We start from the raw sequence: 57,671 nt of genomic DNA on the forward strand, positions 1-57,671 counted from the left end.
AGCTATAAAAAAGCTCCGGAGGAGCGGGATAATTATTATGCCGCTCCTCCGGAGCTAAAATTCAATATCGTATTATATTCTCTATAAATATTACGCTTCTCCGAAGCTAAAAAATTTACTTCGCGTAGCTGTACATATAGGCTTCAACGGCCTTTAGCTCTTCATCCGTAAAGGTTTTGGTAATATAAAAGTTGGTTTTCATTACTTCAAACTGAGCCGGGTCTACTATAGGTTCGGCATCTCCTTTTAAGAAAGTTGGTATATCGGCTTTTTTCTCCTTATATATTTTAGCAATTTCCATAATGCTTGGGCCTATGGCTTTCTCTTCGACGTATTGTAAAGAAGGCGTTGCGCGACGACACGGAGCTAATTATTGTTGGAGAGGACGATATTCAATTTACCGACGATTATTCAGAAACATTACTTCTGAATGGAATAAATGAAGCAAAGCGGCGAGATGCGGATTTACTCCTGGGGGGGGTCAGTTGGTTCAATTTTTCGGTGAAGGTCTCTTCAGAACTATTTTGGATCGATCTGTTTAACGGCACCCATTTCATGGTGATTTTTAAAAAATTTTTCGGTCAAATTTTAGAAGAAAATGCCATCAATAATAACGCGCTGTTTACGGTTGATGTTAAGTTATCGCATTTAACCCAAAAAAAGATGGTGTTTCACCCCTTTATTTGCACACAAAGAGAATTCGGCTATTCAGATGTAAGCCTAAGCAATAACGAAAAGGGGTACGTCGATAAAATCTTTCAGTTCTCGAAAAATAGGCTTGGTTCTTTAAGCCAAGTAGCCGACTTTTACAAGCAAATAAATTTGCCTATTCATCGCGTCTCCAACGAAGACTTCAAAGTGTCTTCATTTGTTTTTTTAACTGATTCGAATCAAAAAAATGCCACTCGGAGATCTGTCGCCAACGAGTTTCGAAATCGAAACGAGTTTGACCTTTCCTTCATTGAGACAAAGAATAAGCCTGAAGAATTAGATTGGGACCTATTTAAGCAGGTGATTGAAAAGGCTTCGAAAGACGACAACGATGTTATCGTGGTCGTTTTTGAGCATCACGAATTTGCGCCAAACTACAACAAATCAAAATTTTTTTCTGATATCATCGAAGCACATTATCTAGGCGCATCCATAGTATTCGGCGGCGCAAGATCTTTTAATAATGTGGTGTCGGTAATTGACAATCTTTATTGGATTGACTACGTCGATGATGCGCCATTTTTGATAATATTCAAAAATATTTTTGATAAAATTATAGACTTTTCCCCATCAGCGAGCGAAAAATCCTATTTCTTTTATAATATATGTAATTTGACAACACATAAAATGCTTTTAAGCCCCTATATCTCCATACCAGAGAGAGATGATTTTTTGCAAAACCCCTCACAGCACCCCTATGCTTCTCATCATAAGATTCTTAATGTGGTTAAAACGGTAAAACAGAACTTTGCAAGTTGATATGCCGAACTTTGGTTAAAGTTGAGTCCGTTGTTGAAAAACTAAAGCTCTTGAATATTCAGAACATTAACTGACGATGTATGGCAAGATACCGGGTCCCGATTTCAATAGTGATGCCCTGTTTCAATGTTGAAAAGTATGTTGCGGAGGCGATCAAAAGCATATTAAATCAAACATTTAATGATTTTGAACTGATTGTCGTGGACGACGGGTCGACGGACGGTACTACAAATGCAATTCTTGAAATTTGCGACGATCGAATTAAGCTAGTTAGACACGAACAAAATTACGGCAATTATCCTGCTCGAAACACTGGTATTTTGGTGGCTTCCGGAAAATACATCGCCATGATGGACTCAGATGACATAGCTCTGCCCGGACGATTGTTGGCCCAGTATGATTATCTCGAGAAAAAGAAAAGGATAGGGGCCATAGGGAGCCATTATAACGCTATCGACCACGGAGGCGGTTATCTTTATACTTGTAAGGGACCCTCAACTTATATGGATTTTAAAATCTGGTTATTACAGAATAACTGTATGTTACAGTCAAGTATCATGATTAGAAGACACTTGATAGTAAAGCATGGTCTCCTATATAATACGAGATATATATATTCTTCCGATTATGACTTCGTTCGTAGGTGTGCATGTTGGTTTCCAATCTATAATATTCCGCAAACCTTAGTTAATTATCGGGTGCATAAAGAGCAAATATCCAATAATAAAAAGAAAGATCAGTATATTTTTGGACAACAGGTTCGCGAGCAACAGTTTGCAAAAATGGGTGTCAAAAAGGGCTCACAAGGTATGCAGCTGATTAACAAAATGATGAGCCATCAAAATCTAACCAAAATTGAAATAGAGGAATGCTGCGTGGTTCTAAATGAGGTTTTGCAATTTAACAAAAAGTACAAGTTCTATTCTCCTTCGAAGTTGTATGATTTTTTTCAATCAATGGTGGCGTATTACTTGGCAAGATAGTCTTGATTGCCATACACTTGAAGGAAAAGAAGCTGATGATCAGGTTATCAAATACAAGGAAAGACATTATTGATTCTATTATGGACATGAGACCTCACCTATTTAACCAAATTAACACTTGAGACCTTTCTCCCATTATCGCCAACAAGACCAGATGGATTGCGGGGCCACCTGTCTGCGCATGGTGTGTAAACATTATGGCCTTAACACAGACATCTACCGCTTGCGTCAACTCTGTCAGGTAACCAAAGGCGGGGTAAACCTATTGGGTATCAGTGAAGCGGCAGAAAAAATCGGCTTCCGCACGCAGGGAGTGAAATTGACGCTCGAACAACTCTCCAAAACCCCACTTCCTTGTATCCTTCACTGGCGGCAGAATCATTTTGTGGTTCTTTATGAAATCGGGCGGGATGCGTACCGCGTCGCGGATCCGGCTAATGGAAAGCGGAAACTCACTGGTGAGGAATTTTCTGATGAGTGGTTCGCCCACCGAGAGATGCACAGCGGGATTTCACTTTTACTTAGCCCGACCCCACGGTTTTACGAGCACGGTGATGATGAGGAGGGCGAAGGCATGCGGTGGAGTACGGTTCTCCGTTACTTTTATGTATACCAGAAGCTGTTCATCCAACTCCTGCTCGGTCTGCTGGTGGGCACCCTCCTGCAGCTCATCACGCCGTTCCTAACCCAATCGGTGGTGGATATCGGCATCAGTACGCGCAACGTCAATTTTATCCACCTCATCCTCATCGCCCAGATAGCCCTGTTCATCGGGCAGACGGGCGTGGCATTCATCCGCTCGTGGATACTACTGCATATCAGCACACGGGTGAATATCTCCATCCTCACCGATCTACTGATAAAGCTGATGGAGCTTCCGATGAAGTTTTTCGAAACCAAGACCACAGGTGACATCATGCAGCGGATGGCCGACCAGCAGCGAATCGAGGCGTTCCTTACGGGCTCGACGCTGAACACCTTGTTCTCCTTCGTAAACCTCATCGTCTTCGGGCTGGTGCTTGCCTTCTACAACGGCGGTATATTCTTGGTATTCACTGTTGCCACCATCCTCTATACCGGCTGGATACTGCTGTTTTTGAAACGCAGGCGCGAACTGGACCACAAACGTTTTGCCATCGCATCGGATAATCAGACCCATATCGTGGAGCTGGTGGGGGCCATGCAGGAGATCAAGCTGAATAACAGCGAGCGGCAGAAGCGCTGGATTTGGGAGGGGATACAGGCGCGGTTGTTCAAGTTCAAAGTAAAAAGCCTGGCCCTGAGCCAGTACCAGCAGGCCGGCTCTATGGCGATTAACCAATTGAAGGGTATCTTGATTACATTCATGAGTGCAAAAGCGGTGATAGACGGCGACCTGACGCTGGGGGGCATGGTGGCCATCCAGTACATTGTGGGCATGGTGAGCAGCCCGATCGAGCAGCTGCTGGGTTTCATCCAGTCTTACCAAGACGCCAAAATCAGTCTGGAACGGATCAACGAAATATACGGGGAGGAGGACGAGGAGCCGGTGGAACGCGAATGGCTCCGTGATTTACCTAATGACAAGGGTATTACCCTCCATAACGTTACTTTCCGTTATCCGGGTGCGGGCAACGAACCGGTACTTACAGATATCGATCTTACCTTTCCGGAAGGGAAAACAACGGCCATTGTGGGAATGAGTGGAAGTGGCAAGACCACCATCCTGAAACTGATCCTCCGATTCTACGAACCGGAAACGGGCGAAATCCGGGTCGGCCAGCATAAACTGGACCAGATCGGCTTCGCCACGTGGCGGGATGCCTGTGGGGTCGTGATGCAGGACGGGTTCATCTTTGCCGATACGATTGAAAACAACATTGCCGTGGGGGACGGATACCCGGACAGCAAAAAAGTAGAAGCGGCCATCCGTATGGCTAATCTGGGAGAGTTCATCGAGGAGCAGCCCTTCGGCCTGAGGACCAAGATCGGTGTCGCAGGCAAAGGCATCAGTCAGGGGCAACGGCAACGACTGTTGATTGCGCGGGCCGTGTACAAGGACCCACAATACATCCTTTTTGATGAGGCAACAAACGCGCTTGATGCCAACAACGAGCGTGTGATCATCGATAATTTGAGGGGTTTTCTAAAGAACAGGACGGCCATTATCGTAGCCCATCGGTTAAGTACGGTGAGCCACGCGGACAATATCATCGTGCTGGACAAGGGGGGCGTGGTGGAACAGGGTACCCACCACGAACTGGCGGCCAAACGGGGCGAGTACTACAAATTGGTGAAAAACCAGTTGGAATTGGGGAATTAGTTTTTTGGGACGACAGACAGCAGACATGAAACAGCAGACCGATTATCAGTCACCAATCAACCACACTAAATCCGAAATCCACACGGAAGACATCCAGGATATCATTGGTACCCCCCCGCATGGATTGCTGCGCTGGGGCATCACGTGGGTGTTGGTCGTATTGTTGGGCATTGTGGCCTTGGCGGCTTTCATCCGCTATCCCGATATCGTGTGGGCACCGGTACGCATAAATGCGGCTAATGCGCCGAAGGCGGTGATCAGTAGGGTAGCTGGCAACTTGGTGGACGTTTTAGTGGAGGAAGGCGATTCGGTATCGGCAGGCCAGCCTTTGGGATGGATGGAAAGCACGGCTGACCATCAAGAGGCACTGCAGCTGCTGGGAAGGCTCCGCACGATACGCGATGAGCTGCACAGGGCATCCGCCACTGAAGTGCCTGTAACCATAGACGCCCCTACCGGATTGCAACTGGGCGAACTACAGGGAAGTTACGAGGCGTTCTACCAGTCATACCTCGCTTACCGCGCAGCCACGGCCGGCGGCATCTACCTGAAACAGCGGGCATACATCCGGCAGGATACTGAAAATATCGCCCGACAACGAGCGCAGTTGGTACGACAGCAGGAATTGCAACGACGCGAATACGAGCTTGCCGAACAGGATTTCAAACGTTACGAAACACTGGCAGAGAAGAAAATGATCTCACCCGCGGAGTTCCAGGAAGCACAGGCCATATTACTGGCCAAGCAGCATCCCCTACGGCAAACTGAATCGGCTTTGCTGTCCAACGAGGCCAGCAGTACGGCCAAGGTGAAGGAGCTGGCGGACTTGGACAATCAAATTACCGAGGAGAAGGCTAAATTCATGCAGGCGCTGAATAGTCTCATCAGCGATGCGGAGCAATGGACGCGCCAGTACGTGCTCATGGCCTGGCAGACCGGCACGGTGTCCTATGCAGGTATTATCCAGCCGGGGCAGTATATCGAGGCGGGGCGGGAAGTATTCTACGTCAACCCGGGCAGCACGGACTTTTTCGGCGAAGTGAACGTACCACAATACAATATGGGTAAGGTGAAAAAAGGTCTGGAAGTATTGGTGAAGCTGGACGGCTATCCATTCGAACAATATGGGGTATTGAGGGGCACCATTGGAAAGATGAGCAGCGTGCCGTACCGGGATAGCATCTTCCTTTCACGGGTGGATCTGGAGCCGATTACCCCCGATAGATCCATTCGGCTCACCATCGGGATGCTGGGAACTGCAGAAATTATCACCGAGGATGCTTCGTTGTTGCAACGATTATTGAGGAATATTAAGCTCGTGTTGGCGAGGGGGAAATAAACCAATCGAAAAAAGCCAATGCATAGTTATGACATAGGATCAAGACAGCTTGAACAATTGGAGGTCAGTTTCACTGATAAGGAGCGGAATGTCTATATTAACTTTCTAAATGAAGTTTATCTTAACGACGAGGAACTTCAACGGTTAGTTATTGCATTAAATAAGATCCTCGAACAAAACGACCAATTAAAGATATATCCGCAAGAATCGTTATTTGAGTTTTTTGCGTATCATCTTTATAAAGCACAAGTCAAAAACGCTCTGGGAGGATGGTCTATCGAAAAAGAAGCAGTGAGATTTATAAAAGAGCAATCCGAGGTCAAAACAATTCTTGAATTTGGATCGGGCAATGGTACTGATGCACTGTTAAGGGATTTTGACGTAACCAGTATTGAACATCAAACGGCATATACATATCAACGGCATACAAACCACATCTGTTTATATGCTCCTATTAAAGATGGCTGGTATAAACGAGCTATCGTTGCGGAGGCTCTCGAAAAACCCTTTGATTTAATTATTGTTGATGGCCCACCGATGGAATTGAGGGCTGGTTTAATTAAGAACCTAGATCTTTTTAAGAATTTAAGAACCCCAGTACTATTCGATGACGTGAATAGGATATTGGACCATCATGTTATGGAGGAATTCTGCAAAGCGCGGAATTACAAAAGCCAGATTATTCAGGGCAGGGAAAAGCAATTTGCTTTTTGTGTTCCACTTGAAAGTTAAAGTGTATGGCAATAACGACTCGGGGATAACCGAACTTTATAAGGCATTTCCTAGGGCGCCATTTCCTCAATAACTGTACCCAATACTGTACGTGGCGAAAACCCGCTGCGGCGCGCTCGCCTCGTTGGCGTAAACCAATTTGACGCCAATGTCGAAATCGGGTAGATAAAACCGTAGCAGGTTCATATCGGCCCGAAGCCCAATGCCAAACGTGCGGGGTTGGAATGGCATATTGGCGCGTACATTCTGGAAGTCGGCAAACACCCCGCCTTTAAACCGCTTGATGTAGGCCAGCGGGCCGATGGCCCAGTCGGGATAGGCGATGGGAAACCGGTAGCTGAACAACAGGGTATTGTCTACCGGTACCGGTTTTAGCCTGTCATAGCCACTTACCAGCGGGATGTCATCGATGAGCTGGTAGGTGCCACTGCGCCGTTGGTAGTTGAACCGAGCAAGCAGCGAATGGTTGCGCCATAAGCCCGGGAAATAGAATGCTGTACGGAGAGAGAGGTGTTCGCCGCTGAGTTTGCCGTCGAAAGGGAAATGCCGGTAACCGACGCTTATATGCTGCCCCCAACGGGGGGCGACGTCCAACGCGCTCTGTCGGACGTTATGGTTGAAGTAAGCCCGGTAACCCATCGGAAACCGGATGCCACTGATGAACTGCTCTTGGAACCGTGGTTCACTCAATCCATACCTGTTGGTATAAGAAGTTGCCACGCTCACGCCGGTGGTGAATACATGGTTGAGCCGGTAGAAAGCCAGCGGAATGTCCATTTGCAGGGTTGCAACGTTTTCCCGCCAGCGGATGCGCGCGGTGTCTACGGCCTCGCCGTTGGTTACCCGGGCCGCGGCCAACTGGCCGCGGTTGAGGTACGCCAGTGAGAATTTCGGGAAGAAGCGTTGGTACGCCACCGATGCCGAATACGTGCCGGAACGGATGTCGCTGTCGTACTGATAGCCCAGCCGGATCTGCGTCGTGTTCAACAAGTCGTCAGAAAGCCAATAGATACCGGGTTTGATATTCCCTATATTTTCGAAATTACCGTTGTCTACCGACAAACTATGGAAATTCACGAGATTTTTGACGCCGTAATAAGCCGTAGAAGGCCATAACTCAACATCGGACGTATCTTCTGTCGTAAAAATGGGTTTTTGGCTTACAGGCGCTTTAAAATGGCTTATCGGCAAATCGCTCATTTTTAGCCGGCTGATTCGGTAACCGTTCACTTGGTAATTATTGAACCATAAGGAGTTGCCGGCGGTGTCCACCGAAGGGTTGAATGCACCGAAGTGGGCGTTGGTAAGCTGGTATACCACACCCTGTTTATCCAGGGCGTACACGTTATCGATATCGTTGAAATGGGCTTTGAAAATGATGCGGTCGCCTGCATAGATCGGTCGCTCTATTTGCTGTGCTTGCCAGTCGAGAAGGTAGCGGTATGTGCCTGTCGGGATATCCAATTCAATGATGGCTGCGCCTTTTTCAGAAATCCCCGTTGCCACCACCTTCGTGCCGGTAGGGTTGAACGACGGCGTTTGCAGCAGGATGTTCCCGGGGGCAGGGAAGTGTGCAAGGGGTAATCCGGTCTCGGTGTCGAGCAAAACCAGGCCGATGTTATTACTTTCGTCGACGGCTACGGTGGCGATCTGTAAGCCGTCGGGATGCAGCGTGGGGGAGAAATACCTGCTCTTCCGGGTAAGTTGCCGATAGGTCTTGCTGTGGAGGTCATACAGGTTGACCACGCTGTATGTACGCTTGCCGTAGCGGCTATCCCGACGCACCTCATCCCATACAATTTTACCGGCGGCATAATCGAAATGGGACTGGGTTTGGCGGCCGGTTTTTATCACCTCGGTGTGCCGCCCGGACGTATCTACGATTACGATTTTAGGCACCTCTTTCACGCCCCTATATAGGGCGATGATGCGGCCGTCCGGTAGCGCTTGCGGCAGCAGCCAACTCGCCGGTTTTCTATCCCGGGTCAGGGGCAAAATAGGATAGTCCATCGGGGCATTTTCTAGCATTTGGGCATGCCATTTTTCCGAGAGATTTTCGGTTACCTTTTGGTGCCATTTCCGTGTGCCGTAGCCGGTGTATTTGCGGAGCGAATTAGCGAAATTATAAGGGCGTATCGGAAGCTTGGCCATGCGGCTCATCAGGCTGTCGAGAATGCCCGGACCATGCTCGTCTTGCAGGGTGGAGGTCATGAAATAACCGAGTTCATAAAAACCGGGGGTGACGTCTTTGAGCGACCCTAGATAATCTTTCTGGTAACTGTAATTTTTTCCACTAAGCAAGTTCGTTCGGAAAGGCATTTCCCACGAAGGGAGGCGGCCGCGCCCAGCGTTGGACAATTCGGTCTCGACCACGACCGCATCACCTTCGAAGAACCAAGCGGGCAAGGTAACACCATAGATAGCCAAGGCCAGCTGTTCGAAAAAAGGGGCCCGTAAATAACCTGTCAATTTGTCAAACTGAACCACGTGGCGGAGCTCGTGGATGGCAAGGTTGTCTAGCCATTTCTGGAAATCACCCTGTTGGGGTGGGGTGGTGTAAAACTCGGAACGGCGGGGCGCAAGCTGCACGTTGCCATTGGATTCTACCGTTTGGTTTTGCAGAATGATGGAAATTTTCCGGGGTTTCTTGCCGAGGGTTTCGCTTACGCGTTCGCGTAACTTCATGAGTTTTCCAGCCAGCTGCTGCGCCTCATCTTCAAATGATGACGGGTAGATCAATTGGAAATTTTCCGTTTGTATTTGGCGCCATCTTACACTTGGGGGGTACTGGTCGTCGTTGAAAATTTGAGAAAAAGTGCAATGTGAATGAAAACAAAATATAATTGATATTAAATATTTGATTATTAGTGAGTAATTTATATATAATGGAGTGCTCATATTGGATTGCTAATATATTTGGTAAAATGAACGCTTTTCAATTTGTTTTTTGTGAATATAAAGTTTATATGAAATTTATATATAAACTGATTTACAGTTATAAGTGTTTTTTATATAAATCCCTTCGATGCGAATAATAGATGGTAAATAATTGCCAGAAATGATGTCGTTTTCCATTTTTGCTATACATGACGTTGTTGGTGGAAATTGCTAGCTAAAGTACACTATCTTTTCGAGTTTGGATACGGGAAATTTTTCTGTGCGTGGCTGGTCTCCTATTTACGGGCCAAGGGAGGCCCAAGTGAATGTGCCGTAAAAACGTGACGTACCTTTCGGTTTGTGACGGCATGGGCTGTGGACGTGGCGCCGTATCGTGGCGTCGCCGCCTGCTAGCGATTTCTTGATAGCCGTGGTGTGGCGGCCGTACGGACAGCCTGTCGGGGTGGCGCCCCTCGGTGTGGGTGGTCAATGCCTTCGGCAGATGACATTTTGTCTTTTATTCGTTGCGGCTACACTTCCATCCACCGTTCTTCACCGCCTGTTTTTTCATGTCGACTTGTTCGTTCTTTTCCTAAAAAAAGCCGACTTTTGCAACCAAATCTTTCACCAATGTAGGACACTGTTTTTAAGTTAGGAGGGCCCATGGACGAATTGGATACGCTGGTTGGACAAACCGAAATGCTCTTAGCAGAAGGCAGTGAGGAGCAACTCAGGGAGTATCTTGATGACCTGAATATATCGGACGTGGAAGCCCTTATCGACGAGCTGCCGGAGTACGGTGCGAAGTTCATCGAGACGCTTAGTATTAACCGGGCGGTCCACGTTTTTGGCATCCTTGATTTCCCCACACAAGAGCGGATTTTCACGAAGCTCTCCGTCCCTAAAATTACGGAGCTGATCAACGAAATGCCGCCGGATGATCGGACGTCTTTTTTCAGTGATTTGAAGGGCGACGTGGTGAAGCAATTGATCATTCTTTTACCCCCTTCCGAGCGCAAGGAAGCACTGGCTTTATTGGGCTATCCGGAGGACAGTGTGGGCCGGTTGATGACGCCGGATTACATTACGGTAAAACAGCATTGGACCATCACGCGCGTGCTTGAACATATCCGCAAGTACGGACGGGATTCCGAGACGATCGATGTGCTTTATGTCATCGATAAAAATGGCGAGTTGCTCGATGATATCCGGATACGTAATATTCTCGTGGCCGACCCGGAAACGCGGGTGCGGGACATCATGCACAGCCGCCTGATTTCGCTTAACGCAAACGATCCGCAAGAGGATGCCATCAACGTGTTCCGGATGAATAATCGGGTAGCGCTTCCGGTGGTCGATTCGCAGGGGATTATGCTGGGCATCGTCACCATCGATGACATCCTTTGGCTGGCCAACGAGGAGTATACCGAAGACATGCAGCGTATCGGTGGTACGGAGGCCTTGGATGAACCTTACCTCGACGTGTCCATCCCCCATTTGGTAAAGAAACGCGCCGGCTGGCTGATTGTGCTTTTCCTGGGGCAACTGCTCACGGCGACGGTGCTGGAACACTACGAAAGCCAATTGGCGAGCGCGGTGCTCATCCTGTTTATGCCGGTAATCCTTTCGAGTGGCGGGAACAGCGGATCGCAGGCCTCCACCTTAATCATCCAGGCGATGGCACTGGGCGAGGTAACGCTCGCCGATTGGTGGCGGGTGATGCGGCGTGAAATCCTTTCCGGCTTGCTGCTGGGGCTGATACTCGGCGGGCTTGGCTTTCTCCGGGTGTGTACGTGGCAGGCGTTTGCGCATGCCTATGGCGACCATTGGGTGTTGGTAGCTGTGGTAGTAAGCCTATCGCTATTGGGGGTGGTCCTTTGGGGCTCGCTGGTGGGCTCCATGCTGCCGTTCCTTTTGCGTAGGCTTGGCGCCGATCCGGCCTCCTCTTCCGCGCCGTTCGTGTCTACCTTGGTGGATGTGACGGGATTGATCATTTATTTCACGGTGGCCACGGTGGTCCTCGCGGGGGTGCTGTTATGAAATGGACGCAAATCATAGCGGGTTGGATGATGTTGGTGCTTTCGGTATCGAACCTCCCCGCGCAGGAAAGACCGGAAAAGTTTCCGGTTCTCTTGGACGCCGAGGTGGGTGTCGACCGATTTACGGCTTCGACCATGCATTCCATTTTCCCAGTGGGTGCAAACCTGAAGTTGGGCCCCGTTTTTGCCTTTGGTGACCAGTGGCGGTTCCGGATGCGACCCCATGCGGGAGTAACGTTTTTTTCGAATGAAATAGACGATTGGGTAACGGAACAACTGCTCATCGTGGAATTGGGCGGGCAGGTGAGTTATGATGCTTTTTACTTTGGGCAGGCAACTTTCTTCCCTTATGTGGCGGCCGATTTCAATTGGGTGGGTAATTTCGATGCGGAGCAGGAGGGAGACGGTGATGATACCGATGTCACCTATTCGGACAGCTACCTGCGGGGGACCGGGTTTTCGCAGGAAATGGGGTTGCGGATACAGGTGCGTGAATGGTATGTGAAACTGGGTTACGAGTTTTTCCGCCCTCGACTGAAGATCCAGAAGGAAATTATCGAAGATGACCTGGCGTCGGGCTATATCACACCCCGGACCCACCGCTTTAATTTCAATTCGTTTAACATGACCGTGGGGGCGATGTTGAGTTTATGAAGGGCATGGGTAAGAAAATACAGATGTTGGCCGCTGTTGCGCTGCTTTGGTGCTGCAACGGAAAGGATACGTTGCTCGATCGGTATCCCATGGAACCGATCGTGAACCCGGAGGTGGGTGTGCTGCTGGGTGGGAACGGCATGATCTACGTTGACTTCGATGGGCGGCAGCGGATCGGCGGTATTACTGAGACAGGAACATTCGTGACCACGGACAGGTTCCAATCGCTCAACTTTGAACCGCAACCATGGCAGGCGACGGATGGATGGGTCGCTTTCGGTGATGGCATTATCGCGCATTTGCAAAATGCAGGGGGTTCGTTCGCTCTGCGGTATTCAACAGATAATGGCAAAACGTGGACAGGGTATGGCGAAGCCATCGTGGACGAAGGTTCTGTTGCCTTTGGCGAGGTTGCCGCCGTGCAGTTATCCGTCGCGGCAGACGGCTCGGTTTGGGTGCTGGGCCAGCAAGATGGAGGAGGAGACAGGAGGGCATTACTGTACCAAGTGGACTTGGAGCAGCAGCGGAGCACATTGATGATGGAGAAAATAGGGGCAACGGCGCTGGCCTTTGGCCTCGCCGGTTCGGAACACGGCTGGGTGCTTTATAGCGAAGGGGGTGACGGTGCCAATCGTGTGCATGTATTGCGGACGGAAAACGGCGGCCGGTCTTGGGTTGACGGAGCGGCCTTGGATAGGATCGGCCAACCGGCCGTGGCACCCCTTACGGTGGATAACCTGTTGGTCTATGACGGAGAAGAAGATGCCGCTTTCCATTCGACGGACGGCGGTAGGTCATTTGAGCGAGTAGCGGTTGGCGGTGGAATTATCGCATGCCAAGCGGCATCGCCCGATGTGGTCTATGCGTTGCTGGAAAATGGGTTGGCCAAAAGCACCGATGCGGGACGAACATGGACGACGCAGGATGCGTTTGTGCACGGGGTGGGGGTTTCCGGTACCGCCCTGGATTTCCACAGTGCGCGTAGCGGTATCGTTTACGGTGCGGATCGCATATTCATGACCAATAACGGAGGGCAAAGCTGGGACATACTGGTATATCCGTATGATTATGTGTTTGAATAAGGCAGTATGACCCGTGGTGCAACCGGGTAATGATTGAAAGCTAGGTGATTGCATTGTTTTTGAAAAATTTTTTGTATATTCGAGGGAAAGTTCCGAATATTGCAGTCCCGAAAACGGGGTATACCAGCTAAAACACTCCTGAATAGCTCAGCTGGTTAGAGCATCTGACTGTTAATCAGAGGGTCGCTGGTTCGAGCCCAGCTTCAGGAGCAAAAACAAAGCCTTGCAGAAATGCAGGGCTTTGTTGTTTCTAAGCCCATTCTCAGTGTTTTAAGTCTTTATTTCTCGTTACGAGTAGTTAATATTTGCTTCTTATTTTTTAAACCATACATCCATGTATTCCTGGGGATGGCGCTTGAATTGCGCATGCACATATGGGCAAAGGGGAACAATCATCAGTCCTTTTTCCCGGGCATAGGATACAAGCCCATTCAGAAGTAACTTTGCGAAGCCGCGCCCCTCATATATCGTGTCCACTTCCGTATGGTAAACGGTTAACTTATCCCCCGAAACCGATATGTCCATTTTTCCTGCTTTTTTCCCGTCGGAAAAGAGTTCAACTTCTCCTCTGTGTTTGCCGTCTAATACGATCTCTGTTGTTTCCATATTGATTGATAAATAAATGATTCCTTTTTCTATGTCGTTTTTTGATGTACGCTAAGATACGGTCGAAATAAGTTGTATTCGTTAAATCAGTTTAATAAAATGCACCGTAATTGGCGTCTTTAAAAGGGTTCGGAATCTATCCGGGTACTATGGTCGTCTGTTGTCAAATGCCCCGTTTTTTTCTAAGGGCTGTATCAATCAATGGTTAACTTGGCATACTCAATCTTGGAATGATGGCGCGGATCCCTGGGCAGCGCCTGGAATTTCACCTTGGTAATCGTTATCGGTAGCTGCCGGATTGAGGCCAAGATACTTTCCTTGGCTGCCGCGCCGCCTACAGTCGATTCGATAAACGCAGTTATATTTTTGCCGTCGTAAAGAAGTGTTCCCATCTCCACCCCCGGCAGGGACTGCACATAATTCTCAAACACGAAGGTCGACAGCCAACCGTCTCTCTGTGGTATCAGCGTGCGGCATCTTCCGGTTAGGAAGAGATGGCCGTCTTGCAAATAGCCGCTATCACCCGTGCGATGCCAGTATATGCCGTTCACCCGGATTTTGTTGGCGCGAAGGGCCTCTTCATTTTGGTAATATCGGGTGAGCACGTGCGGGCCGGAAACGATGATTTCGCCCCAAGTCCTATCGGGCAGTTGCATATGTTCAAATGCCTCTGGCGACAAGTCAAATAGCGGCCCGTCTGTAATGGGGATAATTTTTACCTGGGCCTTATGGAATACGCGACCCACCGGTAAACCACGTTGCTGATCGAAGCCATAAGGTTCGGCGGCGAAATCATCCACAGCGATGGAGCTAATTGGTTCGGCTTCCGTAGAACCGTACAATATCCGCACTTGCTTGTCGTGAAATATCCGGCGGTACAGTTTGGCTTCTTTCAGGAATACCGGCGCACCACCGGTGAATAGGCTGCGTAGTATGGGCAAGGAACTTTTGCGTTCATCGACATGCGCCGCAAGGCGTTTCACGAAATAGGGCGAGGCTACCAGCCGCGTTACCCGGTGGGTATTAAGCTGGTTCACGATTTTCCACGGCTGCATCCGCGTGGGTTTCGCCGGGTTAAAGTCGGCAATGACCGATGTGGAACCCACGGCAAGGTTGATCAGTAAAATAATGGGCAGGATAGACATGTCTACATCGGAAGGTTTTGCATCGATTTCTGCTTCCAAGGCCTTAAACTGTTCGTAGAGAAAGCCGTGTGTCCGCAATGCCGCTTTCGGAACGCCTGTGCTGCCGGTAGTGAAAGTAACCAATGCGGCATCCATACGGGACGTCTGGCACATGGGGCCGATGTTACCTGCCGTAAGCGATAGCCCTAATTTGATGGGTATACGCCCGATACCCTTCGAAAAAAAGCGCAATAGATGAGCTTTCCAATTCCCAACGAAAGCTTTGCAATCCGCAAGGCGGCAACAGCTATCCAACCGATCCAGCTTGCTCCATTGGTCAACAAACACAAGGGTTGCGCCGACATAGAAAAGTGCCAGCACATTACGGTAAAGGTCTATGCCCATGGATACGAACAGCAATACCCGGTCACCCTTCCGTACCCCTTTCCGGTCGAAATATGCCGCTGTCTGCTGTACGTCCTTCGCCAATTCCGAAAAAGTGATGGTCGCTCCATCCCGGTCCGCGATGGCCGTTTTTTCCGGATACTTTGCGGCAGCATCCAGAAACAGACTCACGATGTTAAATGGATTTTCCATAGAGGGCGTATGTCTTTAGTGTGCGCGCATGGTAGCGATCCGACAGGGGTAGGGCATCCCCACCTTCAATCATGAAGGCACATATGAGTTGCTGGTAGCCCTGGGCCAGTCCCTTGTGGTAAAATGCGTCGAGTAGCACGCGCCCTAAGCCCCGGTACAACCGTTGGGGGTTGCGTGCAAGGGTTTTTATGATCAGGGATCGATGGGTTGGGTCCAACAGGTTAACCACACCCAAGGAAACACCTACCACCTCGCCCTTGTGCTCCGCGATTTGTACAAACTCGGGTTTCAGCGCAACCTTCAACGGTAGGTATTTTGCCACGAACGACGATTCACTGATGGGAGTGTACAGCAAGTTCCGTTTAAAGGACGCTTGCAGGAAAGGGTATAGTTTTCTCAGGTCGGCCTCATAGTGATTCATATCGATGGCGCGGAAGGTTATGCCATCTTGGAGCAGCCGGTTCCTTACCCGTTCGATTTCTCCATCTCCCCGTGGTACAAGGGGAGCCACGGTTGAATAGTAATGGGCGATCGGCTTGAAATCTATCGATCTCCACTGGTCGGGATAATACGATCGATGCATCATTTCCAGGAAGAATAGGGGCTTTGCCGGATCGTCGTGGAAGCGGTACGCTTCCCAGGTAGAGCCATTCATCGGACCGATAAGGAAATCCAACCCAGCTTCGTGTGCCCGCTGCTCAATTGCCCGGAAGAGGTAGACCACCGGTTCACTGTCTCCAACGGCGCCATACGCGCCCACCACGCCGACACGCTTATCCTTGTATTGCATATGGGGGTTGATATACAGCACGGCGGCAGCAAGGCAAACACCTCCCCGCTTTACCACGATGCCGGCATGATAGTGGTCGGCCGGAATACGTTCGTTTCCCGCGAGGACATGTTGTTGCAAAAACGTGCCGTACGCTTCGATAGGGTAAATTTCGGTGGTCATATGGTCATCCATGAAGCGGTTAAAAATAGGCTGATTATCACGGTAAATGGAATGGACACATTGTCGTACCCGTCGCCACTGACCGCTTCTGCCACGGTGGCCCACAAGGCAATAAACGCAAACGCCCATACATTGCCGGCAGCTGGATGGGATACATTGCCGTATCGCCAGCCGACCCATACGATAAAAAAAGCACTGATAAAGAACACCAGTGAACCCATCACCGTCTTGGTCGCCCCGGCTATCCGGTAGGGTTTCCAGGGCCACGTCTTGCCGCTCAATGCCGCCAGTGGATCACTGATGGCCAATACCATGATGGGAAGATAATAATAAATAGCTTGATGGCCTTGGTAACTGTATGACAGGTAGCAGCCGTATACCGCCACCGGATAGGCCAAGCTACCGACAGACTTGCGGTCGATGGCATTGATGGATTTGAGCATGTCGAACCGAAGCGAGCATAGGAGGATTACCGCAAAGGACGCGCATAAGAGCAATACCCACCAATGGTTGTCTAGCAACAGCGGGAAAAGCAGCGCAAGTATCCCCGTGCCGGCATGCACGAATTTTCGGGTGATTTCCGCTTTGACCTTAAAAAAGTGGTAGAGCAGTTCGCCGAGCGAGAAGAGTGCCAAATAACATCCGGCAAGGTAGAGGGTATGGGTCAAGTTCGTTTCCATTACTTTTGTTCGACGATAAATTGGTTATAAAAGAATCCAAGGTCTTCATTGGTCAGCGTGTTGGATAAATTACCCAAGTAGCGCACTTCCTGAAAGACGGTTGAGATGCGGCGAGGCACCATCAGGTTCCAATAGCCCATCTTGCCGCCCTCGGCCAGCAGCTTGATCAGCTTCCGAGCTGTTGCTTCGAAAATATGCGTGTCCATGTATTCAAAGATATTGGAGAGGTTCATCGCATCGAACGGGCCATAAGCGGTGGCTATCCGCTCGGCGAACCCTTGCCGGACTACCAATCGCTCCAGGTTGGCCTTCACCTGCTTGAACGGTGCGGGCTGCAGGTAATGGGGTAGCAAGGGGCCGTAATTTCCCGTGAGGTTGTACCGCAATATGGGGTTTTGTTGCGCTGTTGTTTTCTTGAGGTGTTGTTCAGCTTTTTGGAAGATGTGCGACGATACGTTGACGCCCACCTCTTTCAAAAATTGCGGGTCGCGCCCCAGTCGGCCCATGACCCACCGGCTGAAAAAGATACGGAAGAATAACCGCCAACGCCAGGTGTTCCAATGTTGGCTGTAAAATCGGATTTGTTCCTTTTCCTCCTTCGGCACAAACAGGCGCTCGACCTGTTGCCGCGAATGGATAAGTGGGAGTACCCGATGGGCAAAGTGGCGAAAATATCGTTCGAATTTGCCCTCGTGCACGATTCCCCGGGCAATGGCATCGGTATGCCGCTCCCAATATTGGCGTACGTCCGTTTCGAGCGCGGCTTTGATCTGGTTAAACAATACCCGTCGGTCCGTGCCGCTGCGAAAGCCTAGAAACACCAATGCGTCTTCATAATCCAAGTATTCGATAGCCGTCTTTTTCAGTTCGACGAGGTACAGCTGGGTTTGGTTGATGTCTACCGCAACAACCAACGCTGGGTCGGCCGTCAGGAGCGAAAAGCTATTATCTCCGGCTGATGCAATTGAAAGGATTTTAGCCCCTTCTTTTGGTGCCAGACCACGTAGCAGTACGTTGGGGTCTTCCCAGCAGTTAGCATAGCGGATGATGCTGAAGTCGACTTTTTGTTCCAGGTTAGCCATGGTGCCCTCCCCCATGTATAGCATCCACGAGCTTGATATCGCCTGTGCTGCCGTCCATGTCCAGCCAGTCGCCTGTACAGACACGGGCCAATAATCCGTTGACACCAACAATGCAGGGAATGCCCATTTCGCGGCAAACGATGGCCGAATGGCTAAGCAGGCTACCACGCTCCACCACGATGGCCCCGGCGCTGGGGAACAGCGTTACCCATCCCGGGTCGGTGCTGGTGGTCACGAGGATGTCGCCATCCAGGGAATCCACCTCATCGGGATGGTGCACCACGCGGGCTTTTGCTTTAACCCGCCCCGGGCAGCAGCCGATACCTTTCAGATCACCTTCCGTTAGCGGTACAGTTTGCTTGCTATAGAAATCGTTGCTTTGATATACCACGCCATACGTGCCGATTCGCTCGGCCGGCATCGGCAGCCGTTTGAAATGTTCGTGTTCCTCCTTCCGCACGGCCACGAGTGCTTTCAAGTTGGTCGTTGCGCTACGGCCTTCAATATAGGCGAAGACCTCTTCCTTGGTCAGAAAAAAGATATCGCGGCCCGACGCTAGGACATCTTCCTCATGGAAACGCTTGCCGATGGCGGTGAAGAGTTCGCGCACCATGCCAAAACCCCTCGTGCGCTCATAGCGCAAGTTTTCACGCGCGCTAACCAAGTCGCGCGCGTGTTTGAGCGTTTGATGGAAAAGCCATCTTTTCAACGGTTTTCCGCGCAAGGATCTCTTCATCACCACCTCGGCGTCTGTGCGTAGTTTTTCTTCGATTTGCCCGGTCGTCCGCACACTCGTTATCCCCGATTCCACATACGATTTCAGTACCTGCACAAATCGCGACGGGTCTTGGGAATAGGATATCGTTTCCAGCTTGAGCTCTCCGACACACCGCTCGCCGAAGTCGGCGATGTATTGCATTATCAGCTGCTTGGCGTGCTGGCTCTCGGGCTTTGCGTCGTACTGTAAAAATTGCCAGATATCCTCCGCGCTGTCTTGTTGGAAGGCCACCTTGAGATACGGTATATGGGTGATATAGGTTGCGATCTCCAAACTGCGGTGTATCGGTTGGGTGGAGATGATGTCTGCACTACCGCAGAGGAGGTCGTTGTGGATGTTGGGGTAGTTGCCCCCGGCGTATTGTTCACAGCGCTTTTTGAGTAGCCCGAACCCAATCATGGCAAAGAAATCATTTAATAGCGGGGCTTTCCATTCATGGAGAAGCGTCTGTTCGAAGTGGAGGTACAATGCCTTCAACTCGTTAGCATCCTTGTTTTGGAAATCCATAGCTTTGTATTGGTCGATGGTCCGGTCCAAGAGTTGCTTGAACGTGGAACGTTGCCGTGGGAGGGTACGGAAGTGGCCATACATGCTGATGGCCATTTTCACGATGCGTTTCCAGGCCTTGCCCTTGGAGAGGCGGTAACTTTCGGGTACGTCGAAACGTTCCTTCACACCCATCATCTGTTCCATGAAACGGGCATTGAGGCTATAGCCGGGCAGCATCGCTAGTAAATGGTACCACGAGCGCAAGTTGTAATACACCCGACCGTCGATATATCCCAGCATGTTGGCAAAGATACCTTGGTGGCGGCGGATGGTCGCTTCATCGACGCCCAGTATCGAAACGAATAGTTTATAGGCCGCCTCGTACGACTGGCTGATAAAGGAGAAGGTAAGGGGCGTCGTTACGCCCGGATAAGATTCGACGATGTTGCTGTTATCCCATACCACGTATTCGCTGGTGGGGTCGGGGAGTTTGGTAAGGCCAGTGATGGGGCGGGCCTGTAGGATGTAGAGGATACCGTCTTTGGTGGCAAACTCCACGTCTTGGTATAAACCGGATGCTTTTCGCAGCCTGTCCAGTAGCCTGTCCAATTGGCTGAGGATGTTATCGGGGATCGCGGGCCGGTTTTGCCATCCGCTAGGCACCCCGATGGTCGTTGTTCCACCCTTTCCGTAGGGGTCCAATGTCATTTTTTGTTTTTTCTGTATGGTCTGGTGGTTGATGACCCCTTGGTTGATGGTGTAGTTGTCGGCATCTAGTTCGCCCGACACGAGCCCTTCGCCAACACCGTACACGCCGGATATCAATTTTTCCTTCCGGTTGCCACTCACCGGATTCATGCCGAAGGCCACCCCTGCGGCGTCGGCATCGACCATTTCCTGCACGATAACGCCAATTCCCGGGTGGGGGCCGAGTTGGTTCGCTTGGCGATAGGCGTGTATCCGTGATGAAAACGCGGAGCGCCAAACGTCTTTTATTTTGTTCAACACATCCGCGGGTTTGACGTACAGGTAACTTTCAAACTGTCCGGCAAAGGAGTGTAACCGGCCATCTTCGTCCAGCGCTGACGAACGGACGGCCAAATACGCCGTGCCGGCAAATAGTCGGTCCAGTTCGGCTTGCGTGCCCTCAGGAAAGACGTACTTGTCTATAACGCGTAGCACGTCGGGTGTATGGTTGGGGTAGGGGGCAGCCCGTAATGCATCGGATAGCACGTCGGCGGGCAATACTACCCACCGGGGTACGTTCACTCCTAACTGACCCAACGCAAACAGGCTCGTGGCCTTGCCGCCGATGGCGGGATGGGTACGGTGTTGATATTGGTGGTCTTTAATAAAAAGCATCGTCGTTTCCTTAAAAAATGGTGATTATCGGCTGAACAGCTGTTCCAACATCGGTATGCCGCCCAAGCTGAGGTACATCGCTACCGTCCACCCGGCAGCGGTTAGTTCCATCGCCTTGGCCCGTTTGCTATTCATGCCCGTTAGGAATAGGATGGCCGGGATGCAACTTGTCATAAAAATCACCGTCAGTATGGCAAAAGCGAGCGTGCCATAACCGGCGTAATACGATGCGGCCACACTGAGCACCCAAGTGACAGCCAACACCGCCATCCATAATTTGGTCGCTCTTTTTGGGCCCAACATATGCGAATAGGTATCCACGCCAATCTTTTCATCCGAAGGGTTCCTGATTTTACGGCCGATTTCGAGGACAATGCCGTTCATGAAAGACACCGCAAAAAAGAATAGCATACCGTCCGGTGCATCAACGCCAGCCAATAACCAATCCAACCCACTGGCGTAGATGTCGATGAGCGGTATGATGACCATGTGGGAGGTTACATACCAAAAGGGCCGCTTCTTCAACCAATCTGCCACGAAAAATTCCTTGCCCATCAAGCATAGGTAAATGATAACGACACCGTAAGTGAGGAGCATTTTTGGAAAGAAGAGAAGATTTATCGCTACTTGTGCAACGAACACCACGACGCCTACGGATTTCAATTCATCCAATGAAATCAAGCCCCGTGGGACGGGCAATTCCTTCCGATGCATTGCGTCGTCTTTGGCATCCTTGAATTCGTCGAAAATCCTGACCAGCAGGAACAGGGTGAAGGTGGTGAAGGCTCCCACTAGGAAATCCGGCCAGGCGATAAAACCTGCGACCCCTCTTGAAATCCGTGAATAGGATACCGCCGAAAAGCTGAAAGCGGCAATCATGACGGCGTGGGCCGCTAACGGGAAACGTTCACGTTGGTATATCCAAAAACGCTGGATGAAAGGAGCATTGTTCTCCGCCGCATCGCTATATTCGTTTGGTGGTCTGCGTGTCACTGTTTTACAAGTATGAATACGTTATAAATAAATTAACCAAAAAACTGCTCCGCTAGCGATAAAACTATCATAACGGTCCAGAACGCCCCCATGTTCAGGAATGAGGTTGCCGTAGTCTTTTATGCTACACCTCCGCTTGTACCAGGAAGCCAGGGCATCGCCGGTAAACGCTGCGGTACATAGGAACAAGGGTGTGTATCCAGGTGTTTGCAATGTCGTGTCCATCCATCGGAGCATAAGCAGCCCCGTGGCGATTCCCATGACATACCCGCCGACCAGGCCTCCGATGGTCTTGTTCGGACTGGTTTTTGGCAAGACTTTCTTCTTGCCGAAAAGCTGGCCGGTGATTTGGGCAAACCCGTCAAATGTGACCACAATCGAGTAGACGAATAATAACCGCTCAGGCGCTACATCATGTGAAAATCGATAGAAGCCCCAAGCGATGACCATATAGAGCGATCCGGATAATAGAAGGAATGGTGCGCGTCTATTTGACGTATACCAGCCCATCAGCATTTCATACGCACCGATGGCGATTAGTACAACGGCCATGTATGGCATGAGGCCCAGCTGGATACATCCAATCGTAATGCTGACCACCACAAGATAAAATATGTATTTTATCCAATGCCTTTTTCGCTGCATGGTATCGCTCCGCTTATTAAGGATCGAAAGGGCTATGCCCCCGATAACGAAGAATACCATAAGCAGATAAAACAATGTCCAGAACATCCTTACTTCACTTTTTTAGGCGGAAAACAAAAAATATGCTTTTGAGATTGGAACGGAGCTTCGGGAGTGTCAATACGAGCGCGAGTTCTTCCAGATAGGCTAGGCAGCTGAAAACCAGCATGAAGCAGAAATACGGTTTCCAGAAACCGAAGAGAAAGAAAGTGAAGATAAATATACCCTGGATATATCCCGTAGCCTTATTTGACCAAAGATGGAAGCTTGGAAAGCGGCCAAACCGCAATAACGCCAGGAATTGTGGAAGCATCCATAACGTAATCAGACACACAAACCCGTACCGGTATTCCGCAACGAACTCCTGTTCCAGCGTAATCAGGCCCGCGAATGCCATGATATACGTTCCGATATCTGCCAGCGAATCCAGTTTGGCACCCAATTCCGTCTGCAAGCGGAACAGACGGGCAATTAAACCATCCAGTATATCCGTGATCAGATTGATCGACAGCAGCGTGATAAACAGTTGTTTGTTACCAAGGGCGATGGAATGGATGATGAATGGTAAAGCCAGTATGCGGTAAGCCGACAGCGCATTCGGTACGTTCCAGCTATTTTCCTTTATCGTGGTCATTTTCAGTTTTTTTTCCGTCCAAACTTTTGATGTGCCTGCGTGAAATGCCCGGCCGACAGCGCCGCAGCGATAGACAATTCCCCGGCCAGCACCAGTCCACCGCAGATTTCGGCAAATTTGCGGGCGTTCCCGGTCCCGTAACAACCCATCATCTCCAGGCATTCGCGTTGTGTGGGTAGATGTGTGCCGCCGCCTACGGTACCAACGATCAGGTTGGGCAGCGTAACACTGGCATACAGCGCCCCATGCTGATCCATTTCCATCCGCGTGATGCCGGTGGCGGCTTCCGCTACACAAGCGACATCTTGCCCCGTAGCCAGGAACAGGGCAGCCAGCCCATTGGCGTAATGCCCGTGCGCGCCGATCGCGCCGCTCTGTATAATTCCCACGGTGGAGGACCGCCAATATTCGGCCATCAGTTCGGGGGTTGTTTTGAGGACACTGTTTACGATTTCTTTCGATAACACGATCTCGGCGGTGACTTTCTTGCCCCGCACATTGGTGAACGACAATGCCGTAGCTTTTTTGTCGCCCGAGTAATTCCCCTCAATGAACCAAAGCATGGGCTTGGTGGGGCAATGTGCGACGATGTACTGGCATACCGCTTCCGTGCAAATGGTAACCATGTTCTGCCCCGCAGCGTCGCCGGTATGGTACTCTAAGGTAACGATGAGGTGGTTGCCCTCGATTTGGATTTTGATATCCATCAATTTGGCAAAGCGACTGGTTTGCGCCACGATCTCTTTTAGCTGATTGACCTGTGGCAACAGCCAAGCGACAAAGAGGCCCAAGTCGGCGATGTTTCCAAATTTGAATACCGGACTGCGCTGTACGCCTTCCATCAGGCAGATCGAGGTAGCCCCGCCCGCCATCATGCAGGCCCGGGCGCCACGGTGGTACGAGGCCACTAACGCTCCTTCCGTGGTGGCAAGCGGCACATAAAAGTCGCCTTGCGCCGACGATCCGACAATACGTAGTGGACCGATCACCCCCGTAGGCACCCGGGTCATACCGATGTAGTTCTCGACGTTACCGTTCAGCGCGGCCAAGTCGCCGGATGGTTTTCCGTCGATGAGGTAGGGAAGGCTTTTGGTCGTTTTGCTTTCCAGAAGTGCTTTTCGCTGTTGTATGCCTTCGGCGCTTACTTCCGGTTCAAAAGGAAGTTTGTCGGCTTCATCCAGTACCGGCGCCTTCCGGTCCCTGATGTTTCCGATAATGTGATCCATCTGCTGTATCGTATTGATGAGGTGCAAGGCCGTACTTGCTTTTTCTATCGATGATGCCATAATCGTCCGTGTTTATAATGTCTCATTGTTTCGAGACAAATGTATCGTGATATTCGCGTATACGTTTGTCGAAAACAATTAATTTAATTCTTATATTTGTGATTATCGCAAAATTATGCACCAAGAAACCTTGATCGATACGATACGGAGACGCATTGGCACAAATAAATCGCTAATAGACGAGATTGCCGGGGCATTGGATATCAGCTATGATGCGGCGCACCGGCGTATTTCCATGAAAAGCAAGTTCTCCATTGAAGAAGCCGTGCAATTGGCCAATCATTACGGACTTTCCATGGATAAACTCTTTCAGGGGAGCGACAGCGTCTTGGTCAGGAAAACAAAAGATGTCCAGAACTTTGACGACCTCAAACGATACTTGGAAAGCTCGTATAAATACCTTACCGTGCACGAGCCTAATGGGGACACGGCCTTGTTTTACTCTGCCAAAGACATTCCCTTATTCTATACTATCAATGCCGATTTGTTGTCTAAATTCAAGCTCTATGTGTGGTTGTACCTGCTCAATTTTGAAAACCTAGGCATGTCTTTCGATGCATTCCATGCAAAAGCACCGGTGGTGGACCAAGGCCAGAAACTAAACCAGCTTTATGCATCCATTCAAACCCATGAGATATGGAACGACACCACCATCAATAGTACACTGCAACAAGTTGTCTATTTCTTTCAATCGGGCCTGCTATCGGCCGAGCATGGAAGCGCGCTCTGCGATAGTGTGAAAGAACTGGTGTTCCGGCTTGAACAGCAATGTACGGACAAGAATGACCAATACCGGTTATATTACCACGATATGCTTATCCTGAACAACAACGTACTTATTTCGGATCCGTATAAAAAATCGCTTTTTGTGCCCTACACCATGTTGGGGTATTATATTACCAGCGATGAGGGCACCTGCAGCACGGTGTATGATTTCTTCCAGCACCAACTGAAAAACTCCAAATTGCTCAACACGGCGGGTACCAAGGATAAGAAAATGTTTTTCAACAAGGTTTACCGGAAAATCGATTTTTATAAAAACCAGATGGCTGTCTTTCCGGATATGTTGTAGCACCACTGCAATTTATTTGTTAATTAAGCTGTTTTATTTGCCAATGCAAACCTATACCTTTGCGGCCGAATTGAATAGATTACCATGAGTTTAGTCATTATCGGAACCATCGCTTACGACGCGATAGAAACACCTTTCGGAAAAACGGACAAGATTGTCGGCGGGGCGGCAACGTTTGCTGGGCTGGCGGCCTCTTACCTTTACGACCGGGTGAAGCTGGTCAGTGTGGTAGGTGCCGATTTTGGCGATGATAACTTGGGCATCCTCCGGTCAAAGGGAATCAACCTGGAGGGGGTGCAGGTAAAGGAGGGTGAGAAATCGTTTTTCTGGTCGGGTAAGTACCATAACGACATGAACAGCCGCGACACACTGGTCACCGAACTCAATGTGTTGGCCGATTTTGACCCGATTGTGCCCGATAGTTACCAGGATTGCGAGTATCTATTATTGGGCAACCTGACCCCGCAGGTACAGCTAACCACGCTCGACCGATTGAAGCAAAAGCCGAAACTAGTGGTGCTAGATACCATGAACTTCTGGATGGATATTGCCTTGGACGATTTGCTCCGTGTGCTGAAACGCGTGGATGTGTTGACGATTAACGATGCGGAGGCCCGACAACTTTCGGGTGAATATTCGCTGGTGAAAGCTGCCGAGGGCATCCTGAAAATGGGACCGAAGTACCTGATTATAAAAAAAGGTGAACATGGTGCGCTCCTATTCGGTGAAGGCCGGGTTTTTGCCGCGCCGGCCTTGCCACTCGCCGAGGTTTACGATCCAACAGGAGCGGGCGATGCATTTGCCGGGGGGTTCGTAGGTTATTTGGCCAAGGTAGGTACGGTGAATTTCAATAACATGAAGAACGCCGTTATTTTCGGTTCAGCCCTGGCTTCGTTCTGTGTCGAGAAATTCGGTACGGAGCGCCTCCAAGAACTCGACCACAGCCTCATAAATCAACGGATTGCACGGTTTACCGAACTCAGTAAGTTTGAGCTTTAGGGAAGGGCTGTAGCAGCACGCCGACAACTTCAAATCTCGAAAATACTTCTTCGGTGTGGGGGGCATCCACCAATTCGTCAGTGAGGTCCTGTCCGGCCCAATGCTCGTAATGCATGCCGCGGAACCAAAGTCTACTTTTAGACACATCATAGATATAACCACGATAGGCTATCCAGATTTCCGTTTTATCCTGGCCATTCCGTAAGGCCAATTGGGATGTTGTATACGCAGGGAGTGTTCTTTGCGGACTAGATTCGCTCATATTTATAGGCATTCAATGCTTTCTTCATCGTCCGCCGTGCCACATGGATGCGTGTTTTTACCGTACCGATCGGTATTTGTAAGTGGTCGGATATCTCATGGTATTTGTACCCTTCAAAATACATGCTGAACGGCACATAGTAGTCTTCGGATAGCTCCGCCATTGCTCCCTTGATATCTTCCATGACGAATTTCCTTTCGCCCGCATTGGTGGCCGCGCTGTGCGCCAAATGTGCATTGGAAATTTCATTCGACTGGGAAACCAATGCGTTTGTCTTTACAAAACGCCGGTAATGATTGATGAAGGTGTTTTTCATGATGGTGTATAACCATCCCTTTAGATTTGTTCCTTCTTTGAATTTACCGTGATAGGTTACCGCTTTTAGCATAGTGTCTTGCACCAAATCATTGGCGTCCTCGTTGTCGCGGGTAAAATGCAGTGCATACCCTCTCAATGATTCCGTGTGTTGCACCACTAATGTGTTAAACTCAAATCTCGTCATCTTTTTACGGTTTAAGGGGTTCCAGGCTGATGCCTGAATCTCCGTGTTAAACATTTTATGATACCAAATAAGCGGTCGCAATGCTTATTGGGAAAACCTGACGTTTTACTTCGGTCTACTTAGTGTCGCGTTAGTTACTACAAGTATCGTGCTAGTTGGCAGCGGAGCCGAGCACCATAGTGCCAATTTACAATAAAATTTTAATTATTTCATAAAATATTCACTTCCCGTTCCAATGTGATGCCGAATTGGGCTTTTACATCATTGATAATGCGTTGGGATAAGTCGTAAATGGCTGACCCCGAAGCGTCTTTGTGGTTTACTAATACCAACGCTTGGTTTTTCCAGGTGCCGGCGTCGCCTATACGCTTGCCCTTCCAGCCGCATTGCTCGATCAGCCACCCCGCGGCAAGTTTAACATGGTCGGTCCCCACCGGGTAAAATACGAAGTCCTTGTCTGGAAAAGTGGACTGTAACTGCTCCAGATATGATACGGGCACAATGGGGTTCTTAAAAAAGCTGCCCGAATTGCCAATGGTTGAGGGGTCGGGAAGCTTCTCGGTGCGGATTGCTGAAACCACCGTGGCTATATCTTTTATCGTTGGTTTGGCAATACCCCGTTTTGCCAATTCGGCGCTGATTGTACCGTAGGATGTATTGATGGAAGGGGTGAGGGAAAGCTGGAAAGTGACTTCGGTAATGATATATCTACCCTTCGCTTCCCGTTTGAAATAACTCTCCCGATAGGAGAACCGACAAGCTTCTTTATCGAATGTAGAAAATTCCCCACGATGTGTATCGAAAACGCGGCAATTAACAAACACATCTTTCTGTTCAACACCATAGGCGCCGATATTCTGTATGGGGGCGGCACCCACCGTGCCCGGAATAAGGGCGAGGTTCTCAATGCCCGCAAACTCGCGGTCTACGCAATACCATACCAGCTCGTTCCAAACGACGCCGGCACCGGCGGTGACCGTAACGGTATTTTGTGATAGGCTGTGGCGTATGCCGGGGATGGCGATACGGATGACTAAACCATCGAAGTCAGTGGTGAACAGGATATTGCTACCTCCGCCCAAAACCAGCATCGGTTGTTGGGTCATGGCCCGGTATTCCGTGAATAGCTGAGCTAACGCCTCTTCCGAATGGACTTCTACGTATTCTTTTGCAAATGCTTCCACGCCAAATGTATTGTATGTCTTTAACGGGAAGTGTTCTTTGAACGATAATTTCATCTACTTTGTTTTTTTCAAGGGCCGCCGAGTGTGGTATAAATAATGATTGCCGTGTGTGCCGATGTTATTTATATCTCGACGCCATAAAATTTGACTGATATGCTCAACTATTCAAAATATTCACTACCTTTAACATAGTGTTCCGCTAACTATGGCGAGCGCCCAAAGATAACAGATTGACCTGACAGCACAATTAAATTGAATGCATCATGATGAATGCAGACAAAAAACGCACACAGATATTGGAGGCCGCCAAGCGGCGATTCGCACACTTTGGTTTGGCTAAAACCACGATGGCTGAAATTGCCAAGGACCTGTCGTTCTCCAAAGCCTTGCTGTATTATTATTTTCCTGATAAAAATGCCTTATATGCTGCGGTGTTGGAACACGTCATCAACCAATCATTCGAAGAGATGGACATCGCTGTGGATACTATTGCCGATTGCTATGAGGCGATGATGTTCACGTTGGATAAACGTATTGAATTTGTAACACGGTATTACAACTTGCTTGAGTATTCGATTTCCGCTTTGCAGCAGGTGCCGGATACGATGGCATGTGTGCTCGAAGATTCTAAAGATAAGGAGCGGAGCATCCTCGCGAAGATACTTCAAAAAGGCATCGATACCGGTCAGCTGGAGATCGATGACGTGAACGAAACCGCCGAGATACTGTTGTTTGCCCTGGTAGGTATGCGGTTCAGTATACTGAAAGATATAAAGGGCGTGCTTTTCCCGACAAAGGATGAGTTTGACCGGATACTAGCCCTTCAGAAAAAAATGGCTACCGTATTTCTGAAGGGGCTGAAGACCCAGGCGGTTTAGGCTTCTGCCCGTTCATGACGGCCCTGCAGGATTCGAGTGATAATCTGTTGCGCGTGCACCCGCGAGTTTTCGATAAACCACAAATGGGTATTCATGCCTCCACACACGACCCCCGCCAAAAACAAGCCCGGTATATTGGTTTCCATGGTTTCGGGATTGTGGTAAGGCACACGTGATGTATCGGCAGCCAGCTGGATCCCTATTTTTTCCAGAAAAGCAAAATCGGGCCGGTAACCGGTTAATGCCAATACGAAATCGTTCTCGATGGTGATCGGGCCTTCGGGTGTAAGGATATCCACCTCCGTGGGCCGGATTTCGGTTAGCTTACTGTTAAAAAGGGCGCGGATCTCGCCATTGGCAATGCGATTTTCGACATCGGGGCGAACCCAATATTTTACCCGCGGCCCGATTTGTTCGCCGCGCACCACCAAGGTCACTTCTGCTCCTTTTCTGTAGGTCTCCAAGGCGGCATCGACCGATGAGTTGCTGGCACCCACCACCACCACCTTCTGGCCAGCAAAGTAATGCGGGTCGTTATAGTAGTGGCTTACTTTGGGCAGGTCTTCGCCTGCAATATCCAGTAAACAGGGGATGTCGTAAAACCCAGTGGCCACGATGACATGCTGTGCGGTATAGGCCGACTTCGACGTAAGGACGGTAAACCCATCGGCCCCTTTCTTAACCATTGTTACCTCCTCAAACAGGTGGATATTCAACTCGAATTGCTGCTGGATACGCCGATAATATTCGAGTGCCTCGGCACGCCTCGGCTTCGGATGGGTCGATACGAATGGTATATGGCCTATTTCCAGCCGCTCGGAAGTGGAGAAGAATGTCATATTTTGCGGGTAACGATACAGCGAATTAACCAGGCATCCGCGCTCCACGATGAGATAGGTCAATCCAGCTGCTTTGGCTGCGATGCCACAGGCCAACCCGATAGGGCCGCCACCGATAATCAAGACATCGATAGGTGCTGAAGTTATTTCCATGTGGCACAAATATACATGACAGCCAAACGAAAAGCAAAAGCTGGCATTACGGTGCGCCCCCCGTCATGAGGTCGTTGCAAACATTGTTGAGATCGGAAGCAATGCGTCGCAGGAATTGGAGTTGGTCGGTAATCAACCTTGATTCTTCGGAATCGATGTTGTTGTCATCGATGTCCGACGGTGTTTCCACGTCGATTTCGATAAATGCATCATCGTCATCTTCAGGCTCAAAAAGCTGGATGCTTTGCGCCAATAACGATAATGTCCTCCGGATGACCTTGATCTGGTCGCCCGTTAATGACGCGTCGGATGCTCCTTGCACGTGGTTCAGCAGGGTGACCGAGTATGAGGAGAGGATGTGGTTGAATACCACAAACCTATTTACGTCTCTTGCGCCCTTCCGTTTGCTCTTCGGTTCGGTCATCATCCGCTGGAAAGCCGATGCCATGTTGGCCGTGCTCACGTATACCGCTTTGCGAGCCAGTTTGTATTCGGTTACGCTTGGTGGTTGGCCTGCAATGATTTTCAGCGCTTGCGCGACGTACTCGTAATTGGCGATGAGTAGTTTGCGCATGGTGCCTTGCACTTGCACGCTTTCCCAACTGGGTAATATCACGTAGCTGGAAAGAAATGCCAGTCCAGACCCAATCAGCGTATCGATGATCCTTTCTTGCAGGATGGAGAGCGTATTCATGCCCAAGAAACTGAAAAGGATAAGGACATAGGGCGTCATGAACATCACGCTCACCACATAGCTTATACGCATCAAGCTAAAGGTGGTTACCATAAAAAGCATGAGCAGTATGAATAGCGATGTTTCGTCTTTTACGACAAGGAGGAGAACCGCACCGACCACACCGCCTATGACGGTGCCTATTAACCGCTGGAAGTTGCGTTCTTTCGTCAGGCTGAATCCAGGTTTCAAGATAACCATGATGGTTAGCAGTATCCAGTAGCTGTGGCTGCCTACGTCAAAAGTGAGCGACACCAGGTATCCGACGCCCATCATGATAGCCATGCGGATCGAATGCCGGAAAAGGGTCGATTTAACCGTGAGGTTTTCGCGCAGTTTTTTTAGGTCGATGTCGTTGTGCTCAATGAATTTGCTGAGGTCGGTTTCTTCGCTGCGCAATGAGTTTTTGGCTTTCAAATCGAAGTAGCCGTACAGCGAGTCCATACGCTGTACCAAGTTGCGAACGTTGATCAGTATCTTGCGTAAGGGCAGTGCATTGAGTTGATGGGTCTTTTCGACGTGGTCAATAGCCGCGCGTATCCGTTCCAGGTCCGTTTTGAAATGATACAATGCTTTGGGCTTCTTATTGGCATTGATCTGGTACGATAGGTGCTCGAGTTCATTTCCAATCCGCCGGATGGTCACATAAAACTGTTGCAAAACACCCGTCGCACCGAACTGCTCACGGATCGAGCCATAATCGTAATGCGTGGCCATACTCTGTTCGAATAGGTCAATGATATCCGTAAAAATAAGGATCAGTAACCGCCCAATTTCGGTGGTGTCCTTTATCTTTCGCTTTCCCCTGAACAATTGGTCGCGTACATTATCCTGATGGGTGCTCACCGTGATTTGCTGGTCGATTAAAGCACGGTAATTTTTCTCGATATCGAGGTCGACAGCGTAGAAATTAGCTTTGATACGGATATAGTCGGCCACGTTCGTGATCGACTCGGCGAGTTCCTGTTGTGCTTGGCGGTATGGCCGTACCTGGTGCAAGGAAAGGCTCAACAGCATATACCATACGCAGCCCGCCAAAATGTAGAGCAGGTAAGTGCCGATCGTCAGCGTGGGGTCATCCATGGCGCTGATGCTGAGCACCATGATAAGCAGACCCATGGTGCCTACGGATGAGGCGCGCGCGCCATATACCGCAAACATAGAAAACAGGAAGGAGAGCACCATCAGTGTAGCGGCAAGTAACACGGGGATGCCGCTTACCAAGTTGGTAAGGAGCGCGGCAATAAGCACCGAAAGGGTGCAGAAAAACATGCCGTTGCGCCGGTGGTGTACCGGCCCCGGGCTATCGGATAAACCCACGGCCATGGCGCCCAGCGATACGATGATACCGGTTTGGAGACTGCCGAATGCTGAAAAGACCAATGCGGGCACAATGGTGCCAAATGTGAGGCGTAGGCCATCTGAAAAATACTGGCTATAAAAAAAATTCTGGATATCTTTCGCCTTACTCATGCACAGACGGATGGTAAATGCAAAGATACGTAAAAACTTAGGTTAAAAGGATGGTGATAAGCACATCATTGAGGAGAGGCAAAATACCCAGTAATAGGTATTTGAATGAAGCGGTAGCGTCGTTAGGTTTGCTTGGTTAACCGAGGGTAGCCTTTCGGTTGGTCCGATACGATATTTACGGGTTTACATTTAACGAATAACCATGGCAAATAGGAAGATGACTCATGAGCTGGAACAGCTAGCCGAAATGTTCTGTCAATTAGGGCAAGCTACTGCCCAAATAGTTGGTGGCGGTGCCCAAGGGGCAGAAGCAAAGACACTGCGCCGTAGCGGCGTCCAAAAACCCGAACAGGATGAATCTGCGGCTTCCGTATACCGAGTGATTGACGAAATCGAAACCGTTTAATTGTCTTATTTTTAATTTTCATTTGTTTTTATTGGGGTTTTTGCAATAAATCGGGCTGATTATTTAACAAATATTCATATATTTGGAGGTTTGGTTAGTATTTGATATGCGGGGTTCCTGAAAACCGTGACGGGCATTGGTCAACAATCCTTATATTCGTTTTTTGTCCGTTTCCAAGCCACGCACCGTGGCGAAAGCGAATCCAGCATAATGAGAAAAGCAAACAACGGTATAATCAATAATTAGTTTCGAATGAATTTAAGTAAAAAGCAAGCGGTCTTCGAAAGCGAAGTGCTCACTCGTTTTGAGTTATTTAACAGCCTGTTTATGACGTTGCCCTTCTACCAGGTCAAACATACGGGTACGCTGTTGCCGTTCTTTACAACACATTGTGAGCGAGGTGTTGCCGATAAATTAAATCCTGAGACCATCATAGAGAGCTTTTTCGAGCAATATGCCCAGTACGTCCGCGAATCGGATCGGATAGATCTCTTATTTAGGATTATCCAATACATTGAGCGGCAGGTAGTACTTTTTGATGCCGTGGAAGATGCCGCATTCCGGAAGACAGGGCGGTCGGATGAGGCCGGGTGGCTGGACTCGGTGTTTTCGGAAACCGAAACCAACGCAGAGCTCCGTAGTAAGTTGGTCGATAAGCTAAACGACTTTTCTGTGCGGTTGGTATTGACGGCGCACCCCACACAATTCTACCCCGGGCCGGTATTAGCCATCATGACCGACCTGATTGAGGCACTGAAGAAGAACGATATCCACAATATCCACCTTCTGCTGCAACAATTGGGGAAGACACCGTTTATGAAGAAGGATAAGCCTACACCGGTAGACGAGGCGGTTAGCTTGGCCTGGTTTTTAGAAAACGTGTTTTATCGCGTGGCTTCCGCTATCCAATCCAAAATTGACGACGAGTTCGACTTGCCGGTCGACGAGAACAAGAGTTTGGTTGAGTTGGGATTCTGGCCCGGCGGCGACCGCGACGGCAACCCCAATGTAACGGTGGAAAGCACCAAGCGTGTGGCGTTACTATTGCGTACGGTGCTGTTCAGGTGCTATTACCGCGACTTCCGCACACTCAAGCGGCGTATCACCTTTAAGGGTGTCGAAAAATACATGGACGTATTGCAGGACCTGATCTACGAAAATAGCTTCAATCCATCCGAGAATCCGGAGAACGTGAAGCCACTGATTATCCATAATCTCAAGGAAATCAAACGGGTGCTGATTGATTATCACGATGGGTTGTTCGTAGAGCTGGTGGATGACCTGCTGCGTAAAGTGCGGACATTCGGGTGTTTCTTTGCCACGCTCGATTTGCGGCAGGATAGTAGTGTCCTGCGGAAAACTCACGCTTACCTCCGCGAAAAATATGCGGATAAACTGGCCGAAGCACGTGATTTTGAGCAGCTGGATGAAGGTGGCAAACAGAAGGCCATGAAATTCGAAGAGCATGATTTGCCCGTGGGCGACGATGCGCCACCGTTGGTGGCCGACACGTTGCAGGTTATCCGTCTCATTGACGATATCCAACGCTCAAGTGGTGAACGGGCTGCCCAGCGGTTTATTATCAGCAACTGCCAACAAGCATCAGACATGCTGGAATTGATGGAGCTCTTCTTATGGAGCGGCTGGCAGCGCGAAGCGTTGCACATTGATTTTGTACCATTGTTTGAAACCGTGGATGATCTTAAACGGGCCGCCGCCGTGATGGAGACCTTATATACACACGCGCCATATGCAACCCACCTGAAACGCCGGGGCAATAAACAAACCATCATGCTTGGGTTTTCAGACAGCACGAAGGATGGCGGGTACCTGATGGCCAACTGGTCAATTTACAAAGCCAAAATCGAATTGACCGCCATGGCGCGCAAATACGATGTGGACCTGGTGTTTTTTGATGGCCGAGGCGGCCCTCCAGCTCGAGGGGGGGGGAAAACCCAACGCTTCTACGCTTCGATGGGTAAAGAGATTGCGAATGACCATATCCAACTTACCATTCAGGGACAAACCATCAGTAGCCAGTATGGGTCGTTGGATACGGCGCAATACAACATTGAGCAATTGCTCCATGCTGGCCTTACGTCACATATCGAACAGCGGAGCGGCGATACACTCTCTGAAGAGAAGAAAAAACTGATCGAATACATGGCCCAAGTGAGCCACGACCAGTTTCTCGCGTTGCGCCACGATCCATTGTTCCTCAAATATCTTGAGCGGTTGAGCCCGCTTAAGTTCCTGTCGCAAATCAATATCAGCAGTCGGCCGGTAAAGCGCAACTCCGACAAAGAATTACGTTTGGAAGACCTGCGAGCTATCAGTTTCGTGACATCATGGAGCCAACTGAAGCAGAACATACCTGGTTTTTACGGGGTAGGTACGGCATTGGAAGAAGCTGAAAAAGCGGGTAAATGGGACCAAGTGAAAGAACTCTACGAAACCTCGCGAATGTTTCAAACCATCATCGATAACTGCATGATGTCGATGTCTAAATCGAATTTTGAGTTGACTTCCTACATTCAACACGACGAAGTTTTTGGCGATTTTTGGAAACGGATGCGTGATGAGTTCGAGCGAACCACCAGCTATGTGCTGAAGTTGAGTGGTAGCACGGTACTGATGGAAAATTACCCGGTAGAGCGCGAATCCATTGCCATGCGGGAAAAGATTGTATTGCCATTATTGATTATCCAGCATTATGCCATACGGAAGCTACAGGCCGGTGGTCTGAATGAGAAGGATAACGAGGTGTTTTCAAAACTGATTACGCGCACAATCTATGGCGTTGTTAACGCCGGAAGGAACTTGGCCTAGTTGGCCAATGGCCAAAATTTGTTGATGCATATCGCAATTTTCGCTAAGTTTGTTGCATTGAAAACAAATTATACTGATGAACATTAAAAATAGCTTTTTAGTTGCTGCGTCCTTGTTAGTTTTGGGTTCTTGTGCGCGGCATCCCGGAGAAACGGTACGGAGGGGTACGCTTTATAATAACGAAAGCAATGTAGACTCCGAGGGATACACCTTTTTTAAACGGGTACATGAAAAAGCGCTGTTTGAAATGGCGTTCGCTAAGTATATCCAATCCATCCCGGCTTCCGCCGAAGCTAAGGAGCTAGCGGCCAAAGTAGCCGAAACCTATGAGCCGATGATTGCTGAACTGGCCGGGCTCGCCAGTGAATATTCGGTGGTACTGACCGAACGGACGGAGCCCGATTTCGTTGTGCCGCATCATTTTGAAACCGATAGTTTGGGTACTTTTGACAATGCCGCCGGTTATGTTGCACACGTTCAGCACGAACAAGGTGCTATTCTGGAGCAATTCGAGCGCTTGACCCGCAATACGAATAAAAAGCTTCAGGAGTACGCGTTAGAAAAAGTGCCGACCGTTAAAGCGGTTTTTGCGGCTGCCGGTGGCCAGGAGGACCACGGTGCCCATCATTGATTTAAATGGATAAGTAATGCCAAAAAAGAGCATAGTCACAGGTATATTATCATACGGGATGTCAGGACGCGTATTCCATGCGCCTTTCATCAACCAAAAGACGCGGTTTGAACTGCGGGCTGTCGTAGAGCGCCATGAGAAACGTGCGCAGCAAAGGTATCCCGATATCATCAGTTACGATTCCGTAAGTGACTTGCTGCAAGACGATGCTATTGAGCTCGTGGTCATTAATACCCCCAACAATACGCACGTAGACTATGCGATACAGGCATTGAATGCCGGCAAACATATTTTGGTAGAGAAGCCTTTTGCGCCCAGTAGCGAGGAAGCCAAGCAGATTTTCAATCTGGGACGGAAAGTGGGTAAACACGTGATGGTTTTCCAAAACCGACGATGGGATAGTGATTTCAAGTTGCTCAAGCGTGTGGTAGAGCGGCAAGCAGTGGGGGAGCCCATTGAATTGCATGTCCGGTTTGATCGTTACCGGCCGGAGAAGGGCCCCAAAGTGTTTAAGGAACTGCCAATTCCGGCCAGTGGGGTATTGTATGATTTGGGGCCGCATCTTCTCGACCAGGTGATCTGTCTCTTTGGCAAGCCCGATAAAAGCATGAAAATCCTCGCGACCCATCGACAAGGGTCTCAAGTGGATGACTTTGCTACATTGGTGCTTAGTTACCCCAAAGGGTTGACGGTATTTATCCATGCAAGTCTGCTGGTGGCCAATCCGCTGCCAGCCTATGTGCTGCATGGTACCAAGGGGTCTTTTCAGAAAGTAAGGGCCGATGTGCAAGAAGACCAATTGCAGTCGGGCATCCTGCCGAAAGACCCTGCGTACGGCATAGAACCTGCTGGTAAAGAGGGGCTGATTACCCTCATGAAACCGAATGGTGATCGGGAAATCCGATACCGCGAGGCGTTAAAGGGCGACTATAATGACCTGTTCAACGCCGTTTATGCGCAAATCCGGCGGGATGAACCTTTCCCGGTAAAAGAGGAGGAAATCCTTTGGCAGTTGGAAATCCTTGAGCAGCAAGTTTGGAATGATTGATAATAAGGTATTACCGGTAGCCACTCCACGGTAAGTCGTAGCCTATTTCAATACGATGTTTGGTGACGGTGAATTAATACACCGTTAACAATAACAAAACGTTGCATTGCTATTATTGGCCAGGTAACTTACAGCGGCCCAATGATAGCGATTGTGAAGCATAAATATCCCCTTATAAATCGAGAAATAAGCTGGTTATATTTTAACGAGCGTGTGCTGCAGGAGGCTGCCGACAGGACGGTGCCGCTGATTGAGCGGTTACGGTTTTTGGCTATTTTTTCATCCAATCTGGATGAATTTTACCGCGTAAGGGTGGCCACGCTCAATCGCTTGGTAGACATCAATACCAAAGCCAAGACCATGCTGGGCTTCAACCCTAAGAAGGTGCTCAATGAAATAAAGGATATCGTGGTACGACTCGAAAAGCAGTTCGACTACCTTTATGAGCAGGAGATCATCAAAGAGCTGGAAGCCCAGAAAATCTTCATCATTAACGAGCAGCAACTCAATGTTGCCCGGGGTACCTATGTGCGAACATATTTTCGCCGGCAGGTGCTGCCAACCCTCGTGCCCATTATGTTGGAGGAGACGGATGCCGCAAAACCTTTTCCGGAACTGAAGGATCGGCACACGTACTTCATCGTTAAATTGACGTTCCGGAAGAAAGTGAAGTATGCACTGGTGGAAATTCCTAGCCCAATTATTTCCCGCTTCCTTATATTGCCCGAAAATAATGGATTGAAGTTCATCATCTTGCTGGACGACATTATCCGGTATTGTTTGGACGACCTATTTTTTATTTTCGACCCGGATACCATTGCGGCTTACAGCATCCAACTCACGCGTGACGCCGAATTGGATATTGATCCCAATATGAGCGAAAAGTTCGTGGATGCGCTGATGCACAGCCTGCAACGGCGGGAAAAAGGGCGGCCCATGCGGCTGCTTTACGATAGCGATGTCCCGCTCGATACCTTAAACTACTTGGTTGGCCGCATGCAATTGGACACGGATGCACTCATCCCCAGTGGCAGATACCATAACTTTAGGGATTTCATCGATTTTCCCAATGTTGGCGGACCGGCATTGGAGTACCCGCCCATGCCGCAACTGCGGGTAAGTGACCTGGATCTCGAGCGGAGTATTTTCAGCCAAATGGCACAACGCGATTACCTGGTTAGCCTGCCGTACCAGTCGTTTGATTATATCGTTCATTTTCTTCGTGAAGCCGCCATTGATCCCAAAGTGCAGGAAATCAATATTTGTCTCTATCGGCTGGCCGAAAATTCGAGTGTCATCAATGCGTTGATTAACGCTGCACAAAATGGCAAGGTGGTCAACTGTTTGATCGAATTGAAAGCGCGATTCGATGAAGAAGCCAATATTTACTGGAGGAACCGATTGGAAGAGGGCGGCGTAAATGTGAATATCGGCATAATGCAATACAAAGTACACGCTAAGGTCTGCCTCGTTACGCGCCGTGAGAAAAGTGGCTTGGTTTACTATGCGAACCTCGCCACGGGTAATTTCAACGAAAAGACTGCCAAAAGCTACTGCGACCACAGCTTGTTTACCATAGATTCGGCCATTACCAAAGACTTGAAACGTCTTTTCAGGAGCTTGGAAAAACAGGTGTTCCGTCGCGATTACAAATCAATCATCGCGTCGCCATTAGGAACGAGAATGCGGCTATACCAGCTTATTTCCAATGAGATAGAAGTGGCTAAATCCGGCAAGAAAGCCTATATGATTCTGAAAATGAATAGCCTTTCAGATGAGGAAATGATTGAGAAATTCTACGAGGCCAATAATGCGGGCGTAACCATCCAACTCATTGTAAGGGGGATGTGCTGCTTAGTGCCCGGGCAGGCAGGCTTCAGTGAGCGGATTACGGTGCGGAGTATTGTGGATCGCTACCTGGAACACGCGCGCGTTTGGATTTTCGGCAATGGTGGGGATGAGTTGATTTACCTGTCGTCTGCCGATTTGATGACACGGAATATCGACCGTAGGGTGGAGGTTGCTTTTCCCATTGAGGACAGCCGGATCCGTAAGGAAATCCGCGATATCGTGGATATCCAGTTGCGCGACAATACCAAGGCCCGCGAAATCAATCATTTGAATAACAACCGGTACATCGGTGCCAAGCGTAAAATCAAGCATCGGGCCCAAGAAGATATATACAATTACCTAAAATATAAATCATAACAATCGTGAGATACGCAGCAATAGATATTGGTTCCAACGCAGTGCGGCTGTTGATAGCCGATATTATCAGGAACGACGATGTGGTGTCGTTCAAAAAGAATACGCTGGTGCGGGTTCCCTTGCGGTTGGGCGATGACGCATTCATCGACCACCGTATTTCCGTGTCGAAAGCCAAAGATCTGGTAAAGACGATGACCGCATTCCGAAATTTAATGGATGTGTACAAAGTAAGCCAGTATTTGGCGTGCGCCACGTCGGCCATGCGTGAGGCCGCTAATGGCAAGGCGCTGTTACGTGAGATTAACGATGTAGGCATAGACCTGCAGATTATTGACGGCAGTGAAGAAGCGAAGATCATCTATAGCAGCCATATCGAGCAGCATCTCAATAGCAATAAAGCATATTTGTATATCGACGTGGGCGGTGGAAGTACCGAAGTGTCAGTATTTGCCGATGCAAAATTAATTGCTTCATCGTCATTCAATATCGGTACCATCCGTATATTGGATAATCAAGACAGTGATGAAACTTGGGATGATATGCGGAATTGGGTGAAAAATCACACGAAAGCATTCAAGACGGTATATGGTATTGGTACGGGCGGCAATATCAATAAGCTTTCGCGGCTTGCCAACAACAGTAAAGAAGACAAGCCCATTTCATTTGCCAAACTGAAATCGCTGTATGAATATCTGGGATCCTTTTCGCTGAAAGACCGCATCAACGTATTGGGACTCAACCACGACCGTGCTGATGTAATTATCCCAGCCTGTGAAATTTTTCTTACGCTCATGAAGTCCGGCCGTCTACGGCAGATTATTGTCCCCCGGGTGGGTCTGGCCGATGGCATTATCCAAACGCTTATCGATAAGTATGGTGCGCCGAAATCGCAGTGAAAAAACACTTGGCTAAAGAAAAAAATTACCTTACTTTTGCGCCAGTAAATCCTCTGCGGAAGTGGCGAAATTGGTAGACGCACCATCTTGAGGGGGTGGCGCCCTACGGGCGTGGCAGTTCGAATCTGCTCTTCCGCACTACGAAAGTGGGAGCCTTTGCGAAAGCAAAGGCTTTTGTTGTTTTACGGCGAGCCAATTTAGTTTAATAAATTATGATCATCCAACAGGTTTTTCAGGACAAATCATTGAAAGCAAAAGCACGGGTTTCCGCGATCGCCCCGCTATTTCCCAATGAACTCGACCGGTCGATAGCCAACCTGCTTCCGAACACCGAAAACCCCGGAACAGTGGTCCGCTGGGCAACGGCATATGCACTGGGCGAAATATTAAAACTAAAGACCGACGCCAACAACGGACTTTTGCCGGTATTGGAAATACTCAGTGCCAAGGAAGAGGATAACGGTGTAAAGAAGAAATACCTCGACGCGCTGAAAAAGGCAAAGAGGTAAAGGATTGCATGCTATGGCGGCTTGTCAAATGAACCTTCAGGGATTTGCGGTTATCCCGGCGGAAAGTATGCGTTAATAGGCCAACTGGTCATCTAGATCATACCGGACCCCTCCATACCCCAGCACCTTGCGCATCAGGCCCAATTGCCCGAAGAGGTAACTTTCACGGTCTAGGAACATACCCACCATGTTGCGTTTGTTTTCTTCCACGTAAGGGGCGCCCATACCGAATGCATAGGCTTGGTTGAGCTCGGGTTCATCAACCGTTATCAGCTTCTGGTACAGTGGTGGCGAGATTTGATGCCATTGTTCTTTCAGTGCAGCCAGCGAAGGATAGTTCAATGTCGTATCCAGGGCTTTCGCGTCCTTGAATAGGTGTTCGTTGGGGTCCTTTTCGGATAGACCGAAGACCTCGGCTAGCCAGTACCGGCAATTGACCAGATTGCCTACCATCCAAGTGAAATGGTTGGTCCTGTCTTCGATTCGCTTTTGGGCATCCTCCTCCCGGATATCCGCGAGCATGTTGTTGAAGAGCTGGCTGTGCATCCGGTATGCAGGGATAACGATTGCCATCGATTGTGCTATGGGCTTGTCCATGTCATTTTTTATTTAATCCTCGACTTCTTTTTCGTAGATAAAATTAGGTGAATTTACACACGCATGAGGGGGGGATAAAAGACAAACTATGGGGCTGGTTGCGACTTTGTACCCAAAGCCGATGCCGATATCGAAGAATACTATAACCCAATCTTGAAGGTGCCTTTAACGAAAATTCTAAGGTTAATGGATGAGTGGGGCGAAGTCAATCTACCGTTAGTAGAAGGTTATGGCTAATGTGTGCGGAATCCGTATCTTGCCCTAAAATTCGTGGTATGGCATACGATATCGAATTGGCCCATCGAGTAAGGGACTACCTCCAGCGCGTCTCCGGCGTCACCATCGAGGAGAAGAAAATGTTCGGGGGGCTTGCCTTTTTGGTGAACGCAAAGATGTGTATCAATGTAACGGCTGCCGGCCTGATGTGCCGGTTCGATCCGAGTAGCCTGCCACAAATTTCAAAGCGCCCGGGCTATCAGCCCATGGTGATGAGGGGCAAGCGTCTACCCGGGTATTGCTATGTCGGCCCCGAGGGGTACAATGATCCGGATGATTTTACCTACTGGGTGGAACTCTGCTTGGCGTTCAATGAACAAGTGGGACCGTCAAAAACGAGATAGGCCGAAATTCATTCCATCGGCATAAACAGGAAGGTAACCGCATTGCCCCCACCGGAAATATCGGCATGGAGATCAGTGCCTGCCCTCCGGTAGCTAATGGTCTTAGGGAATTCATTGTGTGGATTTTTGCAAGTGAAAGACCGTGCGTCTGATTCGGATACCCTGAAGTCGGTCGACGCGGTGTCTCCCGGCATCGATACCTGATAGTGCCATACCCCTGCAATCGGAGAAAGGATGATGTTTTCCTGCCATACCGTATCCGTGCCACTGAGGGTATAGCCATGTCCAATATATGTGGAGTCGTTTCGTTTCTCCCACGTCTCGAACGTTTGTCTGCCGGCTTCGTCGTTGCTGCGTTTCCATTCGCCAACCATGAAGTCAAAATTATCGGCCTGCCCACCACAGGACACCAGTAGGAAGATGGAAAGTAAACCTATTGTTTTCATAATTCCACATCAAGCCTGTAAACCGTTGCCGTATCGGTGGCATCGTCATTATCTTCGCACAATAAAAACGAAGCCATGCCCGATGCCGTGGTATAAGAAGCAATCCCCTCGAATTTCTGTGATCGGGAAATAACCCGGGTAAAGGCGGTTGTCCGACCCAACAGATCAATGGCGCCGAATAAGGTTCCGCCGACTTCACCATCATGGTAGGTGGAGTTGCCCGCTTCCGCCGTGGCAATGAAATAAAGGGTGTCTCCGGCAACGGTCGCATCCGAAAATCCATAAGACAAACCGTCTATCACAGGCAGGTCGATTTCATCGTAGGAGAGCTGGAAATTTTCGGTCAGATTTATTCCATGTACCGTAAATAGGACGTTCCTGCCACCGGGTCCATTTCCCCGGTTTAAGAATAGCCAATCCGCTCCGTGCGCCGCAGTCCCTTCGATATTGAAGTCGTCCGGCCCGATTCCAGCAACTGAACGCATGGCTTCGTATAAATCATGTAGCGGCAGGGTGTCGATCCGCTTATCGGCCTTAGAGATAGCAAATCCGAGCTCTCGGGCAGGGGTAGAGCCCGATCCGAAGACATAAATCGCATCGTCCCTCTCCAAGATGGCTTCAAGGTCCATTTTCTGTGCCTTGGCGACTTGTTCTGTCGGTATCCCATCTCGGAGCAAGTGCCGGCTTAGGAGGCCTGTAGCCAGGGGATATTCGTAAAGATAGTTTCCATTGTCCGACACCAGGTGAATAAGCCCGTCGGAATAGCTGATCCCCGAGGCCGCACTGATGCCGATGATCTTCAAAAGTGCCTGTAAGTAAAATCCGCTCATTGTTCGTCGTACCGACCTGTTCGCAATACGCAAGTATACACAAATTCCTGAAATGGACGTCTTGGGTATTTTCTTACGCGACGCCATAAAATGAAGCACGGACATCACGTTCCCTGCACCTGCATCGTGACGACAAGCCCGCCAAGGTGTAAGTTAGCGGACTGCCGGTTATAGAAGCGATACGCCGATGCCCAGCGAGAAAACCCGGTTTTTGACATCGTCAGACCATTTATAGGAGCTGTTGGTGATATTGGCGAGGCCCAACCGATAATTTGCGTTTAGCGAAAACCTGCTCCACTTAAAGCCCGCCAGAAAATTGACCCCGTAATCGACACTTTTCAGGGCATTATCTTTATAAATGATCATGGCAGATGTGGAGCCATTCGCATACGTGTTTTCCCCATTCATGGAGAACCCTACATACGGCCCGGTACCGGCAAAAAAACTGCCCACATCGCCTATGGGCAGTTTACCCAGAAAATTGAAAGGGAAATCGAGCCACATGGTGCGCTGTATAACTTCGGCACCACCCAATAGTTTCGATTCAATCACTTTGGCCCCCTTCCCTTGCAGCGAAACCTCTGGATGGAGATAAAGCCAGGAGGCAATCCGAGCGTCCAGGTACCCCGTTAGGTGGAAACTCGTCCGTGGTTCCGCATCGGAAATATTCTCCGAATCGGCAAAGCTGTACGAAGAAAAATTAACGCCTGCTTTTAGGCCGAAATCCGTTTGTGCCTGAATAGCCGTGGCCAGTAATGTGGTAAAGCCTAATGATAGGATAAGTCTTTTCATGATTAGTATTCGTGTCAGTTAAGTGGAGGGACAATATACCAAACGAAACTTAATATTTGGGCATGCCACAAACAAATTGCTTTCGGGCGTGTTTACTTGGCATAAACATAAAATAACTCCATTATGGCTATTGTAAAAGTAATCGAGGTCATTGCTTCATCCACCACCAGTTTTGATGACGCCATCCGCAATGCGGTGAAAGAAGTATCTGCTACCGTTTCCAATATCGATTCGGTCTATGTGAAAGACTTTAAAGTGCACGTTAAAGACGGGGAAATTTCGTCTTATGGGGCAATCTGCAAGGTCGCCTTCCGTGTAGAGCGGGGTGGCAATATATAACCCATCAATTAATCACGGCTACCCTTTGGGTTGGGGGCTTTGATGGCTGCCCGCTGTTCGGGGGTCAATGCTTTAAATGCGGCATACGTATCCATGATATAGAGCCGGAGGTCGGATTCGTCGGCAGTCGATAGGAATTCGGCTGTCGGGCGGTACTTGGTCATGTATAGCTCGAGATCTTCCCCCTTCAGGGGAGTGACGGCGATGATGGCCTCGCGGGTGAAACGGGCATCGATTTTCCTGCGTTCCTTTTCGGCGAGCAGCAATTCGTAACGTTGCCGGGCTTGGCGCCCTGCCTTCCCAAACCAGCGTGAGGGTGAGATACGGATGCCGCCGCGCCGTTGCGACACTTCGGTAAAGGACCCTTCCGCTTGGGCCCGTTTGATTTCCGTTTCCAATCGGCTGTCGGTCATGGCCTGTATCTGTACCTCGTCGAGCTGTACCGTACTACCATCGGGCGTAAGGTATACCCGTTTGATGCCGAATTCGATAACAACTAAAGTGTCGGTACGGTAACCCGGATATTCAAATTGGAGGCGTTGGTTTTTTTCTACTGCAATGCGGAAGGAGCCATCATCGAGGCTTTCAGCCAGCGTACCCGTATTCAAGTTTTTTATTTCTACATGGGGTAGGGGTTCACCGCTATCCAATTCGAGTACATATCCGTTTAAGACCGTGTCTTGTGCGACAGCAGGTGCGGAAAATACACAGATGAAAAAAATAGCATGCAGCGCCTGCATGATGAGTTTTCTTTCGGATACCGATGTCAATCTAGGGCACTGCATATTATCATTAACGTATATCCCGTGTTATTGTTCGGTCATATCCCAACGGTTATTATCCGGATTATGGTCGGGATAGACTTTGTCGGGATCGAGCTGCACCGTTACGATTTTTTCGTCGGTCGGTGCTTTGAATGTCCATTTCGTATTACGTTCCCATATTTCTACGGGTAATTTCATCCGGTGGACTTTGCCACTTTCCGTTGTGATATCGACGACCACCGGCATGGGCATTTTTTCAAAGTTTTCTACCGTGATCAGCCCATTGCCTTCCGGGTCGCTGGCATCAGTAGTGACCTTCACGATCCCTTGGTCGAACCGCCAATTGTATTTGAACCAACCACGCCAGAACCAATTGAGATTCTCGCCGGCTACATTCTCCATCGTGCGGAAGAAGTCATCCGGCGTAGGGTGTTTGTACGCCCAGCGATGCAAGTATGTTTTGAAAGCACGATCGAAGCGTTCGGGCCCGAGTATCTCATTGCGTAGGAGGGTAAGGCCGAATCCCGGCTTAAAGTAAGCCAATATCCCGATGTTGCGCTCCTGCATATTCTGCGGCGTGCTCATTACAGGTTCCAAATCGGGCCGCGTCAACGCCTGTGCCATTCGATTGGCATCGCCTGCAGCGCGATAATATTCCCCGTCGTTGAAGGCCTCTGTAGACAGATCGTTTATAAAGGTATTGAATCCTTCGTCCATCCATGCATGGAGCCGTTCGTTGCTGCCCACGATCATCGGAAACCAGATGTGGCCAAACTCGTGGTCGGTGACGCCCCACAGCCCGCGGCCCTTCGATTTATAACTGCAGAAAACAATGGCTGGGTATTCCATACCACCGATTTCCGCCGCTACGTTGACGGCCACCGGGTAGGGGTACCCCATCAATAAATCGGAATAGAATTCGATGGAAGCTTTGGTGTATTCCGTAGCGCGCTCCCAAGCATTTCCGCCGTTGCTTTCTACCGGATAAGCAGATAGGGCTAAGGCGGAGTTACCGCTGGGCAGGTTTATTTTCGCGCCATCCACGATAAAAGCGGGCGACGAAGCCCAGGCCACGTCGTGGGCGTTCTGTAGCTTGAACTTCCAAGTAAGTTCTTTTTTGCCTTGTGGTCGCGAGTCAGGCAGGGTCACCTCTTCGGCCGACCGGATCACCACTGTTTCGTCACTTTTCTTGGCCTGCTCCAACCGTTTCACCTGTTCGGCCGTATATACGTCGTTGGGGTTGAGTAGCTCGCCGCCCATCACCACGATGTGATTGGCCGGTGCGGTGATTTCCACTTCGTAGTTGCCGAATTCCAGGTAAAACTCGCCCGGTCCGGTGTAGGGCTGCACGTTCCAGCCCAAAACATCGTCATATACGGCTACACGTGGAAACCATTGTGCAACCGCGAAAATCTTTCCATTTTGGGTTTCCAACACGCTGGTGCGGTCCGCCCCATGGGTAGGCACGATGTAGGAATAATCGATGGTTATCGTGGCATGTCCACCATTGGGTTGCAAGGGGTCGGGTAAAAAAACCTGCATGCGGGTGTCGGTAATCAGATGCTCGGCGGCTTTGCCATTTCCCAGTTTTACAGCTTGGATGTCGTATCCGCCGTCGAAATCCGAACGTGCATCGCCGTACCGGCTTTTGGTAAGTGGCACGATGAGGTGGCCCCGGCCTTCTTGTGAGAACATGTTTTGGTCCAATTGCAACCAGATGAAATCCATTTCATCCGGGCTGTTATTGGTGTATTCGAGGGTTACGCTTGCCGTAATCTCGTTGGTTTGGTCATTCAATCGGGCGCTGATTTTATAATCGACCGCATTCTGCCAGTATTTGGGCCCCGGCATTCCGCTCGCCGAACGATATTCCGTGCCGTTGTTGGTGTAAAAAAACGGATTGAATGCTTCGGTATAATCGTAATGGTTGGTGACCGTTTGGGCCTGGCCTGTCACGGGCAAAAAGCCAGCAATCATCATGGCGGCCAGAGCCGCTATTCTCAATTTATTCATGTCGTACGATGTTGGTCTGTTCGTTATTTCAATTTAGCTTCATATTCAGCGGCATCGAACCCTAAGATGACTCCCGCCGGGCTTTCGATGACAGGTCGCTTGATGACACTGGTCTTTTCCTGCATCAACGCATTTGCCGATACGGCATCCACAACGGCGCTTTGCGCTTCTGCCGGAAGCTGTCGCCACGTGGTGCCCCGTTTATTGACCAACGGTTCCCATCCGATTTGCTGTTCCCATGCCTTAAGTTTGTCTAACGAAACACCCTCTTTCTTGAAATCATGGAAGGTATAAGGAATGCCGTTTTCATCCAGCCATGTAAGGGCCTTTTTTACCGTGTTACAATTTTTGATTCCGTAAATGTGCATAGTGTATTGTTTGCCACGAGCAAACATAGTGATTAATACGGTAGAACGGTAGTAACAGTCGTGTTAATTTCTGTTAATACCGCCGAATAGCTGCCGATCGCTTTGCAGGTGAATTAAGTAACTGCCATTGATTATGGAATACGAAGGTTTGTTTTAAGAACGACTCGCTGCGCGAGATGTTTTTTGCCTTTGCCCGCAAGGCTTTCCGGTCTCTATGCCGGCCGGGCATGTTACTTGGACGCACCCTAACCAAGGTGCTCCGGCTGTGCCGCAGTTGTCGTTCCGGCTGCGCGCCGGTGCAATGTCGCGAACCCTAGGCCCCCTGCGCTGTTGGCCGGCCCTAGGGCTGGGTCCCGCTTGTTTGTACTTACCCCCACGGCTGCACCGCCCCATCACGGCCCGCACATCCAACTGTGCCAAGGCCGGTCCTACCTCCGAACGGACGTTGCTATTTATAACCAACGGGACCATCACGGACGCCCATCGTCATTCCGCAACCGTAATACCCCATGGCGAAACCACGATAGGGCGCAGCCACCGCGGCGCATGCGGCAACGGGATGCAACGGAGCAGGCAGGCCTTGATTTATTCACCGCGCATGTTTGTTTCAGCGGTGTTCATGAGCTTCCTTCGGTCGGTTTTGGTTACTTTTTTATCAAGAAAAAGGTAACTCGCCCCGCGGCACGGAGCGGAAAGCAGATAGTCGCCCCCGCGATGGCTATTCGCATAGAAGTGCATCAACGAAACCTTCGTTTCTTAACGTAATTACCGGACGAAGAACTCCTGTCGCTAGTTTCAGTCAAAATTTCTATCTTCGTACCGGATGGATAATTTTATCGTTTCGGCCCGGAAGTACCGCCCTGCCACGTTTGATTCCGTGGTTGGCCAACAGCATATTACCGTTACCCTCAAAAATGCGATTAAAAACAAGCAGCTGGCACAAGCTTTCCTGTTTTGCGGTCCGCGTGGGGTGGGTAAGACGACCTGTGCCCGTATTTTGGCAAAAACCATCAACTGCGAGCATATTGGCGCCGACATGGAAGCCTGTGGGCAGTGCGATAACTGTAAATCCTTCCAGAACGGCAATTCGTTCAGTATCCATGAACTCGATGCGGCGTCGAACAATTCGGTGGACGATATCCGTAACCTGATCGACCAGGTACGCATCCCACCGCAGACGGGCCGGTATAAGATATACATCATCGATGAGGTGCACATGCTGTCGCAACAGGCATTCAATGCTTTCTTGAAAACCCTTGAGGAACCGCCTGCCTACGCGATATTCATCTTAGCCACCACCGAGAAACATAAGATCCTGCCCACGATCCTTTCGCGGTGCCAGATTTTTGATTTCAACCGGATCAAAGTAGCCGACATGACCGACCACCTGGCGTCGATAGCGGATAAGGAAGGCGTGTCATACGATCGGGATGGGTTGCACATCATCGCCCAGAAGGCGGACGGTGGATTACGCGATGCACTCTCCATGTTCGACCAGATTGTAAGCTTCTCCAACAAGGAAGTGACTTATCAAGCGGTCATCGACAACCTCAATATCCTCGATTACGAGTATTTCTTCCGGCTTACCGATGCCATTATCCAAGAGGAATCCGCCTCGGCGTTGCTTATTTTCGATGAGATATTGGCCCACGGCTTCGACGGTAGCCATTTTATTGGTGGTTTGGGTTCGCATTTCCGCGATTTGCTCGTAGCCAGGGAACCCGCTACGCTGAAGCTGCTGGATACCAGTGATACCATCCGCCAGCGTTACCTGCAACAGTCACAACAGGTATCGCCCGGCTTGCTGTTATCGGCGCTCAATATTGCCAACCATTGTGAGGTCAACTATCGCACGAGCAAAAACCAGCGTTTGCAGGTGGAACTGGCATTGCTGAAGATGTGCCACATTGCCGCGGCCATACAGCTGGCTAAAGACGGTGCCCCGCAGTCGCCCGCGGATGCCGCCGAAAAAAAAAAGTCTACGCTGACGCAGGCACCGGTTGATCATCGGCCGTCATCAGCTGATAGCGGGCAGCCGGAACACGAAATCCGAAAACCATCCCCCATCAATTACCGGTCATCCACCACAGGCAGCCCATCGCCGACCGTAGCCCATCGCCCCGTGGCTCCTGACCATCGACCGCCGAACGCAGATGCGCAGCCACCGGTCCCCAAAACCCGTTCGTGGGGGAACGTGAAACTCAGCAATGTTATCCCCGACCTCAATGATATTCTGGCCGACAAACAACCGGACGAAGAAACCGCGGATGAACCGGAATTGCTCAGTGGTGCAGAACGGCAAGCATTTGACCATGAAACGTTGCTCCAACATTGGCATGCGCTGGCCGATAAGCTGAAAGCGGAAAACAAAATCAATCTATTTACATTGATGACCGCCAACGCGCCCGAGCTCCAGCCAGACTTCAGGGTCGGGGTGGTGATTGAAAACCCCATTCAGCAGGACCTGTTAAGTACCTCGAAGATAGATATCCTCAATGAGTTGCGGACCAATCTGCGCAATTTCGCGATAGACCTTGTCCCGATAAAGATGAAAAAGGATGCCACCCGGAAACCTTATACCGCGCAAGAGAAATACCAAGCCATGGCAGCGAAAAACCCTACGCTCGATGTACTAAGGAAAACGTTTAACCTGGGTTTGGAATAAGGGCGCATGACGCCGCGCTACCGCCGCTCACCGATCTGCTGCCGCCACATGGCATAGTACAGCCCCCGCGCATCCACCAATTCATCATGGGTGCCGGTTTCGGCAATCTTCCCTTTCTCCAGTACGATAATCCGGTCGGCATCCATGATGGTAGACAATCGGTGCGCAATCAGTACGGTAATCTGTTCCCGTTCGTCAGATAACGCCCGTACCGTTTCGGTGATGGCCTCTTCCGTAAGGGAGTCGAGGGCGCTGGTCGCTTCGTCGAAAATGAGCAGCCGGGGGTTGCGTATCAATGCACGGGCAATGGAGATACGTTGTTTTTCGCCACCCGACAGCTTGAGCCCCCCTTCGCCCAATAGTGTGTGGATTCCTTTTTCGCTACGCATTAGCAGCGGTGTACAGCTGGCTTTATGCAAGGCGGCCAATACCTCCTCTTCGGTAGCATCGGGTTTTACGAAGAGCAGATTGTCTTTAATGGTGCCGGCAAAAAGCTGTGTGTCTTGCGTCACGAAGCCGATTTGCCGACGCATTTCGTTAAACCTTACCTCTTCCGCAGGGATGCCGTTAAATAGGATATGGCCCGATACGGGGCCGTAAAGCCCCACCAGTAATTTAACCAGTGTGGATTTGCCCGAACCCGAAGGCCCCACGAACGCAATGGTCTCGCCACTGTTGACCGAGAACGAAATATCGTCGATGGCATTTTGTGAAGCCGTCTTGTGCTGGAATATTACCTTGTCGAAAACCACTGTTTCCAATGGGCCGATCGGAATCGGATTTTCGGGTCGCCGCTCGATCGGTTTCTGCATCAAGCCGTCAAACAGCTGGATGGACGCTTCAGCTTCCCGATATTGCACGATGATGTTACCGATATCCTGTAGCGGCATGAAAATAGACGTGGAGATGAATTGCATGGTGATAAGCTCACCCGGGGTAAGGACCTCCCTGAAAATGAGCCAAAGAAGGGTGAACAATATCGATTGGCGGAGCAAGTTCAAGGTGGTGCCCTGTAAGAATGAAAGGAAACGGACCCGTCGTGTTTTGGCCATCTCGAGGTCGAAAATCGTTTGCGTATGGCCGCGCATCCGCCGCATCTCGGGAAATGTAAGGCCGAGGCTCTTGACGAGCTCGATGTTGCGGAGGGACTCGGTGATGATGCCCGACATGTGAGTCGTTTCGCGGTTGATACGCCGTTGCGTGGTTTTTATTTTGCGGCTTAGCAGGCTGGTAATGGAGCCGATGACCACAAAACCGATGAGGAAAATTGGTATCAGCGCCCAATGCTTGGTAATGGCGTACCAAATCAGGAAGCTGAAACCGACGAGCGACGAAAAGAGGATGTTGATGCTCGAATTAATGAACCGTTCCGTATCGGTACGCACCTTTTGCAATACTGCTAGTGTTTCGCCACTGCGCTGCTCTTCAAACTCTTGGAAAGATAGCCGTAAGGTTTGCCGTAGCCCATCGTTGAATATCTGCATGCCGAACCGCTGCACGGCAAGCCGCATCACATAATCTTGGAAAGAACGGGCCAATCGGGCCAGCAAGGCAATACCGATGGCAATGAACAGCCAGAAAAGCACCCCTTCAACCAGTTCTTCCTGGCTGCGACCCTGCCTGTTGTTGGCGTAATCGTCGATGATCTTACCGAAGATGATGGGGTCGATCATGGAGAGTAATTGCGCTACGGCTGCCAAAAGCAGGGCGAAGTAGATATACCGGCGCTGCGGTTTAAGGTACTTCCAAAGGATGTTCATGCGCGTTTAAGCTTCCGCTCACCGAGCACCCACGCGGCTTTCCGTGGCGGATTCAGCTTGATGCTGGGCGATCCCTGGGCATGCTTACGGATGTGTGAAACAACCTCTTCGGCCGAATCGGTGAAAAGTAGGAGATCCATGTCTTCGGGACTGATGGTTTTCTCATCCATCATACGTTGCACATGCGCAATGATTTCCTTGTGGAAGCCGACCCCCATCACCACAATGGGAAACCGCTTAATCTTTCCGGTTTGGATGAGGGTAAGCGTTTCGAAAAACTCATCCAACGTGCCGAAACCTCCCGGCAGCACGATGAATGCGAATGAGTACTTGCGCAGCAACTCCTTGCGGACGAAGAAATATTCCATTGTCACGAACCGGTCGAGGTAGGGGTTGTGTGCCTGTTCATGGGGCAGTTCGATATTGCAGCCTACCGAAAGTGCGCCACTTTCCTTTGCGCCCCGGTTGGCGGCCTCCATAATGCCGGGGCCGCCACCCGTCATGATAGCAAAGCCGAGCTGGCCGATTTCGGCCGATACGCGGCGGGCGAGTTCATAATAGGGGTGGTCTTCCTTAAATCGGGCCGAACCGAATACGGTAACGCACGGGCCGATAAAATGTAAGCCGCGGAAGCCTTTGAGGAATTGCATTACCACACCGCCAACGTATTTAAGCTCTTTCCAACGCGCACGTGCGCCTTCCATAAATTTGCGCTCTTCCTTTACAAAATCATTGCTCATCGCTTCCTTTATTTTTGATGGTTTACTAATTCGATGGCTTCCTGGATGACCCGTTTTTTCTTGCGGGGCGCGCAGTCCAAACTTTCCAGTTGGGACGGGTCGCTGACGATTTCTTTGACAAGGATACACCCTTGTTTCAGAAGAATGTCTTTTTCGGCTTTGTTGATGGTGGTGAGGCAAGTGATGGGGTAAAGCCCGGTATTGTCTACCCGGCGTTTGATGCTGCTTTCTTCAGGGTAATTCCAAGCGAGGAGATGGAGATTATAGTACGCGGCGAAGTCGACGGAGTCGGTTGTCATATACGCATTGGTCACCAGCCATCCGGCAGTAAATGGCATTTCCTTGCCGAAGAATGAAAAAGTACGCCCTTCGAAATCATTGACCCGCGATAGGAAATACATGGGAGTGGTCACGGTGATTTTGGCATCTTCTGTATTTCTGAACTTACATTCCACCAACAGCAATTCATCGCCCTTTTGTGCCACCACGTCCACCTCATGGGTTACCGAATTGCCAGCAAGATGCTGGCTGGTAAGTGTTTGGTACTCGGCATGGTTGAAAAGCCTGGCAACCCATTGTTCGAAATAATAACCGGCGGGCCCCAAATCTTTCAGTGCGCGTTTGAGGCTGTAACGGGCAGCGAAAGAATCTGCTTCCCTTTTCAATAGCCGAAAGGCCAGTTTGTAGAGGTCGCGCGTACTGATCCCATCATAGGTCATGGGTTTCATCTTTTCCCATACCTCATCAACCACGTCGGGTGTGGCCCCCGATTTAGAAAGAGAGCCTTTCAGGCGGCGCAAATCGAATTCAACGAGTTCGCCGGAATATTTCTTTACTTGCATTTAATTGACCTTTGGGCAACTAATATGCAAAATTTTTGGGAAAGCACTATCGGGTGGCCGGCAAAAACGCAGGATCCCATTTTTCGAGCAAGCGGGGCAATTGGTTGAAGTCGCCGATTTCCGCGTCGGTGATCCCCAACTCGTCGATTCCCCATTCTTCCCAGCTCTCCACATTAAGCCACACCGTTTGGCACCCGATTTCTTTGGAGGGTAGGATATCGCGGTTGTACGAGTCGCCCACGGCCACACATTCTTCGGCGGCATAACCCAGCCGTTGCACGCCAAGCTCGTAAATCGCCGTATCAGAAAGCGAGGTCTCGTAGGTCGGCTCGACGACGTCGGCAAAATAATTCCGGATACCGAACTCCGTCAGCATAGCATTGAGGTTGCTGTAGAAGTTTGATACGAGAACAATCGGGAAAGCATTGGAAAGGCTTTCCAAGATGGTTTTGGCCTTGCGTAGTGTGCGTTGGGCCAGTTGGTCACATTCTTCGGCAATCTTTCCAATCAGCGTATAGTCCAGTTGGTGGCCGGCCTTGGTCAGAAAATCGAACTGCTGCGTAATCTGATGGACCAGTACATCCAAAAAGGTATCATCCGAGCGGATGATGTTGCCCGTTGCTAGGGCCGCTTCGGCGTGAGCGTACGCTTTGTTGAATGCCGATTTATCCAGGGCAATATGATGTTTGCGGAATTTATGCCAGAGGATGGCCCCCCAATGCTGTCCGTTGGTGTCAATGGTTCCTTCGTAGTTTAATAAAATACCTCTTGCTTGCATAACGATCAACCTAAAAATCCTAAAATGGACGATTTGACTATTACATACGATTGGTCAAATGTATAATTTAATTTTGATGATTCACGCATCGTTGAATCTGTTTGTTTTTTAATTATCTTATTCGTCATCCGCTTCCAAGTTTCCAATAGTCGGCATGGGTCCCGTTTTAACAGGAGGCGTTTTTGACGGTTTATTATAGACGAGTATAACGACCCATAAATTACAATCGATGTGATATATATTTACAACATTACTGCATGTCAATCTGTTTTGCGGTAATTCCAAATCGCCCACGCGTTCAGCGCAACGGCGAAACCAAGTATCGCACCGAGGTGGGGGAGGATGGCGGCCCAACTGCTTCCTTTGAGTATAATCATCCGCATTACTTCCACAAGGTAGCTCACCGGGTTCAATGCAGCTATCACCTGTGCCCACCCCGGCATGCTATCTATCGAAGTGAACAGCCCGCCCATGAGGATGAACACCATCATGAAGAAGAACATGATAAACATAGCCTGCTGTTGGGTATCGGTATAGGTGGAAATCAAGAGCCCGAAACCCAGCACGGCCAATAGGTATGCCCAAACGAACCCGTACATGGCCAATATGTTGCCTTGCGGAAATATGCCATAGACGAACCATGAAACCAGCAGGCCGAGGGTGAAGACAACGTTGCCCAGTATCCAGAAAGGGATGAGTTTGCCGAGGATGAAGTGGTGTTTTTTGATCGGCGTGACGTTGATCTGCTCAATGGTGCCCACTTCTTTTTCCTTCACGATGTTCAACGCCGATAAAAAGCCCCCTACCATGGTTAATAGAATGGCTAGGATGCCGGGAACCATGAAGAACTGGTAGTTGAGCAGCGGGTTGAAGCGGTTGGTAGGTACCACTTCTATGGTGGGTGCACTGCCGAAGCGTGTGGGGTCGGCATGGGTTATCTGGATATTGTGGTTATAGTCGCTGATAATGCTGGCCAAGTAGGCCCCGCCCAGGCCGGCTTTGGTGCCGTTGATGGCGTTGATGGCAATGAACAGCGGCTGTTGGCCCTCACGGATCAGGTTGCGTTCGAATCCGTGCGGTATTTCCAGTACAAGGTCGGCACGGTCCTGCTCAATAAATTCGTAAGCCGCTTTGAGCGAAGGGTGGTATCCCTGCAGCTTAAAGTAGCCAGAGGCCGTGATTTTCGAGATCAATAGCCTCGAATAAGGCGAATGGTCGTGGTCGACCACGGAGAGGTTGATGTTTTTGATTTCATAGTCTGCCGCCAATGGCAGGATAATCAGCTGCATAACCGGCATCGCCAAAATAAGCATCAGGATAGCGCGGTTCCGGAAAATCTGCCGGAATTCTTTTTGCAACAGGAATCTGATCGTTCTCATTCCAACCGTATTTTAAAACTCTTTAAACTCACCACGAAAAGAAACGCGGTGATGCCGCACAGGATAAGTGTTTCCTTCCATACGCTTTCGAGGCCTACCCCTTTGATCATGATGGATTTGACGATACTGTAAAACCACTTGGCTGGTACAAGGTTTGATATCCACTGCAGGATGATGGGCATATTTTCGATGGGAAACATAAATCCGCTGAACATCACCGTGGGCAGTAGCATCCCCATCAGCGAAACCAACATAGCGACCTGCTGTGTATTCGTTTTGATGGAAATGAAGATCCCCAATGTGAGACAGGTAACGATGAAGAGGGCGCTTTCTGCAAATAACAAGAACCAACTGCCCTCCACGGGGATCTTTAGCACGAATACGCTCATCAGCACAATGGAAAGCACATTGATCAGTGAAAGAAGCAAATAGGGGACGGCTTTCGACAGGATAACCCATACCGGTTTGAATGGCGACACCAGCAGCACTTCCATGGTACCTGTTTCTTTTTCCCGAACAATGGATATCGCCGTCATCATCACCGATACCAACATCAGTACCAAGGCGATGACGCCCGGCACGAAGTTGGGCGCACCTTTGAGTTGGGGGTTATAAAGCATCCGGATCTGCGGGGTGATTTGGTAGGGTGGGGTTTGCTGTCCAACGAGCTCCATTTGGTAATCGCGGATAATGGAAGAAACATAGTTGGTGAGGGTGGTGGCGCTGTTCGGATCGGAAGCGTCGGCAATCACCTGTACCTGCGCGCGGTGCTGGTGGGCAAGGTCGCTCTCGAAGTTAGCCGGAAACACCAACCCCAGTTTGATGTCGCCCGCACGGAATGCCGTTTCCATCCGATCCATGTCCATTGCGTCTTCCCGGACGTCGAAGTAGCTGCTTGCCGCTATCCGGCTGATGATGTGCCTGGAAGCGTTATCTTTCGCATGGTCTACAACGATGATGCTGGCGTTTTTCACTTCGTTGGTCAGCGCAAACCCGAAAATGAGGATCTGGGCAATCGGCATACCGATCAGGATGAGCAACGTGCGGCGATCACGCAGTACGTGGAAGAACTCTTTTTTTACAAATGTCGCGAACTGTTTCACTTTTTTAATCTCCTCTCTTGGCTCCCCGTGCCAGTTGGTAGAACACCCCGTCCATAGACGGTTCCTTTAATTTCGTTTTCAGCTCCTTGGGTGTGCCGAGCGCCTCAATCCGGCCATCCACCATGATGGAAATACGGTTGCAGTATTCGGCTTCGTCCATGTAGTGGGTCGTAACGAAAACGGTGATGCCGCGGCTTGCGGCCTCATAGATCAAGGCCCAGAATTGCCGGCGGGTCACCGGGTCTACGCCACCGGTGGGTTCATCGAG

General features: G+C 49.8%; 53 protein-coding genes and 2 tRNA genes (1 of these 55 running past the window's edge). 24 read left to right on the forward strand and 31 right to left on the reverse strand.

Features of this window, described 5'->3' with window-relative positions:
• Positions 1 to 115: 115 nt before the first annotated feature.
• Positions 116 to 301, reverse strand: a complete 186-nt coding sequence (locus ACO1NT_RS05535) for a hypothetical protein (protein WP_449047426.1) — start codon at positions 299 to 301, stop codon at positions 116 to 118.
• Between the two features lie 47 nt (positions 302 to 348).
• On the opposite strand from ACO1NT_RS05535, the gene ACO1NT_RS05540 reads away from it, so the two are divergent.
• The 5 genes from ACO1NT_RS05540 to ACO1NT_RS05560 all read left to right on the forward strand — a co-directional run bounded on the left by ACO1NT_RS05540 (position 349) and on the right by ACO1NT_RS05560 (position 6,826).
• Positions 349 to 1,470, forward strand: coding sequence for a hypothetical protein (locus tag ACO1NT_RS05540; RefSeq protein WP_449047427.1), 1,122 nt, complete (start codon positions 349 to 351; stop codon positions 1,468 to 1,470).
• Between the two features lie 80 nt (positions 1,471 to 1,550).
• A complete protein-coding gene (locus tag ACO1NT_RS05545) occupies positions 1,551 to 2,453 on the forward strand; it encodes a glycosyltransferase family 2 protein (RefSeq protein WP_449047428.1) in 903 nt (300 codons plus the stop codon).
• 118 nt (positions 2,454 to 2,571) lie between these two features.
• Entirely contained in the window at positions 2,572 to 4,755 is a 2,184-nt protein-coding gene (locus ACO1NT_RS05550; RefSeq protein ID WP_449047429.1) for a peptidase domain-containing ABC transporter, read from the forward strand.
• Positions 4,756 to 4,780: 25 nt separating this feature from the next.
• On the forward strand, positions 4,781 to 6,094 hold the full coding sequence (locus ACO1NT_RS05555; RefSeq protein WP_449047430.1) for an HlyD family secretion protein: 1,314 nt from the start codon (positions 4,781 to 4,783) through the stop codon (positions 6,092 to 6,094).
• A gap of 18 nt (positions 6,095 to 6,112) precedes the next feature.
• Entirely contained in the window at positions 6,113 to 6,826 is a 714-nt protein-coding gene (locus ACO1NT_RS05560; RefSeq protein ID WP_449047431.1) for a hypothetical protein, read from the forward strand.
• A gap of 66 nt (positions 6,827 to 6,892) precedes the next feature.
• Here the strand turns inward: ACO1NT_RS05560 and ACO1NT_RS05565 are convergent, their stop codons facing one another.
• The gene (locus tag ACO1NT_RS05565) at positions 6,893 to 9,511 is read right to left on the reverse strand and encodes a hypothetical protein (protein ID WP_449047432.1); all 2,619 of its coding nucleotides are present in this window, start codon (positions 9,509 to 9,511) and stop codon (positions 6,893 to 6,895) included.
• Between the two features lie 855 nt (positions 9,512 to 10,366).
• Here ACO1NT_RS05565 and mgtE point away from each other — a divergent pair.
• The 4 genes from mgtE (at position 10,367) to ACO1NT_RS05585 (ending at position 13,688) form a co-directional block, all read left to right on the forward strand.
• On the forward strand, positions 10,367 to 11,743 hold the full coding sequence (gene mgtE, locus ACO1NT_RS05570; RefSeq protein WP_449047433.1) for a magnesium transporter: 1,377 nt from the start codon (positions 10,367 to 10,369) through the stop codon (positions 11,741 to 11,743).
• Entirely contained in the window at positions 11,740 to 12,396 is a 657-nt protein-coding gene (locus ACO1NT_RS05575) for a hypothetical protein (protein WP_449047434.1), read from the forward strand. The genes mgtE and ACO1NT_RS05575 overlap by 4 nt, the downstream gene beginning before the upstream one ends.
• A gap of 5 nt (positions 12,397 to 12,401) precedes the next feature.
• Positions 12,402 to 13,478: a hypothetical protein gene (locus tag ACO1NT_RS05580; protein ID WP_449047435.1), complete on the forward strand. Its 1,077-nt coding sequence runs from the start codon at positions 12,402 to 12,404 to the stop codon at positions 13,476 to 13,478.
• 136 nt (positions 13,479 to 13,614) lie between these two features.
• Positions 13,615 to 13,688: transfer RNA gene (locus tag ACO1NT_RS05585), tRNA-Asn, on the forward strand.
• 102 nt (positions 13,689 to 13,790) lie between these two features.
• Here ACO1NT_RS05585 and ACO1NT_RS05590 read toward each other — a convergent pair.
• From ACO1NT_RS05590 to ACO1NT_RS05635, 10 genes are all read right to left on the reverse strand, one after another.
• Positions 13,791 to 14,084, reverse strand: a complete 294-nt coding sequence (locus ACO1NT_RS05590; RefSeq protein ID WP_449047436.1) for a GNAT family N-acetyltransferase — start codon at positions 14,082 to 14,084, stop codon at positions 13,791 to 13,793.
• A gap of 194 nt (positions 14,085 to 14,278) precedes the next feature.
• Positions 14,279 to 15,805, reverse strand: a complete 1,527-nt coding sequence (locus ACO1NT_RS05595; RefSeq protein WP_449047437.1) for an AMP-binding protein — start codon at positions 15,803 to 15,805, stop codon at positions 14,279 to 14,281.
• On the reverse strand, positions 15,789 to 16,769 hold the full coding sequence (locus ACO1NT_RS05600; protein WP_449047438.1) for a hypothetical protein: 981 nt from the start codon (positions 16,767 to 16,769) through the stop codon (positions 15,789 to 15,791). The genes ACO1NT_RS05595 and ACO1NT_RS05600 overlap by 17 nt, the downstream gene beginning before the upstream one ends.
• On the reverse strand, positions 16,754 to 17,437 hold the full coding sequence (locus ACO1NT_RS05605; RefSeq protein ID WP_449047439.1) for a phosphatidate cytidylyltransferase: 684 nt from the start codon (positions 17,435 to 17,437) through the stop codon (positions 16,754 to 16,756). The genes ACO1NT_RS05600 and ACO1NT_RS05605 overlap by 16 nt, the downstream gene beginning before the upstream one ends.
• Positions 17,437 to 18,519: a DUF3419 family protein gene (locus tag ACO1NT_RS05610; RefSeq protein ID WP_449047440.1), complete on the reverse strand. Its 1,083-nt coding sequence runs from the start codon at positions 18,517 to 18,519 to the stop codon at positions 17,437 to 17,439. Before ACO1NT_RS05610 ends, ACO1NT_RS05605 begins: the two co-directional genes overlap by 1 nt.
• Complete coding sequence (locus ACO1NT_RS05615; RefSeq protein ID WP_449047441.1) at positions 18,512 to 21,148, reverse strand: PEP/pyruvate-binding domain-containing protein; 2,637 nt, start codon at positions 21,146 to 21,148, stop codon at positions 18,512 to 18,514. The genes ACO1NT_RS05610 and ACO1NT_RS05615 overlap by 8 nt, the downstream gene beginning before the upstream one ends.
• 24 nt (positions 21,149 to 21,172) lie before the next feature.
• On the reverse strand, positions 21,173 to 22,141 hold the full coding sequence (locus ACO1NT_RS05620) for a UbiA family prenyltransferase (protein WP_449047442.1): 969 nt from the start codon (positions 22,139 to 22,141) through the stop codon (positions 21,173 to 21,175).
• 21 nt (positions 22,142 to 22,162) lie between these two features.
• The gene (locus tag ACO1NT_RS05625) at positions 22,163 to 22,873 is read right to left on the reverse strand and encodes a phosphatidate cytidylyltransferase (RefSeq protein WP_449047443.1); all 711 of its coding nucleotides are present in this window, start codon (positions 22,871 to 22,873) and stop codon (positions 22,163 to 22,165) included.
• 7 nt (positions 22,874 to 22,880) lie between these two features.
• A complete protein-coding gene (locus ACO1NT_RS05630) occupies positions 22,881 to 23,459 on the reverse strand; it encodes a CDP-alcohol phosphatidyltransferase family protein (RefSeq protein WP_449047444.1) in 579 nt (192 codons plus the stop codon).
• 2 nt (positions 23,460 to 23,461) lie between these two features.
• Positions 23,462 to 24,745, reverse strand: a complete 1,284-nt coding sequence (locus ACO1NT_RS05635) for a hydroxymethylglutaryl-CoA reductase (protein ID WP_449047445.1) — start codon at positions 24,743 to 24,745, stop codon at positions 23,462 to 23,464.
• Between the two features lie 115 nt (positions 24,746 to 24,860).
• Between ACO1NT_RS05635 and ACO1NT_RS05640 the strand changes: the two genes are divergently transcribed.
• On the forward strand, positions 24,861 to 25,817 hold the full coding sequence (locus ACO1NT_RS05640) for a hypothetical protein (protein WP_449047446.1): 957 nt from the start codon (positions 24,861 to 24,863) through the stop codon (positions 25,815 to 25,817).
• A gap of 84 nt (positions 25,818 to 25,901) precedes the next feature.
• Positions 25,902 to 26,816, forward strand: coding sequence for a PfkB family carbohydrate kinase (locus tag ACO1NT_RS05645; RefSeq protein WP_449047447.1), 915 nt, complete (start codon positions 25,902 to 25,904; stop codon positions 26,814 to 26,816).
• Here ACO1NT_RS05645 and ACO1NT_RS05650 read toward each other — a convergent pair.
• The 3 genes from ACO1NT_RS05650 to murB all read right to left on the reverse strand — a co-directional run bounded on the left by ACO1NT_RS05650 (position 26,797) and on the right by murB (position 28,818).
• Entirely contained in the window at positions 26,797 to 27,078 is a 282-nt protein-coding gene (locus ACO1NT_RS05650) for a cytochrome b5 domain-containing protein (protein ID WP_449047448.1), read from the reverse strand. The genes ACO1NT_RS05645 and ACO1NT_RS05650 overlap by 20 nt on opposite strands.
• Positions 27,065 to 27,580 (reverse strand): RNA polymerase sigma factor, encoded by a 516-nt coding sequence (locus ACO1NT_RS05655; protein ID WP_449047449.1) that lies wholly within the window; start codon positions 27,578 to 27,580, stop codon positions 27,065 to 27,067. Before ACO1NT_RS05655 ends, ACO1NT_RS05650 begins: the two co-directional genes overlap by 14 nt.
• A 209-nt stretch (positions 27,581 to 27,789) precedes the next feature.
• Positions 27,790 to 28,818 carry a UDP-N-acetylmuramate dehydrogenase gene (gene murB / locus ACO1NT_RS05660; protein WP_449047450.1) on the reverse strand — a complete coding sequence of 343 codons (1,029 nt, stop codon included), beginning with the start codon at positions 28,816 to 28,818 and terminating at the stop codon, positions 27,790 to 27,792.
• Between the two features lie 209 nt (positions 28,819 to 29,027).
• Here murB and ACO1NT_RS05665 point away from each other — a divergent pair, with 209 nt between their 5' ends.
• Entirely contained in the window at positions 29,028 to 29,642 is a 615-nt protein-coding gene (locus ACO1NT_RS05665) for a TetR/AcrR family transcriptional regulator (RefSeq protein ID WP_449047451.1), read from the forward strand.
• Here the strand turns inward: ACO1NT_RS05665 and ACO1NT_RS05670 are convergent.
• Positions 29,639 to 30,634 carry a YpdA family putative bacillithiol disulfide reductase gene (locus ACO1NT_RS05670; RefSeq protein ID WP_449047452.1) on the reverse strand — a complete coding sequence of 332 codons (996 nt, stop codon included), beginning with the start codon at positions 30,632 to 30,634 and terminating at the stop codon, positions 29,639 to 29,641. The two genes, ACO1NT_RS05665 and ACO1NT_RS05670, sit on opposite strands and share 4 nt — an antisense overlap.
• A 46-nt stretch (positions 30,635 to 30,680) precedes the next feature.
• Positions 30,681 to 32,840 (reverse strand): FUSC family membrane protein, encoded by a 2,160-nt coding sequence (locus tag ACO1NT_RS05675; RefSeq protein ID WP_449047453.1) that lies wholly within the window; start codon positions 32,838 to 32,840, stop codon positions 30,681 to 30,683.
• A gap of 202 nt (positions 32,841 to 33,042) precedes the next feature.
• On the opposite strand from ACO1NT_RS05675, the gene ACO1NT_RS05680 reads away from it, so the two are divergent.
• The 8 genes from ACO1NT_RS05680 to ACO1NT_RS05715 all read left to right on the forward strand — a co-directional run bounded on the left by ACO1NT_RS05680 (position 33,043) and on the right by ACO1NT_RS05715 (position 41,367).
• Positions 33,043 to 33,246 carry a hypothetical protein gene (locus tag ACO1NT_RS05680; RefSeq protein WP_449047454.1) on the forward strand — a complete coding sequence of 68 codons (204 nt, stop codon included), beginning with the start codon at positions 33,043 to 33,045 and terminating at the stop codon, positions 33,244 to 33,246.
• 252 nt (positions 33,247 to 33,498) lie between these two features.
• A complete protein-coding gene (locus ACO1NT_RS05685; RefSeq protein WP_449047455.1) occupies positions 33,499 to 36,075 on the forward strand; it encodes a phosphoenolpyruvate carboxylase in 2,577 nt (858 codons plus the stop codon).
• 76 nt (positions 36,076 to 36,151) lie between these two features.
• Positions 36,152 to 36,706: a hypothetical protein gene (locus tag ACO1NT_RS05690; protein WP_449047456.1), complete on the forward strand. Its 555-nt coding sequence runs from the start codon at positions 36,152 to 36,154 to the stop codon at positions 36,704 to 36,706.
• A 16-nt stretch (positions 36,707 to 36,722) separates the two neighbouring features.
• A complete protein-coding gene (locus tag ACO1NT_RS05695) occupies positions 36,723 to 37,754 on the forward strand; it encodes a Gfo/Idh/MocA family oxidoreductase (protein WP_449047457.1) in 1,032 nt (343 codons plus the stop codon).
• A gap of 141 nt (positions 37,755 to 37,895) precedes the next feature.
• On the forward strand, positions 37,896 to 39,962 hold the full coding sequence (gene ppk1 / locus ACO1NT_RS05700; RefSeq protein ID WP_449047458.1) for a polyphosphate kinase 1: 2,067 nt from the start codon (positions 37,896 to 37,898) through the stop codon (positions 39,960 to 39,962).
• Between the two features lie 5 nt (positions 39,963 to 39,967).
• On the forward strand, positions 39,968 to 40,858 hold the full coding sequence (locus ACO1NT_RS05705) for a Ppx/GppA phosphatase family protein (protein ID WP_449047459.1): 891 nt from the start codon (positions 39,968 to 39,970) through the stop codon (positions 40,856 to 40,858).
• A 55-nt stretch (positions 40,859 to 40,913) separates the two neighbouring features.
• Positions 40,914 to 40,996, forward strand: a tRNA-Leu gene (locus ACO1NT_RS05710).
• A gap of 74 nt (positions 40,997 to 41,070) precedes the next feature.
• On the forward strand, positions 41,071 to 41,367 hold the full coding sequence (locus ACO1NT_RS05715) for a hypothetical protein (protein WP_449047460.1): 297 nt from the start codon (positions 41,071 to 41,073) through the stop codon (positions 41,365 to 41,367).
• A 72-nt stretch (positions 41,368 to 41,439) separates the two neighbouring features.
• On the opposite strand, the gene ACO1NT_RS05720 is transcribed toward ACO1NT_RS05715, so the two are convergent.
• Positions 41,440 to 41,964 (reverse strand): DinB family protein, encoded by a 525-nt coding sequence (locus ACO1NT_RS05720; RefSeq protein ID WP_449047461.1) that lies wholly within the window; start codon positions 41,962 to 41,964, stop codon positions 41,440 to 41,442.
• A gap of 275 nt (positions 41,965 to 42,239) precedes the next feature.
• Between ACO1NT_RS05720 and ACO1NT_RS05725 the strand changes: the two genes are divergently transcribed.
• Positions 42,240 to 42,584, forward strand: a complete 345-nt coding sequence (locus ACO1NT_RS05725) for a TfoX/Sxy family protein (RefSeq protein ID WP_449047463.1) — start codon at positions 42,240 to 42,242, stop codon at positions 42,582 to 42,584.
• An 8-nt stretch (positions 42,585 to 42,592) separates the two neighbouring features.
• Here ACO1NT_RS05725 and ACO1NT_RS05730 read toward each other — a convergent pair whose 3' ends face one another.
• The 3 genes from ACO1NT_RS05730 to ACO1NT_RS05740 all read right to left on the reverse strand — a co-directional run bounded on the left by ACO1NT_RS05730 (position 42,593) and on the right by ACO1NT_RS05740 (position 44,652).
• Entirely contained in the window at positions 42,593 to 43,030 is a 438-nt protein-coding gene (locus ACO1NT_RS05730) for a hypothetical protein (RefSeq protein ID WP_449047464.1), read from the reverse strand.
• Entirely contained in the window at positions 43,027 to 43,860 is an 834-nt protein-coding gene (locus ACO1NT_RS05735) for a DUF6929 family protein (RefSeq protein ID WP_449047465.1), read from the reverse strand. The genes ACO1NT_RS05730 and ACO1NT_RS05735 overlap by 4 nt, the downstream gene beginning before the upstream one ends.
• A gap of 168 nt (positions 43,861 to 44,028) precedes the next feature.
• Positions 44,029 to 44,652 (reverse strand): outer membrane beta-barrel protein, encoded by a 624-nt coding sequence (locus ACO1NT_RS05740; protein ID WP_449047466.1) that lies wholly within the window; start codon positions 44,650 to 44,652, stop codon positions 44,029 to 44,031.
• Positions 44,653 to 44,775: 123 nt separating this feature from the next.
• On the opposite strand from ACO1NT_RS05740, the gene ACO1NT_RS05745 reads away from it, so the two are divergent.
• Complete coding sequence (locus ACO1NT_RS05745) at positions 44,776 to 44,991, forward strand: dodecin family protein (RefSeq protein ID WP_449047467.1); 216 nt, start codon at positions 44,776 to 44,778, stop codon at positions 44,989 to 44,991.
• An 8-nt stretch (positions 44,992 to 44,999) separates the two neighbouring features.
• Here ACO1NT_RS05745 and ACO1NT_RS05750 read toward each other — a convergent pair whose 3' ends face one another.
• The 3 genes from ACO1NT_RS05750 to ACO1NT_RS05760 are packed head-to-tail and all read right to left on the reverse strand — an operon-like array spanning position 45,000 to position 48,136.
• Positions 45,000 to 45,776, reverse strand: coding sequence for a hypothetical protein (locus tag ACO1NT_RS05750; RefSeq protein ID WP_449047468.1), 777 nt, complete (start codon positions 45,774 to 45,776; stop codon positions 45,000 to 45,002).
• 24 nt (positions 45,777 to 45,800) lie between these two features.
• Positions 45,801 to 47,768, reverse strand: coding sequence for a M1 family metallopeptidase (locus ACO1NT_RS05755; RefSeq protein WP_449047469.1), 1,968 nt, complete (start codon positions 47,766 to 47,768; stop codon positions 45,801 to 45,803).
• 23 nt (positions 47,769 to 47,791) lie between these two features.
• Positions 47,792 to 48,136, reverse strand: coding sequence for an ArsC family reductase (locus tag ACO1NT_RS05760; protein ID WP_449047470.1), 345 nt, complete (start codon positions 48,134 to 48,136; stop codon positions 47,792 to 47,794).
• A 214-nt stretch (positions 48,137 to 48,350) separates the two neighbouring features.
• Here ACO1NT_RS05760 and ACO1NT_RS05765 point away from each other — a divergent pair, with 214 nt between their 5' ends.
• Positions 48,351 to 48,806: a hypothetical protein gene (locus tag ACO1NT_RS05765; RefSeq protein ID WP_449047471.1), complete on the forward strand. Its 456-nt coding sequence runs from the start codon at positions 48,351 to 48,353 to the stop codon at positions 48,804 to 48,806.
• A gap of 153 nt (positions 48,807 to 48,959) precedes the next feature.
• A complete protein-coding gene (locus ACO1NT_RS05770; protein WP_449047472.1) occupies positions 48,960 to 50,801 on the forward strand; it encodes a DNA polymerase III subunit gamma/tau in 1,842 nt (613 codons plus the stop codon).
• A gap of 17 nt (positions 50,802 to 50,818) precedes the next feature.
• On the opposite strand, the gene ACO1NT_RS05775 is transcribed toward ACO1NT_RS05770, so the two are convergent.
• The 7 genes from ACO1NT_RS05775 to ACO1NT_RS05805 form a co-directional block, all read right to left on the reverse strand.
• Positions 50,819 to 52,561 (reverse strand): ABC transporter ATP-binding protein, encoded by a 1,743-nt coding sequence (locus tag ACO1NT_RS05775; RefSeq protein WP_449047473.1) that lies wholly within the window; start codon positions 52,559 to 52,561, stop codon positions 50,819 to 50,821.
• Positions 52,558 to 53,301 carry an LOG family protein gene (locus ACO1NT_RS05780; RefSeq protein WP_449047474.1) on the reverse strand — a complete coding sequence of 248 codons (744 nt, stop codon included), beginning with the start codon at positions 53,299 to 53,301 and terminating at the stop codon, positions 52,558 to 52,560. Before ACO1NT_RS05780 ends, ACO1NT_RS05775 begins: the two co-directional genes overlap by 4 nt.
• Before the next feature lie 8 nt (positions 53,302 to 53,309).
• Positions 53,310 to 54,143, reverse strand: coding sequence for a restriction endonuclease (locus ACO1NT_RS05785; RefSeq protein WP_449047475.1), 834 nt, complete (start codon positions 54,141 to 54,143; stop codon positions 53,310 to 53,312).
• A 46-nt stretch (positions 54,144 to 54,189) separates the two neighbouring features.
• On the reverse strand, positions 54,190 to 54,921 hold the full coding sequence (locus ACO1NT_RS05790) for an HAD family hydrolase (protein ID WP_449047476.1): 732 nt from the start codon (positions 54,919 to 54,921) through the stop codon (positions 54,190 to 54,192).
• A 260-nt stretch (positions 54,922 to 55,181) separates the two neighbouring features.
• Positions 55,182 to 56,300 carry an ABC transporter permease gene (locus ACO1NT_RS05795; protein WP_449047477.1) on the reverse strand — a complete coding sequence of 373 codons (1,119 nt, stop codon included), beginning with the start codon at positions 56,298 to 56,300 and terminating at the stop codon, positions 55,182 to 55,184.
• Complete coding sequence (locus ACO1NT_RS05800) at positions 56,297 to 57,403, reverse strand: ABC transporter permease (protein ID WP_449047478.1); 1,107 nt, start codon at positions 57,401 to 57,403, stop codon at positions 56,297 to 56,299. The genes ACO1NT_RS05795 and ACO1NT_RS05800 overlap by 4 nt, the downstream gene beginning before the upstream one ends.
• Before the next feature lie 4 nt (positions 57,404 to 57,407).
• On the reverse strand, positions 57,408 to 57,671 hold the 3' portion of the coding sequence (locus tag ACO1NT_RS05805) for an ABC transporter ATP-binding protein (RefSeq protein ID WP_449047479.1). 483 nt of this gene lie beyond the right edge of the window; 264 of the gene's 747 nt are visible here — the last part of the coding sequence; its start codon lies off the right edge, out of view; its stop codon occupies positions 57,408 to 57,410.

Source organism: Parapedobacter sp., assembly GCF_053550995.1.

Bases quoted from the DNA above. Each gene is read 5' to 3' on its own strand.
- ACO1NT_RS05535 (WP_449047426.1), bottom strand. From the start codon at position 301: ATGGAAATTGCTAAAATATATAAGGAGAAAAAAGCCGATATACCAACT.
- ACO1NT_RS05545 (WP_449047428.1), top strand. From the start codon at position 1,551: ATGGCAAGATACCGGGTCCCGATTTCAATAGTGATGCCCTGTTTCAAT.
- ACO1NT_RS05555 (WP_449047430.1), top strand. From the start codon at position 4,781: ATGAAACAGCAGACCGATTATCAGTCACCAATCAACCACACTAAATCC.
- ACO1NT_RS05560 (WP_449047431.1), top strand. From the start codon at position 6,113: ATGCATAGTTATGACATAGGATCAAGACAGCTTGAACAATTGGAGGTC.
- ACO1NT_RS05565 (WP_449047432.1), bottom strand. From the start codon at position 9,511: ATGAAGTTACGCGAACGCGTAAGCGAAACCCTCGGCAAGAAACCCCGG.
- mgtE (WP_449047433.1), top strand. From the start codon at position 10,367: ATGGACGAATTGGATACGCTGGTTGGACAAACCGAAATGCTCTTAGCA.
- ACO1NT_RS05575 (WP_449047434.1), top strand. From the start codon at position 11,740: ATGAAATGGACGCAAATCATAGCGGGTTGGATGATGTTGGTGCTTTCG.
- ACO1NT_RS05580 (WP_449047435.1), top strand. From the start codon at position 12,402: ATGGGTAAGAAAATACAGATGTTGGCCGCTGTTGCGCTGCTTTGGTGC.
- ACO1NT_RS05590 (WP_449047436.1), bottom strand. From the start codon at position 14,084: ATGGAAACAACAGAGATCGTATTAGACGGCAAACACAGAGGAGAAGTT.
- ACO1NT_RS05595 (WP_449047437.1), bottom strand. From the start codon at position 15,805: ATGGAAAATCCATTTAACATCGTGAGTCTGTTTCTGGATGCTGCCGCA.
- ACO1NT_RS05600 (WP_449047438.1), bottom strand. From the start codon at position 16,769: ATGGATGACCATATGACCACCGAAATTTACCCTATCGAAGCGTACGGC.
- ACO1NT_RS05605 (WP_449047439.1), bottom strand. From the start codon at position 17,437: ATGGAAACGAACTTGACCCATACCCTCTACCTTGCCGGATGTTATTTG.
- ACO1NT_RS05610 (WP_449047440.1), bottom strand. From the start codon at position 18,519: ATGGCTAACCTGGAACAAAAAGTCGACTTCAGCATCATCCGCTATGCT.
- ACO1NT_RS05615 (WP_449047441.1), bottom strand. From the start codon at position 21,148: ATGCTTTTTATTAAAGACCACCAATATCAACACCGTACCCATCCCGCC.
- ACO1NT_RS05625 (WP_449047443.1), bottom strand. From the start codon at position 22,873: ATGTTCTGGACATTGTTTTATCTGCTTATGGTATTCTTCGTTATCGGG.
- ACO1NT_RS05630 (WP_449047444.1), bottom strand. From the start codon at position 23,459: ATGACCACGATAAAGGAAAATAGCTGGAACGTACCGAATGCGCTGTCG.
- ACO1NT_RS05635 (WP_449047445.1), bottom strand. From the start codon at position 24,745: ATGGCATCATCGATAGAAAAAGCAAGTACGGCCTTGCACCTCATCAAT.
- ACO1NT_RS05640 (WP_449047446.1), top strand. From the start codon at position 24,861: ATGCACCAAGAAACCTTGATCGATACGATACGGAGACGCATTGGCACA.
- ACO1NT_RS05645 (WP_449047447.1), top strand. From the start codon at position 25,902: ATGAGTTTAGTCATTATCGGAACCATCGCTTACGACGCGATAGAAACA.
- ACO1NT_RS05650 (WP_449047448.1), bottom strand. From the start codon at position 27,078: ATGAGCGAATCTAGTCCGCAAAGAACACTCCCTGCGTATACAACATCC.
- ACO1NT_RS05655 (WP_449047449.1), bottom strand. From the start codon at position 27,580: ATGACGAGATTTGAGTTTAACACATTAGTGGTGCAACACACGGAATCA.
- murB (WP_449047450.1), bottom strand. From the start codon at position 28,818: ATGAAATTATCGTTCAAAGAACACTTCCCGTTAAAGACATACAATACA.
- ACO1NT_RS05665 (WP_449047451.1), top strand. From the start codon at position 29,028: ATGATGAATGCAGACAAAAAACGCACACAGATATTGGAGGCCGCCAAG.
- ACO1NT_RS05670 (WP_449047452.1), bottom strand. From the start codon at position 30,634: ATGGAAATAACTTCAGCACCTATCGATGTCTTGATTATCGGTGGCGGC.
- ACO1NT_RS05675 (WP_449047453.1), bottom strand. From the start codon at position 32,840: ATGAGTAAGGCGAAAGATATCCAGAATTTTTTTTATAGCCAGTATTTT.
- ACO1NT_RS05680 (WP_449047454.1), top strand. From the start codon at position 33,043: ATGGCAAATAGGAAGATGACTCATGAGCTGGAACAGCTAGCCGAAATG.
- ACO1NT_RS05685 (WP_449047455.1), top strand. From the start codon at position 33,499: ATGAATTTAAGTAAAAAGCAAGCGGTCTTCGAAAGCGAAGTGCTCACT.
- ACO1NT_RS05690 (WP_449047456.1), top strand. From the start codon at position 36,152: ATGAACATTAAAAATAGCTTTTTAGTTGCTGCGTCCTTGTTAGTTTTG.
- ACO1NT_RS05695 (WP_449047457.1), top strand. From the start codon at position 36,723: ATGCCAAAAAAGAGCATAGTCACAGGTATATTATCATACGGGATGTCA.
- ppk1 (WP_449047458.1), top strand. From the start codon at position 37,896: ATGATAGCGATTGTGAAGCATAAATATCCCCTTATAAATCGAGAAATA.
- ACO1NT_RS05715 (WP_449047460.1), top strand. From the start codon at position 41,071: ATGATCATCCAACAGGTTTTTCAGGACAAATCATTGAAAGCAAAAGCA.
- ACO1NT_RS05720 (WP_449047461.1), bottom strand. From the start codon at position 41,964: ATGGACAAGCCCATAGCACAATCGATGGCAATCGTTATCCCTGCATAC.
- ACO1NT_RS05725 (WP_449047463.1), top strand. From the start codon at position 42,240: ATGGCATACGATATCGAATTGGCCCATCGAGTAAGGGACTACCTCCAG.
- ACO1NT_RS05730 (WP_449047464.1), bottom strand. From the start codon at position 43,030: ATGAAAACAATAGGTTTACTTTCCATCTTCCTACTGGTGTCCTGTGGT.
- ACO1NT_RS05735 (WP_449047465.1), bottom strand. From the start codon at position 43,860: ATGAGCGGATTTTACTTACAGGCACTTTTGAAGATCATCGGCATCAGT.
- ACO1NT_RS05740 (WP_449047466.1), bottom strand. From the start codon at position 44,652: ATGAAAAGACTTATCCTATCATTAGGCTTTACCACATTACTGGCCACG.
- ACO1NT_RS05745 (WP_449047467.1), top strand. From the start codon at position 44,776: ATGGCTATTGTAAAAGTAATCGAGGTCATTGCTTCATCCACCACCAGT.
- ACO1NT_RS05750 (WP_449047468.1), bottom strand. From the start codon at position 45,776: ATGCAGTGCCCTAGATTGACATCGGTATCCGAAAGAAAACTCATCATG.
- ACO1NT_RS05755 (WP_449047469.1), bottom strand. From the start codon at position 47,768: ATGAATAAATTGAGAATAGCGGCTCTGGCCGCCATGATGATTGCTGGC.
- ACO1NT_RS05760 (WP_449047470.1), bottom strand. From the start codon at position 48,136: ATGCACATTTACGGAATCAAAAATTGTAACACGGTAAAAAAGGCCCTT.
- ACO1NT_RS05765 (WP_449047471.1), top strand. From the start codon at position 48,351: ATGCCGGCCGGGCATGTTACTTGGACGCACCCTAACCAAGGTGCTCCG.
- ACO1NT_RS05770 (WP_449047472.1), top strand. From the start codon at position 48,960: ATGGATAATTTTATCGTTTCGGCCCGGAAGTACCGCCCTGCCACGTTT.
- ACO1NT_RS05775 (WP_449047473.1), bottom strand. From the start codon at position 52,561: ATGAACATCCTTTGGAAGTACCTTAAACCGCAGCGCCGGTATATCTAC.
- ACO1NT_RS05780 (WP_449047474.1), bottom strand. From the start codon at position 53,301: ATGAGCAATGATTTTGTAAAGGAAGAGCGCAAATTTATGGAAGGCGCA.
- ACO1NT_RS05785 (WP_449047475.1), bottom strand. From the start codon at position 54,143: ATGCAAGTAAAGAAATATTCCGGCGAACTCGTTGAATTCGATTTGCGC.
- ACO1NT_RS05790 (WP_449047476.1), bottom strand. From the start codon at position 54,921: ATGCAAGCAAGAGGTATTTTATTAAACTACGAAGGAACCATTGACACC.
- ACO1NT_RS05795 (WP_449047477.1), bottom strand. From the start codon at position 56,300: ATGAGAACGATCAGATTCCTGTTGCAAAAAGAATTCCGGCAGATTTTC.